We start from the raw sequence: 47,657 nt of genomic DNA on the forward strand, positions 1-47,657 counted from the left end.
AACAGCGTAGCGATCAACAAGAACCCGAGTACGGCCCAACCAGTTTGCTTCCTGTTTTCCAGTTTGGGTTCAGCTGTCCATATCAGGAAAGCAGAAACATCCTTAGCCATCTGATCAATCGTCGCATTGGTTCCATCCGAATAGGTAACCTGATCATCGGCTACCAATGGCGATGCCATTGCTAGGTTCAAGTTAGCAAAATAAGGATTGTAGTGAAGCCCGTCTCCAGGACGAGATGCTTCAGGCAAATCAGCAGGAACATCCTGATACCCAGTCAGTAACGAATAGATATAAGGCGCACCACCGGTCCGTGCTTTCGTAATGAGCGAAAGGTCAGGTGGGATTGCGTTATTGTTTGCTGCACCAGCTGCAACATCATTGGCAAAAGGTTTCGGAAATTTGTCCGCAGGCAATGGAGGACGTGTGCTCATTTCGCCCGTGTCTGGGTCGATAGCTGGCGTTTGAATGGCCCAGTTCGCAGCAATCGCTTTCACTTCATCTTCGTTATAACCCAAATCTTCCAGATTCCGGAATGCGACCAGACGAAGCGAGTGACAGGCGGCACAAACTTCTTTGTACACCTGAAAGCCGCGCTGTAGCTGTTGGCGGTCGAATTTCCCCAAAGGACCGTCGCTGCTGAAGCTGACTTTTTTTGGATCTTCATGGAACGCATATTCCACAGGTTTTTCAGGTGGGTTGGTGGTATATTCAACCGCACCCATCACAAAAGATACCAGCAACCAGCCTGAAAAGAACAGGCCAATCAAAATGCCAAAAAATCTTACCATTTTTCTAAATCCCCAAATTCTTTAGCTGGTTTTTTCAAGCGGTTTGCCGGTCACTGCCTCGGTGATACTGTTCGGCAATGGTAACGGCTTCTCAATACGAGAGAGCAACGGCAATATGATCAGGAAATATGCGAAGTAATAAGCACCCGCTACCTGGCTCATCATCACATAAGGTTCCTCAGCTGGCGCACCGCCGCAGAAGAAAAGTACGGCCGTTGCAAAGAGCAGAATGAAAAACGCAATCCGCATTTTCGGACGATAAGATCCTGAACGAACGGGACTTGTATCCAGCCATGGAAGAAAGAACCAAACCAAAATGGCGGAGAACATCGCTATTACGCCCAGCAGTTTTGCCGGAATGAACAGGAAGTCGAACGTAAATGCCCGTAGGATCGCATACCAGGGCCAGAAATACCATTCAGGAACGATATGTGCCGGCGTTGAAAGTGGGTTTGCAGGAATATAATTGTCTGCGTGACCCAGTGCATTGGGCAGGAAGAACATCATAATCGAGAAAAGGATCAAGAAGAAGCCAAGCGTCCAGCCATCTTTTGCGGTGTAATACGGGTGGAAAGGAACTGTATCCTGAGGCCCCTTTACATCAACACCAGTTGGGTTGTTGTTGCCAGTTGATTGTTGACTGTGACTGCCAAAGTACGCCTTTATTGGAATAAATAAAGGCGTAAAGGCCTGAGCCTGGAATGTTGAATTGATCATTATAAAGCTGTTCAGGCATCATGGCTTGGCTAGCCGTATCGTCTAATTCAAATTCTGATATTAGCGTTAAGCTTTGCACTTCTAGCTGTTGTTGCATCGACTGACTCAAGCTGCTGTTAAAGGCTTGCTCTAAGGTGATTGCCGTAAGTGGGATAAAGATCAGCAGAGCCAGCAATGCGGCAGCGAAACTCCTTAATCTAAGAGATAAGTTATGCACTGCTGCTGTTAATCCAGTTAGAGTTCACGGTTAATTCGATATCCTCGGCCACGGAGAGTTTCGATGGGATTAACACTGCCATCTGGGTCAATTTTTTTACGTAGACGCCCTACAAATACCTCAATCACATTACTGTCTAAGTCGAAATCTTGATCGTAGATATGTTCGGTTAGTTCAGTTTTTGATATCACTTTTAGCGGATTTAACAGCAGATATTCCAATACTTTATATTCGTATGCGGTCAGTTCAATGTATTGGCCCTTTACTGTTACTTCTTCACTAAGGGTGTCAAGAGTAATGGGGCCTTTTTCAATGACTGGATGAGCCTTACCTGCGGCGCGTCGAATCAACGCGTTAATGCGGGCTAATAATTCTTCGTTGTGAAAAGGTTTGGTTAGATAATCATCTGCACCGGCATCTAATCCTTCTACTTTTTCTTGCCACCTATCCCTTGCCGTTAGAATTAATATTGGGCAGCTCACATCTTGTTTTCGCGCTTTTTGAATCACTTCAAAGCCATCTACTACAGGTAGCCCTATATCAATGATCGCTAAATCATAGGAATGTTCTTGCAACAAGAACAATGCTTTAGCGCCATCGTCTGCCAAATCAACGCTGTAACCATTTTTTTGCAGTAATATATCTAGTTGGGTCAATAAACGGCTATCGTCTTCTACTAATAATATACGCATTAGTTAGTTAAAATCCTTAGTGATAATGTTTGTTTTAGGAAGTATCTCGGTGTTACAAATACTCTTACTTACCTTTTTTCTTACGACTCACTTTTCCAGATTTTTTGTCTACATCAACCGACACAACCCGACCAGATTTTTGCAGCACTTTTACCCGGTACTTACTTTTATTTTGATCAACTTTTAATACCCTACCTCTAACTGTCTGCTGGGCTTTTTTGGCCGCTTCAGATTTGGTTTTGGTAGGCGCTTTGCTTTGTTGCGCAGAAACAGGCATCGTGCTTAATGACATAATCGTTAAACATAGGATGACAAATTTTATGTAGTAATTCTGCTTCAAAATTTTGGCTCGTATTAGTTACTGTATAAGTTCAAGTTTACCCCAATCATCATTCGACTTAAAAGCAAATGCTTTTTAAAAAAGAGATTGGGGCGCTGTAACCTTATGTAGTCCACCACTAGATACGAATATACTTAGTCGGTTTTTCTTCCATAAAGGTGCGATATAGCCTTCCTTTAGAGCGGTAGGTGACTTTGTAACCATCTAAAACTCGAACTTTTCTGGCCTTTTTATGCTTTGGCTTACAGTTATGCTGAACACTATAGGTTGGCAATTCTGAATGTTTTGCGCGCACAATATTGTGGGCCAACGAACCGCCCACTACTGCGCCCATTAAGGTACCTAAATCTTTAGTTTGGTTTTGGCTGACCGTGCGGCCAACAATTCCGCCCACTATGCTTCCAAATATGGCTGCTCTTTTAGAATGTGCTGGGCGATATTCGCTATGTACAGCTACTGGTTTGCAGTAAGTTTTATGGTTGCGAGTATTCACGTATTTATATACGGGAATTGCGCGAATAACCTTTGCTTTTACAACTTTACGGCTATGTTTTCCATGATTGTGATAACTCCTATCATGGTTAGCCTGTGCAAATGGAGACACCAATAAAAATAATAGTATGCTTGATATGAATAATTTCATGTTACCACTCCTTAATAAAGTGGTTACAGACTAATTGGCTAGGGCTGAATTTTAGCTGAATTGAATTTTAACGAAGCTAGTTCACGCCAAAGCGGCCATGTATCGCAACAATACTATCCGGTTATCAGTGGATTGATACAATCCACATGCAAGCTATGTTTTTGTTTGTGGGTGTAGATATGTACACTTAAGGGAATATTTTCTACTTCGTTCCACATACTGATGTTTGAAGACGAAGGGCAAATCGCTTTCTGTAAGTAGGACTTTTGTGCTTCTTTACTCATCTCCAAAGGTGCTGGAATTTTGATGTAAGCATTAATACTACCACCTCTATTGCGTGCACCTTTATAGCGCCATTCACCTAAAATAAAGGTTGAGTAAAAAGCCGCGTTGACGATTTTTAAGGTGTTATCAGTGATGGGCTTTTGGGGCTTGTTCACGGAAGTGGCGGCATTACCTTGCATACAGCCATTTATATTTATACATATAACACATGCCAGTATTGCATAAATAATTCTGATAGAACGAATTGGAATGGACATGTTCATTGAATACCTCACTAGTTTACACTCCAGTTATCGGCATTTATTGGCATTACTTAATGATAATCGTCAATTCAATTGCTCCTTTGTTATAGATTTCTTTTTTGCGTGACCAGGTGAATAGCCATATCTCTCTTTGAAACATTGCCCAAAGTATGCGGCAGAGCTAAAGCCGCATTCAAACGCTACCTGCTGCGCTGTATTTCCTAAAAATAATTTTTCGTTGGCTCGCTCGAGTCGATATTCTCTAAGCAGTTGACTAAAGGTCATTGAAAATAAGAGTTTAAGTCGGCGATTAAGTGTTTTTTCTGACATACATAAAAACGCTGCTAATTTAGAGCTATTGTAATCAGGATCGCAATAATGTAATTCGAGTTGAGTTTGTATTTTATTTGTTGTTTCGTTCCAAATACAAGAGGAGTCAACTTCTTTTGTTTTTGGTGTAACCACAGAACGTAATAAATTTTCCTTGAATGCTCGATATGTGTAGATCCTATTCGACAGTTTTTGGAGTAAGGTAGCACTACTAAATGGCTTGGCTATATAGTCGTCAGCTTTTTTCTGCAAGCCTATTTTCTCACTAAGGATATCTCCTTTTGCCGTTAACAAGATAAAAGGGATGTGTTTATAATCCTCATTGCTTTTTATTCTATTACAAAGCTCAAAACCATCCATAGCTGGCATCATGACATCTGATAATATAAGTTCAGGAATGAAGTCTTCTAGAATATCTAACGCTTTAATACCATTTTCCGCACTCTTTACCTTAACATTCGGAGGAAATAGTTCTATCAAATGATTTCGTAGGTGAATATTGTCCTCGACAATTAAAATTTGGCAATCTGGCATTTCGGTTGCTAAATGTTTCTCTTGCTCTTCGTCTATCTGCATATAGGTTTCAGATTCAACTAGTGGCAATGTTACCGTGATGCACGCACCAATTTGGGGGTTGTTTTTAAAGCTGAGTTGTCCATTATTTAATGACACCATTTTATGAACAATGGACAAACCTAAGCCATTTCCTTCTGAGATATTACTTTCTTGATAAAATCGATGTGTTGCCGTCTCTAAGTTTGCAAAACCAATACCTTGGTCACTAACTTCAATACTTAAACATTCTTCAAATTTGTGAACGTTAACTTCGATTTTGGTGTTGGCAGGTGAGTATTTAATTGCGTTGGATAGAATATTTCCGAAAACTAAATCGATTGTTTGTTCAACCAACATGTGAGCAGTTTGCTTTGGCATGAATTCAATATTTAAGTGTACTTTTATGTTTTTATGCTCAGCCAGCGGAGTCAATCTAAAGAAAACCTGTCTGATTTCAAAATCAATATTCGTTGCGATAGGTAAGTTCAAAGCAGCTTGAATTTCAGCAAGTTTTAATAGGTTTTCGACTAAGCTATAAAGTTTTTTTGCGTTGCCATAAATTATGTCTAGAGCGGCATTTTTAGGTCTTTCAGCTTTGAGTAAGAGTTCCGTCTTACCAATAATCAAGGTTAGGGGCGTGCGAAACTCATGAGAAATTTCTTCAAATAGCCTTTCCTTACTCTGAATCGCTTTTTGCAATTGCTCAGTTCTATTTTGTACTTGTTGTTCAAGATATTGATTTCGTGTATTTATTCTTCTGGTACGCCAAACTGAAAAGAGTAATGCAAACATTAATAACATCATGATGTAGGTTATATATGCATAAGTGGATTGCCACCATGGGGGAGCGACAATTAGTGTTAGTTTGGTGGGCACTGACCATACTCCGTCGTTGTTTGACCCCCTAACTTCTATGTCGTATCGAGCTGGCGCCAATTGAGCAAACACTATCTCCGGTTTTTTTAGGGCTATCCAGCTTTGATTATTCAAACGATATTGGTACTGATTTTTATGAGGAAGAATGTAACTAGGTGCTGCGAAACTTAGGGCGATATTACGACTATCGTAAGACAAACGTACTTTTGATATTTGTTCAAAGTTATTTTTGGCATTTGTTAACTTTGAGTAGCTTGAACCGTTTATTGTCAGGTTTGTAACAAAGCTTTTCGACGGTTGTATCGAGTTGAATTTAATATCTTTGACTGGATCGAACCATACTAGCCCACTGATACCACCATACATAAAAGTGCCGTTTGTTTGTATTGAAAAACCTTCTGAATCAAAAGTATCTGTAGTCAGTCCATCATTTTTGTCAAACTGGCGAAATTCCCAGTTAGCTAAGGTGTTGGTTTTGTATTTATTTATTCTCACTAAGCCAGCTGACGAACTGACCCAAATAGCTCCATCAGCACTTTGATTAATACTGTAAATTGTGTTGGAAGGTAAACCGTGTGACATAGTGATAAAAATAAAGCTGTCTTTGTTTGCTGGCTTAAAAGCAATTCCCCCACCCCAAGTTGCCAACCAGGTGTTGTGTTCCTTATCTTCGAGTACGTCAAAAACATGGTTGTTAAGCATCTGGTCTTTACCATATGCTTCAATGACCTCTAGTTCATTATTGAGTCGTAAATAAGTGTTCTCTCTAGTGTGGGTCCCAATCAATAAATCACCATTCAATCCTTTTTTTACTGCCCGAATTCCCCTTAGCTTTACGAACTCACCACTTTTAGATATTGGCCACAACTGTTGTTTTACGGTTTTTTTGGACAAATCTACTGTCAAAAAGCCATTATTGAAAGAATTGACTAATAAAGTGTTGTCATCTAAAGGTAAAAAGCCAAATGCTGAAACAATTTCTTTAGGCACTTCCAACTTTGTCAATTTATCTGCTTTTGTGTCGTAGGAATAAATCCCTTTTTTTTCAGTGCCTATCCAGATCGTATTCTTATGATTATACAAAGCTCTAACTTGCTCTCCAGGTAGTAAATGAACATCCGGAGACCAGAGTTGAGTAGCTTGATTTAAATTTAATAAATGAAGACCGTTATTTTGCGTTGCAACCCATAGTGAATGCTCGTCCGTAAATATTGCTTGCCGTAGTTTATTTGTTCCAATCCAAGTTTCTAATTGAGCCTTATTAAATCCAGAAAACCTACTGACCAACGGTGAAAGCAACGTAAATTGACCCGAGTCTTCCGAGGCCCAATTTAATTTAAATTTATTGAATACTCTGAAGTTTGCGAAACCACCTACAGATGAAGATTTTTCAACCATATAAGTATTGAAATTGCCTACTTCGTTGAAGGATAGGATGCGTTTACCTACTTTTAATATCGCTCGATTTGAATGGGTTGATAGTGCTTTATATTGTAATTTTTCTTGTTCACTAAACGAATACAAAATGCTCAACTCTTGGGTTTTTGCATTCATATTGTAAATATTGCAGTTATCAAAAAAACTATTATGATTCTTTGTTTTGATTAAATGTACTAATTTGTCATTTGGGTCGGCAAATTGTGATTTACAGTCTTTAATATGATGCATTGGTGATAAATGATAGTTTTTATCTACTCGATAGATGCTTTTAAGGCTAGAAGCAAAAACTTTATTTCCAAAATTAAACAGAGTATGCGGAGCCTCTGCCAATTTGGATGTGAGAGTTTTAAGATTAATTAACTTTCCAGTAAATTTGTTGATCTTATGCACAATCCAGCGATTAGACTGCTTTTCTGTTATAACAAGGCAGCAGTTAGTCTGAATCAAATCTTTAAAGTAGCCAAGCTTTGGTAGGCTTTCACTTACTAATTGATTAGTTATAGTGTTTACTATTGCCAAACTTCGTTCAAATTTAAGATAAGATAATTGCTCGTTTATTTTTCCTACACCTACTAATTCTTGTTCATGATGTAACTTAGAAAGAGAAAATGCATCGGAGACATATTGATCCTGTTCAACATCAAATAGTGCTGTGCCAGCTGGAGAAACTCGAATGACTAAATACCTGTCACTCAGTTGATAAATTTTACTTACTGGTCCAACTGGGACATTGATGTTATCACTGTAGGTAAAAGCATCATCTATTCTAATCACATTATGTCCGTCAAAACGATACACCCCGTCCTCGGTGCCTAACCACATTCGAGAGTATTTATCGAATTCGATATGCCTAACATTCAATTGATTTAATGTAGGATGTTGTACTGTAAATGAGTGAAAATTGTCGAAAGTAGGAGTTAACGTTTTTGTTTTTTCGGCGAGTGATATCCCACAGAAAAAAAACAATAAAATGACAGTTATTCGCCACTTAAACAAATCTTAGTTTCCTAGCAGAACATAGGTGATAGAAGACATTTGACTAACCTGATGTATCAATAAAGTTCAAGTAATTTAACACAAGAATACTTCATGGTTTAGCTTTTATTCATCATAAGATAATGAAAAATAACAATTTAATATGTCTTGTCCGTAATTTCATAGTTCTGTCCAAAATTCTATATATTGTGTCTAACCGGCTGAGAATGTTGTCTATTATCTGATAACTATGTGCTGGTCGTTACTTCTAATATTACCCATCTTGTTTTTCCGAGCCCTTCAAGCGGTAATTCATCTACGTGATAGCTGAACGGAAAAAGTAACTAACTGTAGTTGGATAATGAATAAATGGGTGATTTTTTAAATGAATTACTAGTGAATAAGTTTTTGCAACAACACGAACAGCAAAGTGTTGTACTTGCAACTAAAGAACTAGCCAAACACAACTTAGTTGACCCAATTACGGTACAGGATTTTTCCAATGCATTTTGTACTTCCGAACGCAATTTACGACGTAAATGCCACAGGCTATTCGGTAAAACTCCCTCAGAGATAATTATTCAATATCGTTTAGTTAGCGCTAAAAACCTGCTCCAGTCAGGGCACCCTATCAGTGATGTGGCCTTTGCTCTAGGTTTTAATACTCATAGCCATTTTTCTACATTTTTTAAAAAGTATGAAGGTGTGTCGCCAAGTGAGTACAAAAAATTGTAGGTTGGCCGAATTATGAAAGCAATAAATGTAATGACGTGCCAAAGTCATTTGCATTAAGATTTTTAACAATAGGATAACAAGCCTAGTTGTTTTTGTTTTTATATCAATGTGTTAATAACAATCTCTTTCCGAGGAATAGAAAAGTACATATTTCTAATTTGGACATTCTAATAGTAGCTTCACCGCAGATCTTTTAGCTGAAACATAAGCTGAGTAGGGAACTCAAGCTTCTTAACGTTATATTCCAGATACGTGTTTTAATCGCTATCTAGCCTATATAAATTTTGTGGAGAGATAGTTGGAATTGAATCAAAAGATTTACTCTATGGGGATAACAAATAAGTGACGGCTAAAGATTCAACACAGAATAAATGCCCGTAAATTTTTGATTTGATATGTCTAACGAATTCTTCATCAGATGAAGATCTAACTTTAATTTATGTTGACGTTTTTTTGAGATAAAACGTCTTAATTCACTCATCGGTAATAAAGGAAATTCTATGATTTTTAGAAGTGCGCCATTCGGAGTTTTGGTTTGGATTATATTTGTGATTTGCGGCTGTGGTGGTAGCGGCAATGAAGGTGAAAGTGGTTATGAAGAAGCCGTTGTAGGCCCTATTAAAGGTGATCGTATAAAAAAAGAGGAAATAAATGAGTTTTTGAGGCAAACCAGTAGCTCCACGTCAACGGATTTACAGTTAACTCTCAATCAAGAGTTTCCCTACTCTACAGATATAAATTACGATCCACATGTAGACACTGTTTTCGTAGGAAGCGTTAATGGTGGAGGGTTTTCAAATGATATGGTTTTTGGCTTTAGTATAATTTTTCCTAAGGATCATATTATTGTAAATGGAAAGTGTAGTCCTGAAATACAATTGTATTTAGATTCAGATATGGACGCTGAGACTGGTTATTCTATTGGTGAAATAGGCGCTGACTTTATGATTGTTGGACAATCTGGATGGTTAGAGAACACTAGTATTTATTCTTATGGTAGACCTATAGGACATTCTAGTTTTACAGTACCAAGCTCAACCCCTGGAGGATCTGATTGGCACCCAAGACTTTCTCAGGAAAACAATGGCTCTACGATATCCTGTAAAGATGGTTTTACAAAAGACAATACAACTTTAAAGTATATGGTCGCAGGACATAGTTCAAGTGATTTACTAAACACTGAGTCTAGAGGAATAGTAAGAACCGCCTATTCAACCTATGGGCATACGATACTGTCTAGACCGTTTTATATCCCAGCTTTAACTGAATCAAGTTCAAACATTAGTGATGATACCTTGGAAACTGGATTAGATGATGTAGGAGATAATTTTAGAAACGCTTTTCTTTTAAGCAATTCATTAGATACTGAAATCACAATAACATCAGAAATATCTGACAAAAATGACATAGATATGTTCCTAGTGTACATACCAGAAGATGGTATTTATACATTTAAAACACATGGGGACCTAAATACTGAAGGGTATATATGGAATGAAAATGGAGATTTTTTAGGCCATGATTATAACAGTGGGACAGTCGACAATTTTGGTATTAAGGCAGAGCTGAGTGCAGGAGAAGTTTACATTCAAGTGTCTGCTGAAAATAGTGAGTCAGGAAATTATACTCTCCATGGCACAAAAGGTGGCGATATAAACCAAATTGACATTCAGGGAGTTTGGGATTATGAGGTATCTATTACAAGTTGCTCTAATATGCTAGAGCAAGGTGAAGTCACTTGGAGTTATCATTCTGGAGAATACAACATGACTTTATATTCTAGTAATGGCTTAGAGTCATCTACATGTGTTCACATAGGTCCATATAGTGCAAATTCAAAAAACGGCTATTTAGCAAATAATCCAATTTCTAATAATCAGTTCGTGTCGGGATTAAATGAATTCATGCCAGATAAAGATTTCCAGTGGGAGCAGGCATTTTTTGAAACCTCAAACAAAATAACTTTGACAGGCATATACAAGTCTAATTATCAAGCTAAAATAGTCTTTACCCGTCAATAATAGCAGATTGTTAACTGAACTGGTCAGAGTGTAATTGTACTTAGGTAGTATTCAATAAAACCCTCAACCTTAAATAATATGGGCTTCTATTCAGTTTAATAGAAACTTTTAGAAGCCTTAATTTTATAGAAAAATTTAAAGCTAACAAGCAAATGGCTTTATTTGTAGTTTAGCTATTCCAGTTAATGCCAGCACTAATACCATTGAATTTTCTGATACTAAGTCGGATTTCTTAACCTTCTAATAATCCACTTTTTTACGTAGAGCCTTGGTTTTTCCTGATTTTACCTTACTATCAACGCGTTTTTTCTGTGAGCTTTTGGTGGGTCTTGTGGCGCGGCGGGCTTTTTGTAATTTGCCTGCTTCGATGAGTATTTCGGATAATCTTTCCAAGGCATCTTGTTTGTTCATTTCTTGGGTGCGGTGATTTTGTGCTTTGATGATTAGAATGCCGTCTTGGGTGACGCGTTTGTCGGTGCCCGACAGCAGTTTTTGTTTGACGTATTCAGGAATAGCGGCCAAGCGAATATCAAACCTTAGATGAATAGCGCTAGACACTTTATTCACATTTTGCCCGCCAGCCCCTTGTGCGCGCATGGCACTGAGTTCGATGGCTGGCATTAGGGATCCAATGTTGGGTGAATAATTCATCTAAGGATACTTTGTCGTTAAGGCAACACTTTAATGTAGGGTTTAACTGTGACTTTTTTAAATACACCCGCCAGTGTGTAGGGATCGTTGTCTGCCCACATTTGTGCCTCTGACAAACTATCAAACTCAGCAATAATCAATGAACCAGTAAAGCCTGCTTCACCAGGATCTTCGCTGTCAATGGCAGGACTTGGGCCGGCTACTAATATTCTGCCCTGATCCACTAATAGTTGAATGCGCTCTAAATGCGCCGCACGGGTTTGTTTGCGAAGCGGTAGGCTATTTTCAACATCTTCACAGTATAGGGTGTACCACATAGTGATTTCCTTTTTGTTTATTTAAAAAGCGGCTACTTATGAGTCGCCGCTTTCATTTGTTGCACAAAACTAGTTAATTTTTCTAGCATCACATCAGGTTGGTCTAGATTGTCTGCAATGATATTAACAGTTGCCGAGCCAGAAATAGCCCCAGCCGCGCCGGATTTGATTGCCTCTGCAACTTGCTCAGGAGTGGAAATACCAAAACCCAAAATAGGCGGTGCGACTTTGTATTGAGTGAGTTTGTCGATTAATTCGCTGGCAGGAATACTCACAGCTGTTTCAGCGCCTGTGACGCCAGCACGGCCTAATAAATAGGTATAACCTTGAGATTTATTTCCAATTTCGGCCAAGGTTTCGTCACTGGCATTTGGCGGTGCGATGAGAATTTGTTTGATGCCTGTTTGCTCAGAAACCGCGATAAAACGGTCGGCTTCACGTAGCGGTACATCGGCAATCAAAATCGAATCGACACCGGCGACAACGGCATCTTGATAAAACTTTTCGATACCGCGTTTTAACACTAAGTTGCTATACAACAATAAACCAATCGGAATATCGGCATGGATTTCACGCACTTGGCGAATGATTTCAAAACTGTCATCGGTTTTGAGTTTGTTCGATAAAGCGCGAATGCTGGCTTGCTGAATAGTAGGGCCATCGGCAATGGGATCAGAATAAGGAAAACCTAATTCCAATGCATCAGCTCCGCCTGCAACCAGCGCTTTTATTATTTCTACCGAAGACTGAATGTCGGGGTCACCAACCATCACAAAAGGAACAAATGCTCCTTCATTTTTGTGGTTAAGTTGGGAGAACATATTCTCGTAGCGATCCACAGAATTAGTCATGGCTATTTCCTCCCATAAAAGTGTCTCCTAAAATGCTATGAACATGCGCAAGGTCTTTATCACCGCGTCCAGATAGATTCACGACTATAATGCTGCCATCTTCGGCTTCATCTGCCATATTTAAGCCATGCGCTAAGGCATGAGAAGACTCAAGGGCAGGAATTATGCCTTCCTTGCGGGATAAAATTTGAAAGGCGTTTAGCGCTTCTTCATCGGTGACCGACACATATTCAGCGCGGCCAATGTCAGACAAATAAGCATGTTGTGGCCCAACAGCGGGATAATCCAAACCAGCCGATACCGAGTATGACTCTTCAATTTGGCCATCTTCATCTTGCATAATATAGCTATAAGTACCGTGTAAAATACCTGTTGTACCTTTGCCAATTGCCGCGCCATGCTCTTTGGTGTGAACCCCTTTGCCCGCTGGCTCTACGCCTATGAGTTTTACGCTTGGCTTATCAATAAAATCGGCAAACATACCAATAGCATTTGAACCACCACCCACACAAGCCACTACTGCATCGGGCAGACGGCCCTCTTTTTCTAAAATTTGCGCTTTAGTTTCTTCACCAATCATACGGTGGAATTCACGCACTATAGTCGGGAAAGGGTGAGGACCTGCAGCTGTGCCTAATAAATAGTGGGCTTTATCGTAGCTAGCTGACCAGTCGCGCAGAGCTTCGTTTACTGCGTCTTTAAGTGTACCTGAACCTGCATTAACAGGTATCACTTCAGCACCCATTAAACGCATTCTAAAAACGTTAGGTGCTTGACGTTCAACATCTTTAGCACCCATATATATTCGCGCTTTTAGCCCTAAAAGGGCACAGGCTAATGCTGTGGCAACGCCATGTTGGCCTGCGCCAGTTTCGGCAATCACTTCGGTTTTGCCCATACGTTTGGTCAATAACGCTTGGCCTAACACTTGATTGGTTTTGTGGGCGCCGCCATGTAATAAGTCTTCGCGTTTTAGGTACAGTTTTACATTTGGATTGCTGACTAAATTTCGCGTCAATGTCATTGCTGTTGGGCGTCCAGCGTAGTCTTTTAACAAGCCCATAAACTCTGCTTGGAAATCGGGATCGTTCTGGGCATCGATAAAAGCTTGTTCAAGTTGGTCGAGGGCAGGGATCAGCAACTCAGGCACGTACATGCCACCATAGTCACCAAATTTACTGTCTAATTGATTCATTTATTTCTCACTATATAAACTTTGTTATTCAGTTGCGAACATTGAGTTCGAAGCTGCTTTAATACTCTCTAATTTGGCTAAAAGCCTGACTAATTTTTTTTGCTTGTTTGATGCCCGGTGCACTTTCTACTCCTGAGTTTAAATCAAGCATGGCGACGTGTTGATTAGCCGCGTCTTTTACATTGTTTGGGGTAATGCCACCGGCAAGAATAATGTTGGACTTGTCGGTTATTGCATCTAACAGTTGCCAACTAAAGGCTTGGCCGGTGCCACCGGATTGTGTGCCCACTTGGCAGTCTAGTAAAAAATAATCCACATGGAATTCATCCTGTGTAGGTAAGGTATCTGTAACCCCTTTGGCTAACCAAATTTCACAGTTTTTTGGTAAAACTCTGCGTAAGTTATGGATATAACTTTGATCTTCTTGCCCATGTAATTGCACGGCTGCTAATTGTAATTCTTGTGCATAATTGACCACTTGTTCGACAGGCGCATTCACAAACACCCCGACATAATTAAATGGTACGGCAATCGTTATTTGTTTGGCTTGGTCTAAGGTCACAAAACGTTTGGATTTTTCAGCGAAGATTAAACCGGCGTAACTGGCTGGGCTGTCTTTGACTAGTTTGGCACCTGTTAGGTTAGTTGTTCCGCAAATTTTTATTGTTCCATACACTAATTGTTTTGCAGCAAGCTCAATGTCGCCTTGGGCCATTAGCGCACTGCCCACCAAAAAACCATCGGATAATGGCGCTAGTCTGCGCACATCTTGGTGAGTGTAAATGCCTGATTCAGAAATGATCACATGTTGCTGCTGTGCATGTTGTTTAATTAATGGCACTAAACGTTCGGTTGTGGCGAGGTCGGTACTGAGATCCCGCAAATCGCGGTTGTTAATGCCGATAATTTTAGCTTTTAACTTGCAAGCTCTTAACACTTCAGCTTCGTTGCTGACTTCGGTCAATACATCAAGTTGGTATTGCTCGGCAAGCTTCGCTAGTTCAACATACTGTTCATCGCTTAATACCGATAACATGAGTAATACCGCATCAGCATTATGGTAGCGGGCCAAATAGATTTGATAAGGGTCGACAAAAAAGTCTTTGTTGATCACCGGTTGGGTAACGTTGCTACGCACATATTCTAGGTATTCAAATTTACCTTGAAAGTATTTTTCATCGGTCAGTACCGATATACAGGCCGCATAAGGGCTATAGGCTTGAATGATTTCGTCTAAATCGAAGTTTTCACGGATCAAACCCTTAGATGGCGAGGCTTTTTTACATTCTAAAATAAAGCCAGCGTTGGGCTGTGCCAGCGCATCATAAAAGCTTCTGTCTGAAGGTGTTAAGCCATCAATAAAACTCGTTAAAGGTAAATCAATTTTGCGCTGGGCGATTTCGAGTTTTTTATTGTCGACGATTTTTTCTAATACGTTAGCCATTTGGGTCAACTTACTCTTTATTTATTTTGGCTGATGGCAGCCGATAGTTTAATGGTAGCCAGTGGCAGTTGTTGCTGCATTGCCTTGATGGCCATTTCAGCCCCTTGTTTGTAGCTATCTACTTTGCCACAAAGTTTGAGTAATGCCGCAGTATTCATAGCAACAGCCGCTTGGTGTGCCGCTTGGCCTTTACCCAAAAGTACATTTTCAATTAAGGTTTTGTTTTCGTCTGGCTCGCCACCTTTAATGGCGTCTAACGGATAGTTTTCAAGTCCAAAATCTTGTGGAGAGACGGATGTTTCACTGATGTGTGCGCCATTTACTTCCACCACTTGAGTATCACCGTGTAAAGCAAATTCGTCTAAACCGCTGCCATGCACCACTAAGGCTTTTTTATAGCCCAAAAGCTGTAAGGTTTTGGCAAAGGGTAGCAGTAACTCTGGTGCATACACGCCAATCACAATATGGCTAGGACGAGCAGGGTTCACCAATGGCCCTAGCAAATTAAATAAAGTACGCGTTTTTAAGGTGGTGCGTACTGGCATGGCATGGCGAATGCCCGAGTGATAGTTAGGCGCAAACAAAAAACACAGATTTGAATCATCAAGGCATTGACGGGCAGTATCTGCCGTCATAGCTAGCTCTAAACCAAATGCTTTGAATAAATCGGCAGAGCCAGATTTACTAGAAACACTGCGATTACCATGCTTGGCGACTTTTACACCGCAACTCGCCGCGACTATAGCCGAAGCCGATGAAATGTTTATAGTGTCATGACCATCACCACCTGTGCCTACTATGTCGGCAAAGTCATAATCTGGGCGCGGGAAGGGGGCGGCGTTGGCGATTAATGCCGCTGCTGCACCGGCGATTTCTTCAGGTTGCTCACCTTTTATTTTTAATGCCGTAAGCAGTGAAGATAAAACAATATCATGCACTTGACCTGTCACTACCTGAGAAAATACTGCCGTGACGTCATCTTGTTTTAGGTCTTGGCCTTGATAAAGTTGTTCAAGAATTGTGTGGATCATCTGGTTTAAACCTTGTCTTGGGTTAAAAATTCAATGCTTTGCATTAATAGCTGGCTACCTTGGGAGGTTAAAATGGATTCTGGGTGAAATTGAAAACCCAGCATTTTATCGTCTAAATGCGCCACTGCCATAGGGATGTCGGAAAAATTAGCCAATACGTTAAGTTCCTTCGGCATATTGCTGGCCATTAACGAATGATAACGGGCAACAGGAAGTGGCTGAGGCATGTTGGCAAACATTTTATCACCGCAGTGATTAATCAATGACGACTTACCATGCATTACCTTGTCGGCGCGAATAATCTTGCCGCCGTATGATTCAACAATCGCTTGATGGCCTAAACAAATACCTAGTACCGGAAATTGCCCTTTTACTAATTCCAGTAATGCTAACATTGAGCCCGCTTGTGAAGGATTACCAGGCCCAGGTGACAACATTAACATCACTTGTGTCCTTTGGCCGTTTTGGTTTACCTGCTGCGCTTTTTGTTGCATTTTTTGCAAGATCATCTCAGCCGACACACTATTGCGATACACCACCAATTCTAGGCCAAGGGTTCTGAGTTCATCCACTAGGTTGTAGGTAAATGAATCAAAGTTATCTAATAAAAACACACATATGTGATTGTTAGCTTTCGCTACAGTAGCAGTCATTAGGCGTCTCCTTCTGAATGCGAGCTTGATATAATCGCGCTGATCACTGCTTGGGCTTTGCCACGGGTTTCATCGGCTTCAGATTGCGGATCTGAGTCATACACCACACCTGCTCCTGCTTGAATGTAAGCGGTGTTATCTTTAACAAAGGCCGAGCGAATAACAATACAAGTATCCATATCCCCTTGGCTGTTAAGATAACCTACTGCTCCACCATAACTGCCACGGCGCTGTTGTTCTACCTCACGAATTAACGTAGCCGCGCTGACTTTTGGCGCACCTACTAAGGTGCCCATATTCATACAGGCTTGGTAGGCATTTAGGGCATCGAGATCATCTCGTAATTGCCCTACCACCCTTGAAACCAAATGCATCACATGAGAATAGCGGTCTACTTTAAGTAAATCGGTGACATAACGGGTGCCGGGTTTGCACACTTTGGCCACATCGTTGCGGGCTAAATCCACCAACATAATATGTTCGGCGCGCTCTTTTTGATCTTCTTGTAGGTTGAGCTCCAAGCGGCAATCTAAATCCAGATCAATGCTGCCATCTGCTCTTTTACCTCTAGGACGTGTCCCGGCTATCGGGTAAATCTCCACTTGATTAGTTTGTTTGGTGTATTTCAACGCCGATTCTGGTGAAGCCCCAAACATACAAAAATTGTCGTCTTGTAAGAAAAACATATAAGGACTGGGGTTTTGTTGCTTTAAAGCGCGATAGGCATCGTGAGGATGTGAGCAAGGCAAACTAAAAGTGCGCGACGGCACCACTTGAAAAATATCCCCAGCGAGAATGTTTTCTTTGAGCTTAATAACATCCGCTTTGTACACATCATCCGACTTATTAACTTGTAAATCTGCACTGGTGATGGCGGTTTTGTTGGCTTTTGCTAAGGGCTTGATGGTGCTAAGTTTATGTTTAACTTGTTCGAGTCTTTGGCTCACAGCAAAATAATTGTTACCGACATTTTTACCGCTAAACACACTGCCGATAATTTCACTTTGTTGGGTTTGGTGGTCGATGATCACCAAAGTCTCGGCAAGATAAAACACAAAGTCAGGGCAAGTATTTTCGCTGTCTGCTACTTCTGGCAGTGTTTCAAAGCTAGCAAGCAAGTCATAAGCCAGTGCACCACCTAAAAATACGCCATGAGGGTGCTGGCGAATGGCGGTAATTTTATTGGTGATCAGTCGCAGAGCATCAAACACGGCCGGTGCTTTTAAACGGCTATCTTCGTCTAATTCAGCATCTGCTTTAGGGAAGGTTAAGGTGACTAAGCCCTTGTCTGGGTTATAGTCATGGGTCACGCCTTGGGGACAGTATTTATCGAACATAGGCAATACTGCATGGCCGTTATCTGATAAAGCACGGCAAATCACTTGCTGGCCGACACATTCTAATTTGATGGCGGCATCTACTAATAGCAAACTTTTAAGGTTGTCTTTGCTGTCAATTTCGGCGGACTCTAACAATAAGTTATTACTGCGACCTTGGCATAAGTATTGGTATGCATGTAACGGGTCGGCTACATAATCGGCGGCCACGACTAAAGTTTCTACTTTGCCAAACTGCTCGGTTAACTGGGCTAAACTCATTTCTTTGATTCTCTTGTTCTTTATTGAAGAGCAGGCGTAAAAAAGCCCGCATTATACGGGCTTTTTTGGAAATTTATTTGCGAATTTTACATTCAAACACAAACACTCACAGCCCGTTAGGTCAGGATGTGCCACCACCAAATGTTGTGTGTGTGTCTGTTTTGCATGATTTATTGTACTCGTAATCTGTTTAAATCAGTTATTCGGCTGTTATTCACTAAGGGATAGGTATAATAGCGTCAAGTATTTTAAATTTGATGTTCATTTTCGAGTGCATAGAAGAAAACAAAAACGCTGCTATGTCAATACGCAAATGAATATTAAACACAAATAAAAGCCAAAACATGAAAATCGACTTGCACAGCCACACTTATTATTCAGACGGACAACTCTCGCCTAAAGAGTTAATTGATCGCGCCCATAATATGCAAGTGAATGTATTGGCTATTACCGACCATGATACGGTGGACGGTATTCAAGAAGCGATGGATTATCAATCACAACAAAAACGTTCGATGCAAATTTTGCCTGGTGTGGAAATATCTACCTCATGGCATAACTTTGATATTCATATTTTGGGCTTAAATGTTGATCATACCAATGCACAATTTTTACAACGTTTAGAACAACAAAGCCAAGAGCGTGACAGACGGGCCCAGCAAATGTCAGATAAACTGGCAAAAGTCGGCATCGAAAACGTATTTGAAGATGCCAAACAATTAGCCGGTGTAGGCCAAATCACCCGCGCCCATTTTGCTAGGGTGCTAGTGCAGCGCCAAGTGGTTAAAGATTTTGATTCTGTGTTTAAAAAGTATCTTGGGAAAGGCAAAAAAGCCCACGTTAAACCCCAATGGATCGACATTGCTGAAGCGGTTAAATGGATCCACGATGCCGGTGGCAAAGCTGTGTTGGCACACCCGGGGCATTACGATATGACCACCAAATGGTTAAAACGCTTGGTGGCTGAGTTTGCTCATGCGGGTGGCGATGGCATGGAAGTGATCCATTCACACCTCACACCCGTTCGTAAACAGTTATTGGCCGATATCGCCGCGGAACATGATCTACAGGCATCTAGCGGTTCTGATTTTCATTTCCCAAACCGTTGGACCGAATTGGGTAAAAACCTTAAGTTACCAGAGCAACTTGTGCCCATTTGGCATGATTGGTCCCTTGTTGGTTAATAAGATTAAAGTAAGGCTGGCGAAAAGATAGCCAAAGCCCTTCAAGACGGTTAACATTAACCAAGCAATACTGCTGCGATAGTAGAATAGGAAACAAATATGAGTCAGTTTTTTTATATCCACCCTGAAAACCCACAAGCGCGGTTAATTAAACAAGCCAGTGAGTTAATTCATCAAGGCGCAGTGGTGGTTTATCCTACTGATTCGGGTTATTCCATAGGTTGTCATATGAATGACAAAGCCGCCCTTGAGCAACTGTGCCGCATTCGTCAAATAGATAAAGACCATAATTTCACCTTAATGTGCCGGGATATGTCGGAGTTATCCGAATATGCCCGAGTCGACAACACCGCCTTTAGAACCATCAAAAACAACACACCTGGCCCTTATACCTTTATTCTTAAAGCCACCAAAGAAGTGCCTAAACGCCTGCAAAATCCTAAACGTCGCACTATTGGTATTCGCGTTCCCGATAACAAAATTGCGCTGGCGCTTTTAGAAGAACTAGGCGAGCCGTTGATGTCCACCACCTTGATATTACCAGGTGCATTGGTTGCCGAGTCGAATCCTGATGACATTCGTGATGAACTTGAGAAACAGGTAGGTTTGATCATTCATGGTGGTTTTTTAGGTGAACAACCTACTACTGTGATTGATATGTCAGAAGGTGAAAACACCATTATTCGTGAAGGCAGTGGCGACACCAGCCCGTTTGTTTAGTAAAAAACGCATTTTTTATGTCTACCGATAGCTTTTCTACTTCAAGTACCGCAAGTACCGAACTAGCCAAGGAGCCTGTACAGCAGCCGTTGCCGTTGGCGTTTATCAATGGCGAAGCATTAATTGAAAAGCCAGAAGACTTGTATATTCCACCAGACGCCCTTGAACTCATTTTAGAAGCATTTGAAGGGCCACTCGATTTACTGTTGTACCTTATTCGTAAACAAAAATTCGATATTGTTAATTTGCCCGTGTATCAAGTGACTCAGCAATACATGGAATATGTGGAGCTGATGACAGACATTAAGCTGGAGCTCGCGGGTGAATATTTGCTGATGGCGGCGATTTTGGGTGAGGTAAAGTCGCGCCTGTTATTACCGAAACGGCCCGATGCAGAAGAAGACGAAGACGACCCACGGGCCGAACTCATTCGCCGCTTAAAAGAATATGAGCTAGTCAAAAACGCCGCGCAACAATTAGATAATATTCCTCGCCAAGAGCGTGATATTTTCCCAGCGAGTGCTGCGGCTTCTGAATCGGTAGCACCTATTCGAATTTTACCCAGCGTCAGTTTGCAAGATTTAGTCTTAGGGTTTCAGTCTGCTATGCAAAAAGCCCAAGCATTCGAGCATCACCATATTGAAAAAGAAACCTTATCGACCCGTGAACGTATGAGTTTGATTTTACAGCAAATATCCTCAGATGAATTCACTGGCTTTGATGCGTTATTTCACGCCAGCGAAGGAAAAGCCGGCGTAGTGGTGACTTTTTTGGCGATTTTAGAGTTAGCCAAAGAAAGCCTAATAGAACTAGTGCAAGCACAGCCCTACGCCAATATTCATGTGCGCGTGGCCCAAGGAGGGCATGTTTAATGGCTAAAATTTCTGATGTGCAATTAAAACAATTAGTCGAAGGCGCGATTTTTGTGTCTGAGCAGCCAATAAGTACAGAGCAACTGCAAGCCACGGTTTTAGATGGTTTGGCTGTGAGTAAGAGCAGGTTGAAAGAAACCTTAGCCGAACTCACCTTAGATTATCAGGCTAGAGGTGTACAACTGATTGAAGTGGCGTCGGGATATAGATTTCAATCCATGGATAGTTTAAGCCCTTGGCTGAGTAAACTTTGGCAAGAACAGGCACCTCGTTATTCACGAGCCATGTTAGAAATTATTGCTTTGATTGCTTACAGGCAACCTATTACTCGCGGTGAAATCGAAGATGTGCGCGGCGTGTCAGTGAGTAGCCACATCATCAAAACCTTGAGTGAGAGAGACTGGATTAAAGTGATAGGCCACAAAGAAGTGCCAGGTCGGCCTGCTTTGTATGCCACCACCAAAACTTTTTTAGATTACTTTTCGTTAAAAAATTTAAGTGACTTACCAAGCAGTGACGACTTTTTACATGATCAAGAAAAAGACCAACAACTGAATATTCTAAGCAGTGAGAGCAACCCGCTCACTGAAGATAAACAACCACAATCTGCAACTAGTTCTACAATTGAAGCAGACAACGCAGATGAAAAAGAGCAATTACATTAATGAGTGACAAATTACAAAAAGTATTAGCCAACGCTGGCGTGGGTTCGCGCCGTGAAATGGAAAGATGGATTGAAGCAGGACGTATTTCTGTTAATGGCAAACTGGCGACCTTAGGTGATAGGGTCGAGCCTGCCGACAAAATACGAGTCGATGGCAATCCCCTTAGCACCCCAAAAGACATACCAGTGTGCCGAGTGTTGATGTACAACAAGCCCGAGGGTGAATTATGCAGCCGCAAAGATCCCGAAGGTCGCCCCACAGTATTTGACCGTTTACCCAATATCAAAAATGGTCGCTGGATTGCAGTTGGCAGGCTTGATATCAATACCAGTGGATTATTGTTATTCACCAACGATGGCGAACTAGCAAACCGCCTAATGCACCCCAAACACGAAGTGGAGCGCGAATATTCGGTGCGTGTATTTGGTGAAGTGGAAGACATGATGCTTAAACGCCTCACCGATGGCGTACAACTTGAAGACGGCCAAGCCAAATTTACCGAAATTGTCAAAAAGCCCGGCGATGAAGAAAGCCAAAACTCTTGGTACAACGTAAGTTTATCTGAAGGCAGAAACCGCGAGGTCAGACGCTTATGGGAATCCCAAGGTTTACAAGTGAGCCGCTTAATTCGCGTTAGATATGGTGATTTAGAGCTTAAAAAACGTCTACCCCAAGGTGGCTGGATTGAACTGCCATTGACGGATTTAAACGGCCTACGCAAAACCGTGCAATTACCCGCAGAAACGCAAACCCTGATTAAGTTAGAAGAAGACAACAAACTCGATCACGTAAAACTAAGCCGAATGCGCCGCTCGGTAAAAAAACATCGAGTAAGACAGGCGAGTAAGACAGGCGAGTAAAAAAGGTAGTTAATGCTTAGGGTAATTAGAAAAACTCATCATGTTGGCCGGCCATTTTTTTAAAATGGCTACCAAGTAAATTCATAGATATGATGGGCTGAGCTCGACTCGAGCAAAAAAAATAGGGTATCTTGGTTCAGTTTCCAGTCTATTGTAACGATAACCAGTAGGTATCCTAACCAGTTCATCAGGGAGAAATATAGATAGTGCTAAATTTACAAAAACTCAAAATCCGCACCGCGGTGGCAGGTGCCATGGCTTTGGCGTTATTTTTTACCACATTGTTTTCATCCATTATCAATATTAGTCAATTCTCTTCTATGTTTTATGACGTGACAGAAAAAGAGCATTTGCCTAATGTGCTGAGTCGAGTCCGCGAAAAAATACGCGCAGAATTACAGGTTCCAATCACACTTTCTCAAGGGATCGCGCAAAATGATTTTGTGCAGAACTGGATATCTCATGGGGAAGACCAGCAGCAATTGAGCGCAGTGACTAATTATTTTCAGCGTTTTGTTGAAGAAAATGGCGCGTTACAAGTGTTTTGGGTGTCGGCTGAGAGTAATCATTATTATACCAATGATGGGTTGTTTAAAACGGTTTCTCGCAGTGTAGAGCGCGATAGTTGGTTTTTTGATGCTTTATCTAAATCAACGGATCTGGGATTGGCGATTGATGTTGATGAGCAAAATGGCAAGTTAACTTTGTTTGTGAATGTTAAAGCAAGATCCCGCAGTGGACAGGCATTAGGTATGGCGGGACTTGGATACGATGTGTCCGATATTACCCAGTTGGTCAAAGACACTCAGGTAGGTGCCTCTGGTTTTATGTTTTTACTCGATGGTGAGGGCACAGTGACCGCTCATCCAAACAGTCAATACTTGGATAGAAAGATATCCAATATCAGCGACTTAGCTGCGTCTGAGCAAAGCATTAATCAGGCTCAAGGTGATTTTAACTTATCTGAAATCGAGCTGGCTGGAGAAAACGTCTATATGGCGGTGGCAGAGCTGCCGGAAATTGGTTGGAAGCTAGTGACTATAATGCCCAAGTCTGAAATCAGTGAGAAAGTAAATTCTGTGGTGTGGTTATCAGTTGGCATCGCTATTGTTATTGCGGGGCTATTTATAGGCCTGTCTATGCTTGTGGCGCGCCAGGTGAGTCAATCGGTACAGCAGGTCGGAGATAAATTGCTATCAATGTCGGCCAGTGGCGGTGACTTAACTAGTCGCTTAGATGATTCAGCTGATAATGAAATTGGTCATTTAGCCACAGGTTTCAACGCAATTATGACGCGTTTTGCTGCTTTAGTGGTAGAAATTCAAGAAGCAGAAAAGGCGATAAATTTAGGCGTTGATCATCTTAATGGATTTTCAAATAAGTCGGTAGGTTACGCCGAAAATCAGCGTGGTCAAACCGAGCAGGTAGCAACGGCTATGAATGAAATGGGACATACAATTGCTGAGGTGTCATCGGTAGCCCATAAAACTGCAACAGATACCGAATCGGCTGTATCAGACACTCACGAGACTAATGCTGTTATCGAGCAAGTATCGCAAACGATGAATCATTTAGCCGAGTCAATGTCGCAAACTGAAACTGCTATTGCCAATTTGGCAAATCAAGCAGAATCGATTAATTCTGTGGTTGAGGCTATTAGTGGTATCTCTGAGCAAACCAACCTACTGGCCTTGAATGCAGCTATCGAGGCGGCTCGCGCCGGTGAACAAGGCCGTGGTTTTGCCGTGGTGGCAGATGAGGTGAGAACCTTAGCCAGCCGCACTCAGGATTCTACCGCACAAATTCGTGGTCAAATAGAGCAATTACAAAGTGCAGCAACGCAGTCCTTAAGTGAAATTCGTGAAGGAGCCGAAAGTAGCGTAGAGTTGGCGCAACGCGCCCAAGACGCTACTCAAGCGTTGGCCTCAATTAAGTCGAAATTTGATAGCATAAGTGATGGCAATCATCAGGTGGCATCAGCCACAGAAGAGCAATCATCGGTAGTTGAACATATTAATCAATCGGCACAAAGTATTGCAGATACGGCGGCAAGCATCCATGAAAATGCTGAGAATGAGCAATTGGAAATCAGTCAGTTAAAAGAGCGGGCAGAACATATGCAACAGATAGTGAGTCAGTTTAAGGTTTAGCCTAGCTTGTAGTATGTTTGGTGGCTTAATTCCCTTGAACTCTTGGGAATTAGGCACAATCAATAGAGGTTAATGGGGCAACCTAAAGGGTGCCCCTACAGTTATTTACTCACTTTCTTTGTAACGACGTTCAACTTTTGATAACAAGGCTGGGTTTTGAATTTCTAAAACCACCACTTGGCGTAAAATAATTTTACCTTTTACGTTTGATGTTTCATCAATGGTTAAAGTAGGTGGATTATGTTCACGGGTCTTATCACCCCACCACCTGTTGTCATCTTGTGAATCAAACTCGATGTTACCTTCTACAACAGAGCCTTGCAGTAAAGTAACACTGCCATGTTGAGTTTGTACGTCATCTGCTATGGTTGTTTTTGTCAAATGAATATCACCATTGACTGTGGTTGCATCGCCACTAACTATTGAACCTTGGCTAAGGCTAATAGTACCGTTAACGGTACCTACATCACCTTTTACTGATAAAAAACTTTGACCTTTAATGTCGCCATTGACTGTTGATAGGTCATAAACGCTCACGTTATTGGCAATCTTAATAGTGCCATTTACTGCTTCAACATCTTGAGCCATCACTCCTTCTTCAATGGTTATATCGCCATTCACTGAAGAGAGATCCCCTACCACTCTATTTTTGGATATATCTAGCCCTCCCAAAACACTACTATAATCATGGTCGTTGTTATCGTTATGTCCATCGTGACCACCAACATGAATGATGCAGCCTGATGTGCTTAGGGTTAACGCGGTAAATAGTGCCGCGGTAGTCAATTTAGAGAATGTCATAGGTGTCCTTAGTGTTTAATTAGGTTGATTTGTTTGTTATGTTCCAGCCTAAAGCAAAACCTGCGCCAATAACTTAAGTTACTGATAACGAAAGTTATATTGATTATTGCTAGTGATTAGTCGCAAACAAAACCCAAATAGTTAGTTAAAATAACAAAATATTAGTCAAATACTATCTACTAATTTAAACATTCAGCATTAGTCGGGCAAAGTTACTTGAAAATTTGTCTTACATAGGCGATCTTGCTTGTCTTATTCCTATTCCAATTTTTAGTATCCAGAGACACATAAATGCTAACAACTGAACAAAAAAATTCTTACCAACAAAATGGATATCTAGTGCTTGAACAGTGTTTTTCTGCCGAGCAGATGAGTGAGCTTAAACAATCAGCCAATAACATAGTGGCGGAGTTTGATCCCGATTCTACACGTTCGGTATTTTCTACTGAAGATCACAGCAAAACCCGTGATGACTATTTTTTGTCTTCTGGCGATAAAGTGCGATGTTTTTTCGAGGAGGATGCCTTCAATGAACAAGGCGCACTACAGCAAGATAAGGCTCTGAGCATTAATAAAATTGGCCATGCTTTACATCAATTGGTACCTGAATTCAAAGCTTTTAGTCATAGTGACACAATACGAGATATCGCACTGGATTTGGGGTTAAACCGCCCGCAAATTCACCAATCTATGTATATTTTCAAACAGCCTAAAATTGGAGGCGTTATTCGCTGGCACCAAGATGCCACCTATTTTTATAGCACACCCTTGTCAGTTGTGACTTTTTGGTTGGCAGTAGAAGATGCCACCATACAAAACGGTTGTTTGCAGGTACAATCGGGCGGCGCAGATATTCCTTTAAAAGAGCAATTTTTACGTTATCCAGATGACAGCACAGAATTGAAAACTTTACATGACATTCCATGGCCCGACGACGACAGTGCTAAACCGTTAGAAGTAAAAAAAGGGACCCTAGTGGTATTTAATGGTTTATTACCTCATTTTAGTGCGCCAAATTTGTCGGATAAGTCACGCCATGCGTTTACCTTACATATTACTTGCGCTGACACCGAATATGCCAAAGAAAACTGGTTACAGGCCACCCCTAGCTTATTGTGATTAATTCTAGCTAAATCTAAAGGAGATAAGGTGTTTCAACTTGAACAATTCAGTCTAAAAGACAAAGTATCGCCCCAAGAATGGCAAACCCGTGTTGATTTGGCAGCATGTTATCGGCTGGTGGCTGATCATCAATGGGGTGATCTTATCTACACTCATTTGTCGGCAAGAGTACCAGACACCGAGCACTATTTAGTCAATGCTTTTGGCTTAACTTTTAACGAAGTAACGGCTTCTAATTTAGTTAAGGTTGATTTACAGGGGAATATTTTAGATGGCTCACCTTATTCAATCAATCCTGCTGGATTTACTATTCACAGTGCAATTCATCAAGTGCGACACGATGCTCAGTGCGTGATCCATTTACATACTAAGGCCACCATAGCCGTGGCCAGTGTCCAAGGTGGCCTTAAGCCTTGGAGTCAATATGCGATGTTTTCATTATCATCACTGAGTTATCACGGTTACGAAGGCTTGGCGGTAAATGATGACGAAAAAACACGTTTGCAAACCGATCTTGGGCAAACCAATCACATGTTATTACATAATCACGGTGGGCTCACTTTAGGTGCCACTGTTGGCGATGCCTTTATGCGTTTTTATGACTTACAAAGAGCCTGCGAAATTCAAATGGAATTGTTGCAAAGTGGTCAGAAAGTAATTGCAATTAAACAAGAAATTATTGATGGCATATACCAGCAAGCAAGCATAGTACATAGCGGTGAAACTGGCGGACAAAAAGCTTGGCCTGCAATGCTTAGACGAGCCTACAAACTTGATCCGTTATTTTGTGAATAGTCTTTAGTTGTGAGGTGTTCGAAGCTTGCAGAATTTAATAATAGGAAAGATCCATGAAAATTAATCGTGTTGAAATTTTTGATATTCATTGCCCTAAACGTCCACCTTGGAATCCCGTTTTTATTCGCATTCATACAGATGAAGGTATTTCGGGTGTGGGTGAAGCGGGCTTGGCTTATGATCTAGGCCATAGTGCAGCAGCCCATATGATTAAAGAAATCGCCGAAGCCATGTTAATTGGTTTTAACCCAATGAATACCGAACTGTTATGGTCGCGCATGTTGCGTGAAAGCTTTTGGGGACTAGGTGGAGGCCCTGTTTTGTATGCGGCGATGAGTGCCATAGATACCGCACTTTGGGATATTAAAGGTAAAGTATTTGGGGTGCCGGTGTATCAATTACTGGGTGGAAAAACCAACGGTAAACTCAGAACTTATGCTAGCCAATTGCAGTTTGACTGGGATAAAGAGTGCACTAAACTGACGCACCCCGAGCAATACGCAGAGGCTGCGTTAAAGGCGGTAGCAGAAGGGTATGATGCAGTGAAAGTTGATCCTATTGTTTATGATCAAGATGGACATTCATCTTTTGATCGCACCAAATTGTTTACTCAACCCCAAATGAGATTATTTGGTGACAGATTGCGCGCAATTCGCACCGCTGTGGGTTCAGATGTCGATATAATATTTGAGTCACACTCACTAATGGGCGCTGCCTCTGCTATTCAAATGGCTGAAGTCATTGAAGAAGTAGGGTGCATGATGTACGAAGAGCCTGTGAACTATCTCAACTCGGCAGTACATAAAAAAGTGGCAGAGAATGTACGGGTGCCTATTGCAGGTGGTGAACGGCTTTATCATCGTTGGGATGTGAGACCCTATTTTGAAGATCAAAGTATTGATGTGTTACAACCCGATGTGGGTTTATGCGGCGGATTCACCGAAACCAAAAAAGTCTGTGATTACGCCGATGTTTACGATATTCGAGTGCAAGCCCATGTGTGTGGTGGCCCGGTTGCTACGGCCGCTAGTTTGCACTTAGAGACGGCTATTCCAAACTTTTTAATTCACGAGCATCACACCTATGCCATCAAAGAGTGGAATAGAGAACTATGTGTACAAGATCCACAACCAGTGAATGGTTTTTTTGAGGTTTCAGAAGAGCCGGGCCTAGGCATTGAATTGAATGATGAAATAGTTTATCGCTCGCCTAATATGGAAGTTAAGTAATACACAGTAAATAGAAATATGCTTAGGCTAATTCTTTGAAAAAGGTTTTTGAAGCGGCGAGTGTTTAGGTGTAGAAATTGAAACCAAAAAGTAGGGGATATAAGTGAAAAATACTTGGTTAGACTTTTCAGTTGAAAGACCTAAAACGGTGCTGGTGATTGGTTTTTTGCTAATCATTGCCATGAGCCTAGGAGCTAAAAATCTGTATTTTCGTGGTGACTTTAAAGTATTTTTTGAAGAGTCCAATCCCCAAAGAGTTGCCTACGAGCGGATGCAAAATAGTTTTAGCAAGAATGATAATGCCAGTATTGTTATTGCGCCAAAGTCAGGTGATGTGTTTACTCTGCAAACATTATCTTTAGTTAAAAAAATGACCGAAGATGCCCTGCAAACGCCTTTATCAAATCGTATTGATTCCCTCACCAATTTTCAACATACCTGGTCTGAAGATGACGACATGATTGTTGAGGACTTGGTTTATGACTTAGCCGACCTTGACCAGCAAAAACTTGATTATATTCGTCAAATCGCTTTGAACGAACCTAATTTAGTTAATCGAATTGTTTCTCCAAAAGGCAGCGTGACTGTTATTAATGTTTCCGTTAATTTGCCCGATGGTGACCAAACCGCCGAAGTGAATATGGTGACAGATTCAGTCAAAGCCCTAACCGCCAAATATAAAGCGCTATACCCAGATCATGATTTTTATCATACTGGGGTAGTGTTGATGAATTATTCTTTTGCATCCTTTGCTCAGCAAGACTTCAGTACCATTGTTCCTCTGATGTTTTTGACGGTAATCATTATAATGTGGTTATTGTTACGAACTGTTGTTGGGGCATTTTCGACGGTAATAGTGATAGCTTCGAGTATCGCCGTCACTATGGGCTTGGCAGGTTGGTTGGGAATGTTTATGAGCACAGCTACAGTGAACGTACCGACTATGGTCATGACGCTCGCTGTAGCCGATTGTATTCATGTGATATCCACCTTGTTATACGGCATGCGAATTGGTAAGGATAAAAAAACGGCGTTGCAATACAGCCTTTCCCTAAATAAAGCCCCGATATTTATCACCAGCGCCACTACAGGAATAGGATTTTTAACCTTAAATTTCTCCGAAGTACCTATTTTGGCTGACTTAGGTAATTTAACCGCCGTAGGGGTTATGTTTGCTTGTATATTCTCGCTGACAATATTGCCTGCCCTGATTATGGTTTTGCCCATTAAACAATTGCCTAAACAAACCTCAAGCAACGAATTGGGTTATACCGAAAGGTTTGGTGAATGGGTGATTAGTCATCACAAACGCATATTGCCTTTTACATTAGTGGTTGCCGTTGTTGCCATTGGTTTCTCTTTTAACAATCAGCTAAATGACGTGGCCACTGAGTATTTCGATGAAAGTACCGATTTTAGGCAGTCAACGGACTTTCAACAGCAACATTTAAGCGGCATGACCAACTTGGATTTTGCCATTTTTACTGATGAAGATTCAGGCATTAATAATCCCCAAACCCTGCAACATATCGATGCGTTTAGCGAATGGCTTAGAACCTTGCCAGAAATCGATCATGTCACGACTATTACCGATACCTTTAAGCGTTTGAATAAAAACATGCATGGAGATGCGCCCAATTATTATGTGTTACCTGACGACCGCGAATTAGCGGCTCAATATTTATTGCTGTACGAAATGTCACTGCCTTATGGGCTAGATTTAACCAATCAATTGGATATGAATAAATCTGCCACTCGTGTGGTGGTGATGGTTAAAAATGTAGGCAGTAAGGAACTAACGGCACTGGAGAACAAAGCGCAACAGTGGTTTGCCCGTCATGCGCCCAATTTAACCCTTACTGCGGCAAGCCCAGGATTAATGTTTGCCCATATTGGTGAAACTAACATGGCCAGCATGTTAGAAGGCACCTTAGTAGCCCTAGTATTAATATCTGGCCTGTTAATTTTTGCCTTAAAATCTTTCAAAATAGGGTTAATTAGCCTTTTGCCTAATTTACTACCCGCCGGTATTGGATTTGGGTTTTGGGGGATATACTCAGGGAATGTTAATCTAGGATTATCTGTAGTATTAAGTATGACGCTGGGGATCATTGTTGATGATACCGTGCATTTTTTGAGTAAATATCGTCATGCTAGAGTTAACGGCAATGATGCCGAACAAAGTGTACGTTACGCTTTTGCCAGTGTTGGTAGGGCATTGTGGATCACCACCTTAGTGCTGGCCACTGGATTTTCGATTCTGATGCTGTCACCATTTGCCTTGAATTCAGAGATGGGCTTATTGACTGGTGTGATTATTGTTATTGCCCTAGCCGTTGACTTCCTATTCTTACCACCATTCTTAATGGCATTCGATAAAAATGATATTAAACAGGAGCTTACTCATGAGTAGTTATCTAACATCTCCCTTCGTAAAAGTGACTATAGTTATTGCCTATTTAACCTATTCAATGGGCATTTTGGCCGAAACAGCTCAAGAAAAAGGTCTGGCGATTGCTAAGGAGCAAAAACTAAGGGATAAGGGCTGGGGCGATAGTATCGGCAATATGAGTATGATATTACGTAATGCCCAAGGGGACGAGGTAGAGCGCAAGATGCGCCTTAAATCCTTGGAAATAGTCGATGATGGCGACAAAGGGTTAACGATTTTTGATCAACCATTAGATGTAAAAGGCACCGCGTTCCTCAATTTCTCCCATGCCATTGAACCCGATGATCAATGGATGTATTTACCTAAGTTAAGCAAAGTGAAACGTATCCGCTCGCGAAATAAGTCTGGGCCTTTTATGGGCAGTGAATTTGCCTTTGAAGATATGAGTTCTTTTGAAATTGAAAAATTTAAGTTTAAGTATCTACGAGATGATACTTTTGATGGGCAGGCTAGCTTTGTACTACAACAAGTGCCCACCGACAAGAACTCTGGTTATTCCAAACAAATTGTATGGGTGGATAAAGAACACTATCGTGCCCTGAAAATTGAATTTTATGATCGTAAAGGTAGCTTATTGAAAGAATTAGTTAATTTTGATTTTAAGCTGTACTTAAATAAGTACTGGCGTCCAATGCGTGTAGAGATGTTTAACGAGCAAAACGGTAAAAGTACTGAGCTTATTACTCATGACTTAAAATTTAATACTGGGTTATCTCAAAGTGACTTTAGTAAGGGAACATTAAAGAATGTTCGATAACAAATTTATAATGAAGCCAGTATTTTGAAGTAGCTTAGGTATATACTATTTTAATGACGTTTTTGTTTAGCTTTATAAAGGGTGCACATTGAAGATTTTATTTTCGCTTATCGCGCTTTTGCCCACCTTAGCGTTGGCAGATGTTGAATTTACTGGTGGCGCTGGGGTTGAACAGCGTTATTTTTTTCAAAATGCACTCTATCCTCAACAAGAAAGAGCTAATCTATCGGCCTATTTTTCTCCCGAGTTATACACTTCATTCAATAGTGGAAGTGACAGCCTACTATTCAAAGGTTTTTACCGTTTCGATCAACAAGACGAAGAGCGTACTCATGGTGATATACGCGAATTAAAGTGGACCCACAGCGGTGAAGAATGGGAAGTACAAACCGGCATCAGTAAAGTCTTTTGGGGACAAACCGAATCATTGCATCTAGTTGATATTATTAATCAAACCGATGGCGTTGAAGCCTTTGATGGTGAGGATAAATTAGGCCAGCCTATGGTGGCTTTCTCGCTATTTAAAGAGTGGGGCGATACCACATTTTTTGTTTTACCTTATTTTAGAGAACGAACCTTTGCGGGTGCTGATGGCAGGCTCAGGGGGGAGTTAGCAATTGATACCGACAACCCTATCTTTGAATCAGAAGATGAAGAGAAAAACCTCGATTGGGCCATCAGGTGGCAACATACTTTAGGTGACTGGGAAGTAGGCTTGTCATATTTTGATGGTACCTCCAGAGAGCCCGATTTTGTATTGGCCATGAATGAACAATTAGAACCTAGCTTACGTCCTTTTTATCCGCAACTTCAACAGGCTGGCATAGACATTTTGGCGTTGATAGGGGGGTGGACAATCAAATTTGAAGGAGTACAACGTAAAGTAATGGAGCAAGACTACAGCGCTTTTGTGGGTGGTTTTGAGTATTCATTTGTTGGACTCTTTGACAGTGTTTACGACATAAACTGGCTAATGGAATATCAATACGATAATCGCGATGACCTTACTAAAGTGGCAGCACAAAATGATTTAATGCTGGGTAGCCGATTGGTGTTCAATGATGTCGATGGTACTGAAATACTATTGGGCATGGTACAGGACCTTGATTATTCCAAGGTTAGGTCGGGTTTTATCGAAGCCTCTAGTCGTATCAATGACCATTGGAAATGGCGAGTGGATGCATGGCTATTTTCTAGCGATGAACCTACAGAGCCCACTTATATGTTTCGTCGAGACGATTATGTGCAATTGAGTGTTGAGTATTATTTTTAAGAGCAGCTTTGAATTTCGAGTAACGAGCTATTAGGAGTCAAAATCAGGCAAGCGACCGCCATGGATGGCGGAAGGTAGAATAACGCAGGAGCAGTTATCGAGATGCCTGTAAGCGCCAGCGCATGCTTTTTTTATGCCCTAGCGGGCACTGCCATCCGTGGCAGGTTTCACTAGTGAAGCTGCGAGTTTCGAGCAACGAGATTTAAAAACGGTTTCATATGATTCTTGCTGATCAGTTAGGAATACCCACCCACATAGTTTATTTTATACTTCGTCATTCCCGAGTGCTTTTATCGGGAATCGCTTTTTGCTCTAACTAACTCGTATCTCCTAGCTTCCTAGCTTAAACCTCATAAATACTTAGCGTGAAACCTTAGGTGTTCTTCAATAAAACTAGCGATGAAAAAGTAGCTGTGATCATAACCATTGTGATAACGAAATTCGGCATCGTATCCAAGTTCTAATGCCACGCTCTCTAATGGTTTAGTGAGTTTCTGGCTAAGATAAAAATTATCATCTAAACCTTGGTCAACTAACATAGGAATATGCAGGAATTTGCCCTGTTGACGCATTAAGGCACAGCTATCATATGCCTCCCAGTCTTGTTGATTGTCACCCAAATAGTGACTAAACGCCTTTTGTCCCCATTGACAATCCATGGGATTAACAATTGGGGCAAAAGCAGATACAGAGCAATATTGTTTCATGTTTGATAGGGCGATAGTCAGCGCACCATGGCCCCCCATGGAATGTCCAGCTATTGCGGCTTTTTCTTTTACCTTAAACTCTTTGTTAATCAAAGCAGGTAATTCATCCACTATATAATCGTACATTTTATAGTGCTCAAGCCATGGCTCTTGGGTGGCATTGAGGTAAAAGCCGGCTCCTAATCCTAAGTCGTATGCAGCGTCAGCGGCATCAGGAATATGCTCACCCCTAGGGCTAGTATCTGGAATGATTAACATTATGCCTAATTCGGCCGCTACCCGCTGTGCCCCAGCTTTTGCAGAAAAGTTTTCATCGGTACAGGTTAAGCCGCTTAGCCAATACAGGGCAGGAAGTTTCTTATTAGAATCGCTAATAGGTGGAATAAACACACTAAATTGCATATCGCAATTCAGTACAGCCGATTTATGACTGTAACGTTTTTGCCAACCACCAAAGCATTTGTTGGCGCTGAGCTCTGCTAGCCCAGTTGCGCTTGCATCTGCCATTAGAAATGCACCACAGTACGGATAGATTTACCTTGATGCATAAGGTCAAAGGCAGAATTGATGTCTTCTAATGGCATAGTGTGAGTAATAAAAGTATCTAACTCAAATTCGCCGTCCATGTAGCGTTGTACGTAATCGGGTAATTGGCTGCGACCTTTTACGCCACCAAAAGCTGTACCACGCCATACTCTGCCTGTAACAAGCTGAAAGGGGCGTGTGGAGATTTCTTGGCCTGCACCGGCCACACCAATAATTATCGATTCGCCCCAACCTTTATGACAACACTCTAATGCCGAGCGCATCACATTGACGTTACCGATACATTCAAAAGAATAATCAACGCCTCCTTCGGTGATATCTACAATCACTTCTTGAATAGGTTTGTCATAGTCTTTTGGGTTGATAACATCAGTGGCACCGAGTTGTTTGGCGATATCAAACTTATCTTCATTAATGTCGATGGCAATAATGCGCCCCGCTTTGGCCATCTTAGCGCCAATCAGTACAGATAATCCAATGCCACCTAAACCAAATACGGCTACTGTGTCGCCTGGTTGTACTTTTGCTGCATTGGTTACCGCGCCCATGCCAGTTGTTACGCCGCAGCCTAATAAACAGACTTTCTCCAGTGGTGCCTCTTTAGGAATTTTAGCTAGGGCTATTTCAGGCACCACTGTATGCTCTGCAAAAGTGGAGGTGCCCATATAATGATATATAGGTTGGCCATTGATGGAGAAACGACTGGTGCCATCAGGCATCAAGCCTTGGCCTTGGGTATTACGTATTGCTTGGCACAGATTGGTTTTACCTGACAGGCAAAACTTACAGTTCCCACATTCAGGGGTGTATAAAGGAATGACATGATCGCCTACTTCAACTAGGGTAACACCTTCACCAACCGCTTCAACAATGCCAGCACCCTCATGGCCCAAGATAGCTGGGAATAGTCCTTCTGGATCATCTCCCGATAAGGTATAGGCATCGGTATGGCACACACCTGTTGCTACTATTTTTACTAACACCTCACCTTTTTGTGGCGGCGCCAAGTCGACTTCTTCTATTTTTAGAGGTTCACCTGCTGCCCAAGCAACTGCTGCGCGAGTTTTGATACTTTGCATTATTTAGTCCTTACTTCTTTTGTGTCTAATACCCATAATGGGGGAATTTGGTTATAAACAATATCCAAGTAAACGAATATTATCGTCTTTCCAGATCACATCACTGATCTCATAACTGTTTTGGCAAAGTTGCTCCTTTGCCAATCTTAGCTTTAAAGCCTGTGCCGCTTGATCTTCTAATTCTAGTTTAGTTTGATTGTCGGCTTGCAAGGTTAGTTTATTGGGTCTGTGCTGTGATAAACGGGGAAGGCTATTTGCTGACTTTATTTCGGCACGACCGTCTCTGAGCAATGACTCCCTTGATGTATTGTGCCAAGAAATACCGTATACAAACTCAGTTTTTCCTTGTGAGGTTACTCTAGAATCAAATTTTTCATCTGTCATTATAGGTGGTTTTTCGGTCGCGCATGCACTCAGCAATAACCCTATGGAAAATAACATTAAAAAAGCGATGTTAGGCAAAAGACACTCCTGATTTGCGTTTAGAGGATTAATTCTAAACAGGGTCATGGTGGATCGCAATTTGTCTTTATATTTTGATGTTAATCTAAACAAAAAACAGATGATTTATACAAGAGTATCAATATATTAGTTGCTGCGCTCTTGCAGCAGAGATTGAATGTAGTATGGTATTGTGATGAGTAAGTATTATGGAAATTTAGTGTGTTAAAAAAGCAAATTGGTTTACTGATACTAAGTTGCATAGTGAGCTTACACTCTTTAGCTGCAGATAATCTTTATACTGTGTTTTCAGTGGGTTACTCGGATTTGGAGTTTACCGAAGAGGCTAACAAAGGCTTGGGTTATAAGATGGCCTTCGGGTATCAATTTAACCCGCAGTGGTATGTTGAAGCCGGTTATCAGCAACTCATTCATAATAAATTATATACAGTGGAATTGCCGTCTGCAGTTGATTTCAATAACAATGAAAACTTACAACAAGGAGATGCTTTATTTCTGGCGTTTCTTGGTAAAGCTTCAAGCCCAATTGGTGAGTTATTTTATCGTTTAGGCGTACTAAAAACAGATGTTAGGGGACAGCAACTATTTGCGGGGCAGCGAGAATGCGAGTTCGGTCAAGGCAGTGTTGTAGATATTTCTGAAATTGGTACAGCCACTATGTGCGATTATGACGAAAGTGGTATCGCGGCTGCCATTGGTTTAGGTTTTGATTATTTTGTTGGAGTACGCACTATGTTGCGGTTTGAAATTGAATATATCAAAGGACAAGATAATTTAACGGTAGCAAGTGCTAATCTAGGTCTGCGTTATAATTTTTAAGCCATTCAAACTGTGAGTCATTGCTTCTAATATGATGTCAACTAAGGAATATTAGCCCATCTAATAAGGCGCTATGGATTTTTAGTGCGTCCAATGTATACTAATTTTGTTGTTTTCACCCAATCGTCTTCTAAATTGTAGGGATGATGCTGTGAAAGCTATGTATATTATTGCATTGCTTAATTGACGATTAGTTTAGTTAAGTGTTTTTTATCTAATTACAACCCAGTAAAACATTGGAATATTGCATGCCAAATAATAAATTGAAACACTATCAGTCTGTTAGCACCTTTATGTTGTCTGCTTTTGTACTATTTGCATTAGCATTACCAGCTTCTGCAAAGGATATACCTAGTAGAAAACCTAGCCGTGAAGGGATCTCCCAAGAGCGTTTAGATCGTATTACAGACCAAATGAATAAAGCGGTTGAAGATGGTGCCATGGTAGGTGGTCTTGGACTGATAGCTCGTAACGGTAAAGTGGTTTACAGAGAAACCTACGGCATGAGCGATAGAGAGAGCAACAAAAAAATGGAAGACGATACATTATTCCGTATTTACTCAATGTCTAAGCCTATTACCTCTGTTGCCTTGATGATGCTATATGAAGAAGGTAAATTTTTCCTAAAAGACCCAGTGGCAAAATATATTCCAGAGCTTGCCAACCTACAAGTAGCTGTGTCTACGGCTGATGGTGAAACCTCTATAGTTTCTGATGGCACTATTACTAAAACAATTGGTGAAGGCGATAAGTCAAAAGAAGGGCAAACTCGTCAACCAGCTCGTCAACCAACTATTCGTGACTTAATGCTGCACACTTCTGGTATGACATATGGATTCTTCGGCAAGACCGAAGTCGACAAATTGTATATGAAAAATGCGGCAATGATGGCGCCAAATAGCGATTTGAAAAAGTTTGTATCGGGTTTAGGTAAATTGCCTTTGCAATATGAGCCAGGTACTAAGTGGCACTATAGTGTGTCAGTAGATGTGCAAGGCCGCTTAGTAGAAGTGCTGTCTGGTATGTCTTTTGGCGAATTCTTAGAAAAGCGTATTTTCCAACCACTTGATATGCAAGATACTTTCTTCAGAGTACCTAAAAACAAACTAGCTCGTTTTGCACAAATGTACTCACCATCAGCTAAAGGGCTAGTTCCTAGTCCAGCGCAATCAAGCTATAGCTACATGGAAGGGGCAACATTTGAAAGTGGTGGTGGTGGTTTAGTGTCTACTGCAATGGATTATCTTAAATTTAGCCAAATGATGTTAAACGGTGGCCAGTTAAACGGTAAAAGATTGTTATCGCCGAAAACAGTTGAGCTAATGACAGCAAACCACCTTGCAGGTTTACCTATGGGTGATAACCCAGGTGTTGGGTTCGGTTTAGGTTTTGGTATTTCTCTTGATCAAGGTACTGTAGGTGAAGCCGGTTCTACAGGCTCTTATAGCTGGGGCGGTGCCGCAGGTACTAAGTTCTGGATCGATCCTCAGGAAAACTTAATTGGTATCTTTATGGTGCAAAATTTCCCTCCTGTAGTTGACGTAGGTGAAAAATTTAAAGTGATGACTTATCAAACTATTGTGAAGTAAATTTAATACTTAGTTACTTAAAATCCCAATGTGGCAACACACTGGGATTTTTTTATGACCAGTGACTAATGGTTAGCCAAATGGCGATTGGTACTAGTCTTTATCGCTAAAAATTGTACCAGTTTAATGCGTTACTGTAGCTGATCCTCTCAAAACTGATGGCGCTTATGTGTTGTAAATTGGCATACATATCCCATATTTTTGGATAAGGGATTGTTAACAAACACAAGGGGAAATTACTCGCTAACATCACTCTTGTATCGCCCAATGTCGCTATGCAGTCTAGTACTACCGTGGCCACATGTTCCGCTTTCCAGTGCCTATTCGACATTTCCCAGCCCGACAGCTTGATCGCAATATTGTTACATCTGGCCAGTTTCTGTAGGTTTAGTTGCCATTTTTTTTGTCTAATTACATCACTCCTTAAAGGAGGCCATCCCGCATGATTGATAATTATCGGGATTGTGTTGTTGCTGTTTGCTAATGTGATCAAATGCGAGATAGCGTCACAATCTGTTAATGATAGCTGCACATCAAAGCAGAACTTCATTTCGGCTAATAGTGCAAAATGTTGCCGAGTGCGTGAAGAACTAAGCACTTTATTAGCTTGTTCATCGAGAATATTGCGGATCCCAGTCACTGAATTACGTTGCTGTAATTGCGTTAGATGAGCTTTGAATGAAGAGTCACTGATATCTGCATAAGCCATAGTTTTAAATGGCATGCGGCAATGTTGTTGCAACCAGTCTATTTCTCGCCAAGGTTGTTGGTTGTCAAACCCCGCTTCAATGTGTACAAATCCAGCTAATTCTAGGGGCGTGTGTAGGGTCAAATCAGATTCTGAAAAACTCTTATTGATTAGATGTTTATCTTCCCAAAAAGGCGGGTTTTGTGGTTTAAGCCAAGCGTATTCACCTTGTTGCAAGTTGAAAAAGTGCAAATGAGGGTCGACAATTTTAGCTATTGCTTTATGCAAAATATACGGCCATTACTGGGTTGTGTAGCCGCCATCTATCACCTGTAAACTGCCAGTGATAAATTTGGCTTCGTCTGTCGCCAAAAAGTAAGTAAGGGCTGCAACTTCGCTGGCTTTTCCAAGGCGACCAATGGGTTGTAGTGCTGCTTCTTCAGCGTGAACCTGTTTGATATTAGCTCCAGAGCTAGCCACATAGTTATTTATTGCTTTGTGATACAGCGGTGTTTCTATGGTACCTGGGCATATTGCATTGGCGCGTATTTGATATTTGGCATAATCCAAGGCCGTGGTTTTAGCCATAGATGCCAACGCGGCTTTGCTTAGGTTATAGGCAAATGAATTATGTTTAGCTATCAGTGCTTGGTCAGAGGCCATATATAAAATCACCCCGTTTTGTTGTAATTTCATTTGCGGTAATACCGCTTTAGTGGCCGCAATAGCGCCTTTTACATTTAGCTCAAATACTCTGTCAAATTCTTGATCGCTGGTATCTTCAATATTGGCTGAAAAATGCATACCTGCGTTGGAAACCAAACAGTCGACTCTGCCATATTGCTTGATATTGCTCAATATAGCCTGAGTGACATTGCTTGACACACTCACATTACACTGTTGCCACTCAATGGCACTTGATTGGCTAGGGTTTCTCTGAATATCCAAATTTACCACTAGGTAACCTTGGCTACTAAATTTATGGCATACAGCTTCTCCTATGCCATAGCTGCCGCCAGTGACAATACAAACTGGTTTCTGTGTTGAGAGTGATGGATCTGACTGAGACATCGAGGCTAATCTTAAGATAAAATCATGTTGCTAGAGTAAAGCATCAGCGCTTGTTGACCAAGTATAAATATAGGCTTGGTATGATACTGTTTTGTTTATTGGCTGTTTATTTAGGAAAATTTTTTATGCTTAGTTCTTTAACGTTTGCCCTAGAGGTAACGTTACCCATTAGCCTGATTATTGCCTTAGGAATATTACTAAAACGTATTGCTTGGATCACAGATGAATTTGCGAAAACAGGATCTGACCTTGTGTTCAACCTGACACTTCCATGTTTATTGTTTGTGAATATTGCTACCACAAACCTCACCGAACAGTTTCCAAGTTCTTTATTGATTTTTGCAGCTTCTACCATGACATGTGCATTTCTCATATTCCATTTGATGGCTTTTGGTATTGCTAATCCATTTGCAAGAGGTGCATTTGTACAAGGCGCCTGTAGAGGTAATATGGCTATTATAGGCTTGGCATTGTCGGTAAATGCATTTGGGGAATCAGCTTTAACGGTCGCTTCTATGTATTTAGCTGTCTTGGTTGTGCCCTTAAATATTTTTTCTATTTTGACCTTATATTATCATCAAGAAAAAGCGCCAAGTGTAAAGGCAGTTGCGCGTAGTGTATTGACTAATCCTTTGGCGATAGCCATTACGTGCGCAATAACGGTGTCATTGTTGCCTATTTCAGTGCCCAAACTGTTATTAGATACGGGTAATTATCTTGCCAAAATGACCCTGCCTCTAGCACTACTTTGTGTAGGTGCGAGTATTCGTTGGCAAGAATTTTACACTTCAAGGATTTTGTATTGGGCAATTGGCGGTAAAATAGTGCTTATTCCAGTTGTGGCAACGGCTCTTGGGTTCTATTTTGGGCTAAGAGGGGAACAACTCGGTGTGCTCTTTATGATGACAGCTGCGCCTACTGCAGCCGCTGCTTATCCAACAGTAAGAAGTATTGGCGGAGATTATCATTTAACCGCAGCAATAATTGCTGGTAGCACTTTAATGTCGATTGTCACTTCAACCTTAGGATTGTTCTTATTGCGTGAGTTGCAATGGGTTTAATCGTCAAAGACTTCTTTGCCAATTTGTAAGTTTCTGGTGGCAAGCTGCACTTCTTTTAAAAAAGTCAGTAATGCGAAAATCAATAAAAATAAGGCCACTATAAACAGGGTGACTATGATGGCACTTAAGTTAAAGGTCCAAAAATCACCTAAAAATAAAAATACCACCACTGCACACACAAACAGCGCCGATGCTGTACACAAGCCTATTGAGCGGTTTATTAGTTTAATTCTACGCCATAAGTTTTTTAATTCGTTTTCAGACTGTTCTAAAAACTCAGGGTTTTTGATGGTATGAACCCGTCTTTCCATGATCCTTGCTCGGTCAACTATTCTGCCTAACCGCCCCGACATAACATTTAAAAACCCTGCGATACCGGTCAGCATAAAAATGGGTGCCACAACAATTTGTATGGTATGGGCTAAATCGTTAACTGTTGCATCCATTATTATTACCTTTTAATCATTTGCCTTGAGTAGAAGGGTTTTACACCTTAAACATTAGCCAGAGCTTAGTGATAAATACCCCCAAAAGTCTTTCTCTAGCTTTTGAGACAATCACCATTGTCTAAGTCAAACTATGCGACTAAAAAATAGTAGCAACTGTAAGTATTTTGTTTTAACTACCATTAACTATTAAAGGCTTGTCCCAATGAGCCCAGTGCATTAGCTCTGGTTTGAATTTCACTGGTTTCTTTTTCAACAGTATTCGCTTGTTGAAGATTGTTTTGAGATGCATCACTTATATTGGTGATGTTGCGGCTAATTTCTTGTGAGACCATGCTTTGCTCTTCAGAGGCGGTTGATATTTGTATGGCCAAATCAGAGATATCCGAGACCGATTCGTATACTTTATTTACAACATCTCGTGCTTCTGACGCTTTCTCAACACAGTTGTCGGCTGAATCTTTGCCCTGTGCCATGGTTTTTGACCAAATAAGTAATGTATTTTGTATTTCAGATATAGATGTTTGTATTTGCTCAGTGGCAGAGTGGGTTCTGCTTGATAATGCGCGCACTTCATCGGCAACAACAGAAAAACCTCTTCCGTGTTCACCTGCTCTTGCGGCTTCAATGGCAGCATTTAGCGCAAGTAGATTAGTTTGATCGGCTATGCCTTGAATTTCATGCATTATACTGCCAATTTTCTCTGCCTCTTCTGCTAACTCTGAGGCTGATGAGGCTGATTGCGCCACTTCTTGCGCCAATACATTCACTTGATCCATAGTGTGCTGCATGGCGTGAGTCGCTGTTTCACAGTCAGTATGAGCTTGATTGACTTTTTGTGATGTAAAAGTGGTATTTTTCGCTACTTCGTCAATGGTGCTGACCATTTCCTCTACGGCTGTAGATACTTGGTGTAATTCAGCGGTTTCTTTTTCCGCCCCCTGTTTCGCCTGTTTTGCGGCTTCAGACAAATTAGTGGCTCCAGATGACAGTATTTTACTGCTATCAAGAATACGTCCTAAAATCGTTTGTATTTTCCCTTCTGCTATTTTTGAGTGAAAATCAGCAATGCTTTGAGGCTTATTTCCAGAATAAATAATTCGAGAAATACTGTCGTAGTCCGAGGTTAATTTTTTAAAATAACTAGGTGTATCAATTAGCTCATTTTTAAAAATTATAAATGCTAAAAAGGGCACTAAAAACATAATATATGGTATGTATAACGCCGTGCCTAAAATGGCAAAACTTGTGATCCAGTAGGCGATGCTTTTAATTTTGGAGCTTTCGTACCATTTACTTAAAGACTTACCTGCTTTTATAGCCTGATAGCCTTTAATGGCATTTTGTTTGGTTTGTTCATTTAATCTCGTTCTTACTGATTGGTAACCAACTAGGCTACCTTTTTCAAATATAGGAGTAACAAAGGCATCTACCCAATAATAGCGGCCATCTTTGCAGCGGTTTTTAACAACACCGCGCCAAGGTAAGCTTGCGGATAGGTTTTTCCATAAATCTTTAAAGGCTTCAGAAGGCATATCTGGGTGACGAACAATATTGTGGTTTTTTCCAACTAGTTCTTCGATGCTAAACCCAGCAACGCGGCAAAACGCAGGGTTAGCATAGGTGATCACCCCCCTCTTATCCGTCGTGGAAATTAATTCTTCACCTTGTTGAAAATTAATTTCCTCATTGATAATGGTTTGGTTTCTTCTGCTCATTGTACGTCCCTTAGAATGTGACTAACATTTTAAAATTGGCTAAAAATCAATTGAATATAGTGAATTTTGATTGTAAATACTAGAAAAAATAATCCCAATGTTGTAACTCAATAGCAGGTGTATTCTACGGCGCGTTGCCATCTGGTTCACCACTTATTCCTCCACTTTAACTCCCCACAGGTCATGTTCATCACTATGAATGATTTGTGTCCAGATAATATCGCCCGGTGTTACATCAAATTCGTCGGTTAAATGTACATTGCCGTCGATTTCTGGGGCATCGGCATAACACCTGCCTACGGCACCTTCTGGGGTCACTTCATCAATAATCACTTGATATTCTAGGCCAATTTTAGCTTGTAACTTTGCGGTACTGATTTGAGATTGTTTCTGCATAAAACGGTCGTAACGGGCTTGTTTGATGTCCTCGCTAACAGGATCAGGTAAGTCGTTGGCTTTTGCGCCCTCGACATCTGAGTACTTAAAACAACCAACGCGATCAAGTTGGGCTTCGTCTAAAAAGTCCAGAAGCATTTGAAAATCTTCTTCGGTTTCACCAGGGAAACCCACAATAAAGGTTGAACGAATCACAATATTCGGGCACACCTCGCGCCATGCTCTAATGCGCTCCATAGTGCGCTCGGCCGCTGCAGGGCGTTTCATTAGTTTTAAAATGCGTGGGCTGGCGTGTTGAAAAGGAATATCCAAATAGGGCAGTACTTTACCATCAGCCATCAAAGGCATGATTTTATCTACCGAAGGGTAGGGGTACACATAATGCAAACGCACCCATATACCCATTTCGCCGAGTTTTTCGCACAGGGACTTCATATCGGTTTTCACAGGCATGCCATCCCAAAAATCGGTTTTGTTTTTAACATCCACGCCATAGGCGCTGGTGTCTTGAGAAATCACCAACAATTCTTTTACCCCAGCATTTTTTAGGCGTTTAGCTTCGTCTAAAATACTGCCAATTGGGCGGCTGACTAGATCGCCACGCATCGAAGGAATAATACAAAAGGTGCATCTGTGATTACAGCCTTCAGATATTTTTAAATAGGCATAGTGACGCGGCGTTAACTTAACCCCAATATCTGGCACCAAGTTTAAGTAAGGATTATGCACCGGCTGGGGTAAATGCTCATGCACTTGATTCACCACCTCTTCGTAAGCATGAGGGCCAGTAATCGCCAACACATTAGGGTGTACCTCACGAATTTCATCTTCCTTTATACCCAAACAACCGGTCACTATCACTTTGCCATTTTCGTTAAGGGCTTCGCCAATAGTATCCAAAGACTCCTGCACCGCCGAATCGATAAAACCACAAGTATTCACTATCACTAAATCAGAGTCGTTGTAGGTAGGCACCACATCGTAACCCTCAGTACGCAACTGAGTTAAAATACGCTCAGAATCCACCAAATTTTTAGGGCAGCCGAGGCTACAAAAACCAATCCTTGGTGCTTTATTTATTTTATGACTACTTTTGGTAGACTTAGAGTCCTCGCTAAGTAGTTGAATTGCTTTACTAGGAGAATCTAAAGTTGTGGTTTGTCTAGGATCGAATTTTTCTACAGTCATTTATGAAGTCTTTATAATTAAATTATTTAATTTTTGAATTATATCAGATAAGGAATAAATTTATATTTTATACTTATCTAAAGTACCTTCTTCTTTAGCTTCTCTAGCCCATTTAGGTGATACGCCTCTACCAGACCAAAAAAACTCTTTACCGTTTTCATCAACATAACGGTACTTCGGTTCGACCTTGCTACGCCCATCTGAAGCATTAATATTATATTCTGTATGTGTATGCAAAAGTGCAGCTTGGTCTATTTCAATACCTCGTTGCATGGCAAACTCTTGAATTTCTTTTATTTTTTTTATGTGTTCATCTTTGCGTAAACTTACTTCCTCTTCGAGTTTTGTTAGTTGTTCGAATGTAAGGTCTTTAACAGAAGACAATAGTTGCTCGAAGCTCATCATTATTATGAACCTTATATTTAAAATTTTTGCAATTATATTGGATTAATTAAATAATTTTAAGGGTTATTTAATTAATAAGTATTAAGTTAACTAGAATTAGTATAAATAGTGTTTCCCTCTTGGACAATTGTATTTAACTCCCGCACTTTAGGTTGATAAACATTTTTAAATTTATTTAATACCGATTCTTTTAATGTGATTTTAGTGCTGTTATCTAACTGTTTTGCATAGTTACTGTTATTCAAAAGCAAGATTTTTTTTCCTAGTACAACTCCTACAGTTTTATTGCACTCTTCATTATATTTATTTTTATATTTTTCCTTAAAATAAATATCACCAGCTTTAAATTCTGATTCGATATTTTTAATTGAAATTAGAAAATCAGTAAATGCCCTTTTTTCATTAGTGCTATTACTTTTAAACAACTTAGTGTTTGTCTGACGCATTGCTAATATAAATTTACCACTAAAATTAAACTGGTTCATTCGATTAGCAAGATCAGTCTCTGGATTGTCTTTTAGAAGAGTGTTTCCTTCGTGAAAAGCTTTGTATATTTTTCTTAAAAAGCGCCACTTAGTAACGCCAGCAAGGATACCAAACTTTTGATATGCACGTATCCCTGTAGCACAACGCCATGCATCAATTCTTTCCATAGCGTCATTTTCTGGTGCTCGTTCTCCGTCAGTTTTGATATCTTTAATGTATTGTTTAACAGCAACAGTCTTTACTAGATATTTAGTCATATAAGTCGTTGGCGCAGCAGCTTTTGGATCTTCTTTTTTAGTGCGAATAACATCCAGTTTTAATGCTTTGGCGGAATGTGAGAAATGTTTATGACACAAAGAAATAGTTTTATCCAAATTCTTTGGGGATACATATAATAAAACATGCCAATGCGCTGTGCCGTCGCGGTGTGGCTCGACAACTCTAAAGCCGAAGATATCGCCTTTAGATTTATATATTTTATTTGTACAACTAGATAGATCTTTACCAAAAGCTTCCCATTTTTTATTGATATATGCATGAGATTGTTTGGCATAGCTTCTATTCCAAGAGTTATGTCCATCACTTGGATTAGAATGAAATCTTGCTGGAGCCGTTATTGTAAGAAATAAGGCTTTGTATCCAAGATCTGTAGCAAGTTCCTGCATTCCCAAACACATAACATATAGTTCACTAAAACGCTTACGAGAGTCCATTGTTAGCTCAATTAGCTGTTTCACACCATTTGGTGTGGGAATAGATTTAGTCATGAGAAACTCAAGACTAGCAGCTAAAGCTTTTTTTCTTATTTTGAGTGTTGCATCTCCTGCATAACTGATAGGTGCCTCACCGCCAATCACACGTTGAATTTGCTCATTGTGTAAACTCTCCCTCAAAACTAGCTTTAATAGTCTTCTTCTTATAAACGATGGGTTAATTAACCTTTTAAAGACATTCTTCTTAGAATAAGGTAAAAACTCTTTTGTCCACCTACCGAGTACCTTTTCAATATTTTGCAAACCAAGTTCTTTAATTGAGTTCGCAAGTAAAAAAGCGGCTCCCCTAAAAAATTTCATTTCCTTATACCGATAACTTACTAAACAATTAGGAAGAGTAAATATCTCAATTTCTCTTTTTAATTCTTTTTTCATTAAAACCTTCTTAATTTTGATTTATATTCAAATAATTTAATATACTAAATATATAATAATATTTAAAAAAATAAATATATTAAAATATATATTGATTTATATTTAAATGTATATTAAATTTAAAGTCAAGTTAAGTAAAAAGGTAAATTAAAATGCAAATTCAAAAAGTAAAAGTATATTCAGTTTTAAATAGATATGGCTCGTCTAAAAAGACAGGTAAAGATTACAACTTCTATCAAGCATTAATAGAAGCTGGACAGAAAAGCTTTAAAAATGTTGAAGCGTTCGGAATAAAGTTAGATGAAATTTTTATCCCTGAATCTGAATTTGAAGCGCTCAAAAAGCATGGCGTTTTCCCTGTTGAATGTGAAG

General features: G+C 40.6%; 44 protein-coding genes and 1 pseudogene. 18 read left to right on the forward strand and 27 right to left on the reverse strand.

Annotation, left to right across the window (positions count from 1 at the left end):
- The 8 genes and pseudogenes from Q0688_RS15115 to Q0688_RS15150 all read right to left on the reverse strand — a co-directional run.
- The coding region (locus tag Q0688_RS15115) for a cytochrome c1 (RefSeq protein ID WP_299078488.1) at positions 1–788 on the reverse strand (788 nt) is incomplete at its 3' end.
- 21 nt (positions 789–809) lie between these two features.
- On the reverse strand, positions 810–1,505 hold the full coding sequence (locus Q0688_RS15120) for a hypothetical protein (protein WP_299078491.1): 696 nt from the start codon (positions 1,503–1,505) through the stop codon (positions 810–812).
- Positions 1,411–1,722: pseudogene (locus tag Q0688_RS15125) on the reverse strand (ATPase); the annotation flags it as partial. The pseudogene Q0688_RS15125 and the gene Q0688_RS15120, both read right to left, overlap by 95 nt.
- A 17-nt stretch (positions 1,723–1,739) precedes the next feature.
- A complete protein-coding gene (locus tag Q0688_RS15130) occupies positions 1,740–2,414 on the reverse strand; it encodes a response regulator transcription factor (RefSeq protein WP_299078496.1) in 675 nt (224 codons plus the stop codon).
- A 64-nt stretch (positions 2,415–2,478) separates the two neighbouring features.
- Positions 2,479–2,754 carry a PepSY domain-containing protein gene (locus Q0688_RS15135; RefSeq protein WP_367179802.1) on the reverse strand — a complete coding sequence of 92 codons (276 nt, stop codon included), beginning with the start codon at positions 2,752–2,754 and terminating at the stop codon, positions 2,479–2,481.
- Between the two features lie 118 nt (positions 2,755–2,872).
- On the reverse strand, positions 2,873–3,397 hold the full coding sequence (locus Q0688_RS15140; protein ID WP_299078498.1) for a glycine zipper 2TM domain-containing protein: 525 nt from the start codon (positions 3,395–3,397) through the stop codon (positions 2,873–2,875).
- Between the two features lie 113 nt (positions 3,398–3,510).
- The gene (locus Q0688_RS15145; RefSeq protein WP_299078501.1) at positions 3,511–3,939 is read right to left on the reverse strand and encodes a hypothetical protein; all 429 of its coding nucleotides are present in this window, start codon (positions 3,937–3,939) and stop codon (positions 3,511–3,513) included.
- 69 nt (positions 3,940–4,008) lie between these two features.
- Positions 4,009–7,899, reverse strand: coding sequence for a response regulator (locus Q0688_RS15150; protein WP_299078504.1), 3,891 nt, complete (start codon positions 7,897–7,899; stop codon positions 4,009–4,011).
- A 570-nt stretch (positions 7,900–8,469) separates the two neighbouring features.
- Between Q0688_RS15150 and Q0688_RS15155 the strand changes: the two genes are divergently transcribed.
- Together Q0688_RS15155 and Q0688_RS15160 are read left to right on the forward strand one after the other, a co-directional pair.
- Positions 8,470–8,835: a helix-turn-helix transcriptional regulator gene (locus Q0688_RS15155; RefSeq protein ID WP_299078507.1), complete on the forward strand. Its 366-nt coding sequence runs from the start codon at positions 8,470–8,472 to the stop codon at positions 8,833–8,835.
- Positions 8,836–9,335: 500 nt separating this feature from the next.
- A complete protein-coding gene (locus Q0688_RS15160) occupies positions 9,336–10,856 on the forward strand; it encodes a hypothetical protein (protein WP_299078510.1) in 1,521 nt (506 codons plus the stop codon).
- Positions 10,857–11,096: 240 nt separating this feature from the next.
- Here Q0688_RS15160 and arfB read toward each other — a convergent pair whose 3' ends face one another.
- The 8 genes from arfB to Q0688_RS15200 are packed head-to-tail and all read right to left on the reverse strand — an operon-like array spanning position 11,097 to position 18,596.
- Positions 11,097–11,507 carry an alternative ribosome rescue aminoacyl-tRNA hydrolase ArfB gene (gene arfB, locus Q0688_RS15165; RefSeq protein WP_299078515.1) on the reverse strand — a complete coding sequence of 137 codons (411 nt, stop codon included), beginning with the start codon at positions 11,505–11,507 and terminating at the stop codon, positions 11,097–11,099.
- A gap of 17 nt (positions 11,508–11,524) precedes the next feature.
- Positions 11,525–11,824 carry a YciI family protein gene (locus Q0688_RS15170; protein ID WP_299078518.1) on the reverse strand — a complete coding sequence of 100 codons (300 nt, stop codon included), beginning with the start codon at positions 11,822–11,824 and terminating at the stop codon, positions 11,525–11,527.
- A gap of 32 nt (positions 11,825–11,856) precedes the next feature.
- On the reverse strand, positions 11,857–12,675 hold the full coding sequence (gene trpA / locus Q0688_RS15175; protein WP_299078521.1) for a tryptophan synthase subunit alpha: 819 nt from the start codon (positions 12,673–12,675) through the stop codon (positions 11,857–11,859).
- Positions 12,668–13,870, reverse strand: coding sequence for a tryptophan synthase subunit beta (gene trpB / locus Q0688_RS15180; protein WP_299078524.1), 1,203 nt, complete (start codon positions 13,868–13,870; stop codon positions 12,668–12,670). The genes trpA and trpB overlap by 8 nt, the downstream gene beginning before the upstream one ends.
- A gap of 58 nt (positions 13,871–13,928) precedes the next feature.
- A complete protein-coding gene (gene trpCF, locus Q0688_RS15185) occupies positions 13,929–15,314 on the reverse strand; it encodes a bifunctional indole-3-glycerol-phosphate synthase TrpC/phosphoribosylanthranilate isomerase TrpF (RefSeq protein WP_299078527.1) in 1,386 nt (461 codons plus the stop codon).
- Positions 15,315–15,331: 17 nt separating this feature from the next.
- Entirely contained in the window at positions 15,332–16,345 is a 1,014-nt protein-coding gene (gene trpD / locus Q0688_RS15190) for an anthranilate phosphoribosyltransferase (protein ID WP_299078530.1), read from the reverse strand.
- A 5-nt stretch (positions 16,346–16,350) separates the two neighbouring features.
- Entirely contained in the window at positions 16,351–16,998 is a 648-nt protein-coding gene (locus Q0688_RS15195) for an aminodeoxychorismate/anthranilate synthase component II (protein WP_299078533.1), read from the reverse strand.
- The gene (locus Q0688_RS15200; RefSeq protein WP_299078536.1) at positions 16,998–18,596 is read right to left on the reverse strand and encodes an anthranilate synthase component 1; all 1,599 of its coding nucleotides are present in this window, start codon (positions 18,594–18,596) and stop codon (positions 16,998–17,000) included. Before Q0688_RS15200 ends, Q0688_RS15195 begins: the two co-directional genes overlap by 1 nt.
- A gap of 344 nt (positions 18,597–18,940) precedes the next feature.
- Here Q0688_RS15200 and Q0688_RS15205 point away from each other — a divergent pair, with 344 nt between their 5' ends.
- The 6 genes from Q0688_RS15205 to Q0688_RS15230 all read left to right on the forward strand — a co-directional run bounded on the left by Q0688_RS15205 (position 18,941) and on the right by Q0688_RS15230 (position 25,047).
- Positions 18,941–19,780, forward strand: coding sequence for a PHP domain-containing protein (locus Q0688_RS15205; RefSeq protein ID WP_299078538.1), 840 nt, complete (start codon positions 18,941–18,943; stop codon positions 19,778–19,780).
- Between the two features lie 99 nt (positions 19,781–19,879).
- On the forward strand, positions 19,880–20,500 hold the full coding sequence (locus Q0688_RS15210) for an L-threonylcarbamoyladenylate synthase (RefSeq protein WP_299078541.1): 621 nt from the start codon (positions 19,880–19,882) through the stop codon (positions 20,498–20,500).
- A gap of 17 nt (positions 20,501–20,517) precedes the next feature.
- Positions 20,518–21,372 carry a ScpA family protein gene (locus tag Q0688_RS15215; protein WP_299078545.1) on the forward strand — a complete coding sequence of 285 codons (855 nt, stop codon included), beginning with the start codon at positions 20,518–20,520 and terminating at the stop codon, positions 21,370–21,372.
- Positions 21,372–22,037: an SMC-Scp complex subunit ScpB gene (gene scpB / locus Q0688_RS15220; RefSeq protein ID WP_299078548.1), complete on the forward strand. Its 666-nt coding sequence runs from the start codon at positions 21,372–21,374 to the stop codon at positions 22,035–22,037. Before Q0688_RS15215 ends, scpB begins: the two co-directional genes overlap by 1 nt.
- Positions 22,037–22,897, forward strand: a complete 861-nt coding sequence (gene rluB, locus Q0688_RS15225) for a 23S rRNA pseudouridine(2605) synthase RluB (protein WP_299078551.1) — start codon at positions 22,037–22,039, stop codon at positions 22,895–22,897. Before scpB ends, rluB begins: the two co-directional genes overlap by 1 nt.
- A gap of 206 nt (positions 22,898–23,103) precedes the next feature.
- Entirely contained in the window at positions 23,104–25,047 is a 1,944-nt protein-coding gene (locus tag Q0688_RS15230) for a methyl-accepting chemotaxis protein (RefSeq protein WP_299078557.1), read from the forward strand.
- A gap of 105 nt (positions 25,048–25,152) precedes the next feature.
- Here Q0688_RS15230 and Q0688_RS15235 read toward each other — a convergent pair whose 3' ends face one another.
- Positions 25,153–25,848, reverse strand: coding sequence for a hypothetical protein (locus tag Q0688_RS15235; protein WP_299078560.1), 696 nt, complete (start codon positions 25,846–25,848; stop codon positions 25,153–25,155).
- A 291-nt stretch (positions 25,849–26,139) separates the two neighbouring features.
- Between Q0688_RS15235 and Q0688_RS15240 the strand changes: the two genes are divergently transcribed.
- The 6 genes from Q0688_RS15240 to Q0688_RS15265 all read left to right on the forward strand — a co-directional run bounded on the left by Q0688_RS15240 (position 26,140) and on the right by Q0688_RS15265 (position 33,476).
- Positions 26,140–26,967: a phytanoyl-CoA dioxygenase family protein gene (locus Q0688_RS15240; protein WP_299078563.1), complete on the forward strand. Its 828-nt coding sequence runs from the start codon at positions 26,140–26,142 to the stop codon at positions 26,965–26,967.
- Between the two features lie 30 nt (positions 26,968–26,997).
- On the forward strand, positions 26,998–27,765 hold the full coding sequence (locus tag Q0688_RS15245) for a class II aldolase/adducin family protein (RefSeq protein ID WP_299078565.1): 768 nt from the start codon (positions 26,998–27,000) through the stop codon (positions 27,763–27,765).
- A gap of 53 nt (positions 27,766–27,818) precedes the next feature.
- Positions 27,819–28,994 carry a mandelate racemase/muconate lactonizing enzyme family protein gene (locus Q0688_RS15250; protein WP_299078568.1) on the forward strand — a complete coding sequence of 392 codons (1,176 nt, stop codon included), beginning with the start codon at positions 27,819–27,821 and terminating at the stop codon, positions 28,992–28,994.
- A 103-nt stretch (positions 28,995–29,097) separates the two neighbouring features.
- Positions 29,098–31,407 carry an MMPL family transporter gene (locus Q0688_RS15255; RefSeq protein ID WP_299078571.1) on the forward strand — a complete coding sequence of 770 codons (2,310 nt, stop codon included), beginning with the start codon at positions 29,098–29,100 and terminating at the stop codon, positions 31,405–31,407.
- A complete protein-coding gene (locus Q0688_RS15260) occupies positions 31,400–32,203 on the forward strand; it encodes an outer membrane lipoprotein-sorting protein (RefSeq protein ID WP_299078574.1) in 804 nt (267 codons plus the stop codon). Before Q0688_RS15255 ends, Q0688_RS15260 begins: the two co-directional genes overlap by 8 nt.
- An 88-nt stretch (positions 32,204–32,291) precedes the next feature.
- Entirely contained in the window at positions 32,292–33,476 is a 1,185-nt protein-coding gene (locus Q0688_RS15265; protein WP_299078577.1) for a hypothetical protein, read from the forward strand.
- Between the two features lie 350 nt (positions 33,477–33,826).
- Here the strand turns inward: Q0688_RS15265 and fghA are convergent, their stop codons facing one another.
- Genes fghA through Q0688_RS15280 form a run of 3 tightly spaced genes read right to left on the reverse strand, consistent with a single transcriptional unit; the run spans position 33,827 to position 36,270 of the window.
- A complete protein-coding gene (gene fghA, locus Q0688_RS15270; protein ID WP_299078581.1) occupies positions 33,827–34,690 on the reverse strand; it encodes an S-formylglutathione hydrolase in 864 nt (287 codons plus the stop codon).
- Entirely contained in the window at positions 34,690–35,808 is a 1,119-nt protein-coding gene (locus tag Q0688_RS15275) for an S-(hydroxymethyl)glutathione dehydrogenase/class III alcohol dehydrogenase (RefSeq protein ID WP_299078584.1), read from the reverse strand. Before Q0688_RS15275 ends, fghA begins: the two co-directional genes overlap by 1 nt.
- A gap of 51 nt (positions 35,809–35,859) precedes the next feature.
- Positions 35,860–36,270 (reverse strand): hypothetical protein, encoded by a 411-nt coding sequence (locus Q0688_RS15280; protein ID WP_299078587.1) that lies wholly within the window; start codon positions 36,268–36,270, stop codon positions 35,860–35,862.
- A 201-nt stretch (positions 36,271–36,471) separates the two neighbouring features.
- Between Q0688_RS15280 and Q0688_RS15285 the strand changes: the two genes are divergently transcribed.
- A complete protein-coding gene (locus Q0688_RS15285; protein WP_299078590.1) occupies positions 36,472–37,089 on the forward strand; it encodes an outer membrane beta-barrel protein in 618 nt (205 codons plus the stop codon).
- 248 nt (positions 37,090–37,337) lie between these two features.
- Entirely contained in the window at positions 37,338–38,678 is a 1,341-nt protein-coding gene (locus tag Q0688_RS15290) for a serine hydrolase (RefSeq protein ID WP_299078593.1), read from the forward strand.
- 106 nt (positions 38,679–38,784) lie between these two features.
- Here Q0688_RS15290 and Q0688_RS15295 read toward each other — a convergent pair whose 3' ends face one another.
- Both Q0688_RS15295 and Q0688_RS15300 read right to left on the reverse strand, forming a co-directional pair.
- The gene (locus tag Q0688_RS15295) at positions 38,785–39,654 is read right to left on the reverse strand and encodes an amidohydrolase (RefSeq protein ID WP_299078595.1); all 870 of its coding nucleotides are present in this window, start codon (positions 39,652–39,654) and stop codon (positions 38,785–38,787) included.
- Between the two features lie 12 nt (positions 39,655–39,666).
- Positions 39,667–40,437: an SDR family oxidoreductase gene (locus Q0688_RS15300; RefSeq protein WP_299078598.1), complete on the reverse strand. Its 771-nt coding sequence runs from the start codon at positions 40,435–40,437 to the stop codon at positions 39,667–39,669.
- A gap of 125 nt (positions 40,438–40,562) precedes the next feature.
- Here Q0688_RS15300 and Q0688_RS15305 point away from each other — a divergent pair, with 125 nt between their 5' ends.
- Positions 40,563–41,498, forward strand: coding sequence for an AEC family transporter (locus tag Q0688_RS15305; protein ID WP_299078601.1), 936 nt, complete (start codon positions 40,563–40,565; stop codon positions 41,496–41,498).
- Here Q0688_RS15305 and Q0688_RS15310 read toward each other — a convergent pair.
- From Q0688_RS15310 to Q0688_RS15330, 5 genes are all read right to left on the reverse strand, one after another.
- A complete protein-coding gene (locus Q0688_RS15310; protein WP_299078604.1) occupies positions 41,495–41,944 on the reverse strand; it encodes a DUF2721 domain-containing protein in 450 nt (149 codons plus the stop codon). The genes Q0688_RS15305 and Q0688_RS15310 overlap by 4 nt on opposite strands.
- A 182-nt stretch (positions 41,945–42,126) precedes the next feature.
- A complete protein-coding gene (locus tag Q0688_RS15315) occupies positions 42,127–43,662 on the reverse strand; it encodes a methyl-accepting chemotaxis protein (RefSeq protein ID WP_299078607.1) in 1,536 nt (511 codons plus the stop codon).
- A 153-nt stretch (positions 43,663–43,815) separates the two neighbouring features.
- A complete protein-coding gene (rimO, locus tag Q0688_RS15320; RefSeq protein ID WP_299078610.1) occupies positions 43,816–45,246 on the reverse strand; it encodes a 30S ribosomal protein S12 methylthiotransferase RimO in 1,431 nt (476 codons plus the stop codon).
- Between the two features lie 60 nt (positions 45,247–45,306).
- On the reverse strand, positions 45,307–45,651 hold the full coding sequence (locus Q0688_RS15325; RefSeq protein ID WP_299078613.1) for an H-NS histone family protein: 345 nt from the start codon (positions 45,649–45,651) through the stop codon (positions 45,307–45,309).
- Between the two features lie 86 nt (positions 45,652–45,737).
- Positions 45,738–47,285, reverse strand: a complete 1,548-nt coding sequence (locus tag Q0688_RS15330) for a replication endonuclease (RefSeq protein WP_299078616.1) — start codon at positions 47,283–47,285, stop codon at positions 45,738–45,740.
- Positions 47,286–47,437: 152 nt separating this feature from the next.
- Here Q0688_RS15330 and Q0688_RS15335 point away from each other — a divergent pair.
- Positions 47,438–47,657: hypothetical protein (locus Q0688_RS15335; protein WP_299078619.1), on the forward strand; the 220-nt coding region annotated here is incomplete at its 3' end.

Origin of the sequence: uncultured Paraglaciecola sp., assembly GCF_937123705.1 — a bacterium.
GTDB lineage: Bacteria > Pseudomonadota > Gammaproteobacteria > Enterobacterales > Alteromonadaceae > Paraglaciecola.

Bases quoted from the DNA above. Each gene is read 5' to 3' on its own strand.
- Q0688_RS15310 (WP_299078604.1), bottom strand. From the start codon at position 41,944: ATGGATGCAACAGTTAACGATTTAGCCCATACCATACAAATTGTTGTG.
- Q0688_RS15240 (WP_299078563.1), top strand. From the start codon at position 26,140: ATGCTAACAACTGAACAAAAAAATTCTTACCAACAAAATGGATATCTA.
- Q0688_RS15300 (WP_299078598.1), bottom strand. From the start codon at position 40,437: ATGTCTCAGTCAGATCCATCACTCTCAACACAGAAACCAGTTTGTATT.
- Q0688_RS15305 (WP_299078601.1), top strand. From the start codon at position 40,563: ATGCTTAGTTCTTTAACGTTTGCCCTAGAGGTAACGTTACCCATTAGC.
- rimO (WP_299078610.1), bottom strand. From the start codon at position 45,246: ATGACTGTAGAAAAATTCGATCCTAGACAAACCACAACTTTAGATTCT.
- fghA (WP_299078581.1), bottom strand. From the start codon at position 34,690: ATGGCAGATGCAAGCGCAACTGGGCTAGCAGAGCTCAGCGCCAACAAA.
- Q0688_RS15160 (WP_299078510.1), top strand. From the start codon at position 9,336: ATGATTTTTAGAAGTGCGCCATTCGGAGTTTTGGTTTGGATTATATTT.
- Q0688_RS15170 (WP_299078518.1), bottom strand. From the start codon at position 11,824: ATGTGGTACACCCTATACTGTGAAGATGTTGAAAATAGCCTACCGCTT.
- Q0688_RS15250 (WP_299078568.1), top strand. From the start codon at position 27,819: ATGAAAATTAATCGTGTTGAAATTTTTGATATTCATTGCCCTAAACGT.
- Q0688_RS15275 (WP_299078584.1), bottom strand. From the start codon at position 35,808: ATGCAAAGTATCAAAACTCGCGCAGCAGTTGCTTGGGCAGCAGGTGAA.
- Q0688_RS15325 (WP_299078613.1), bottom strand. From the start codon at position 45,651: ATGATGAGCTTCGAGCAACTATTGTCTTCTGTTAAAGACCTTACATTC.
- Q0688_RS15210 (WP_299078541.1), top strand. From the start codon at position 19,880: ATGAGTCAGTTTTTTTATATCCACCCTGAAAACCCACAAGCGCGGTTA.
- trpA (WP_299078521.1), bottom strand. From the start codon at position 12,675: ATGACTAATTCTGTGGATCGCTACGAGAATATGTTCTCCCAACTTAAC.
- Q0688_RS15145 (WP_299078501.1), bottom strand. From the start codon at position 3,939: ATGTCCATTCCAATTCGTTCTATCAGAATTATTTATGCAATACTGGCA.
- trpCF (WP_299078527.1), bottom strand. From the start codon at position 15,314: ATGGCTAACGTATTAGAAAAAATCGTCGACAATAAAAAACTCGAAATC.
- Q0688_RS15120 (WP_299078491.1), bottom strand. From the start codon at position 1,505: ATGATCAATTCAACATTCCAGGCTCAGGCCTTTACGCCTTTATTTATT.
- Q0688_RS15215 (WP_299078545.1), top strand. From the start codon at position 20,518: ATGTCTACCGATAGCTTTTCTACTTCAAGTACCGCAAGTACCGAACTA.
- Q0688_RS15140 (WP_299078498.1), bottom strand. From the start codon at position 3,397: ATGAAATTATTCATATCAAGCATACTATTATTTTTATTGGTGTCTCCA.
- arfB (WP_299078515.1), bottom strand. From the start codon at position 11,507: ATGAATTATTCACCCAACATTGGATCCCTAATGCCAGCCATCGAACTC.
- Q0688_RS15260 (WP_299078574.1), top strand. From the start codon at position 31,400: ATGAGTAGTTATCTAACATCTCCCTTCGTAAAAGTGACTATAGTTATT.
- trpB (WP_299078524.1), bottom strand. From the start codon at position 13,870: ATGAATCAATTAGACAGTAAATTTGGTGACTATGGTGGCATGTACGTG.
- Q0688_RS15330 (WP_299078616.1), bottom strand. From the start codon at position 47,285: ATGAAAAAAGAATTAAAAAGAGAAATTGAGATATTTACTCTTCCTAAT.
- Q0688_RS15235 (WP_299078560.1), bottom strand. From the start codon at position 25,848: ATGACATTCTCTAAATTGACTACCGCGGCACTATTTACCGCGTTAACC.
- Q0688_RS15205 (WP_299078538.1), top strand. From the start codon at position 18,941: ATGAAAATCGACTTGCACAGCCACACTTATTATTCAGACGGACAACTC.
- scpB (WP_299078548.1), top strand. From the start codon at position 21,372: ATGGCTAAAATTTCTGATGTGCAATTAAAACAATTAGTCGAAGGCGCG.
- Q0688_RS15195 (WP_299078533.1), bottom strand. From the start codon at position 16,998: ATGACTGCTACTGTAGCGAAAGCTAACAATCACATATGTGTGTTTTTA.
- Q0688_RS15200 (WP_299078536.1), bottom strand. From the start codon at position 18,596: ATGAGTTTAGCCCAGTTAACCGAGCAGTTTGGCAAAGTAGAAACTTTA.
- rluB (WP_299078551.1), top strand. From the start codon at position 22,037: ATGAGTGACAAATTACAAAAAGTATTAGCCAACGCTGGCGTGGGTTCG.
- trpD (WP_299078530.1), bottom strand. From the start codon at position 16,345: ATGATCCACACAATTCTTGAACAACTTTATCAAGGCCAAGACCTAAAA.
- Q0688_RS15155 (WP_299078507.1), top strand. From the start codon at position 8,470: ATGGGTGATTTTTTAAATGAATTACTAGTGAATAAGTTTTTGCAACAA.
- Q0688_RS15315 (WP_299078607.1), bottom strand. From the start codon at position 43,662: ATGAGCAGAAGAAACCAAACCATTATCAATGAGGAAATTAATTTTCAA.
- Q0688_RS15130 (WP_299078496.1), bottom strand. From the start codon at position 2,414: ATGCGTATATTATTAGTAGAAGACGATAGCCGTTTATTGACCCAACTA.
- Q0688_RS15290 (WP_299078593.1), top strand. From the start codon at position 37,338: ATGCCAAATAATAAATTGAAACACTATCAGTCTGTTAGCACCTTTATG.